Annotated in this window: 52 protein-coding genes (1 of these 52 only partly in view); 28 read left to right on the top strand and 24 right to left on the bottom strand. The window is 38.0% G+C overall.

Annotated elements, in window-relative coordinates:
• Positions 1-2 precede the first annotated feature (2 nt).
• The gene (locus FGD67_RS21230; RefSeq protein ID WP_257173004.1) at positions 3-584 is read right to left on the bottom strand and encodes a TetR/AcrR family transcriptional regulator; all 582 of its coding nucleotides are present in this window, start codon (positions 582-584) and stop codon (positions 3-5) included.
• A 131-nt stretch (positions 585-715) separates the two neighbouring features.
• Here FGD67_RS21230 and FGD67_RS21225 point away from each other — a divergent pair, with 131 nt between their 5' ends.
• Entirely contained in the window at positions 716-1759 is a 1044-nt protein-coding gene (locus tag FGD67_RS21225) for an alkene reductase (protein ID WP_373567892.1), read from the top strand.
• A 74-nt stretch (positions 1760-1833) separates the two neighbouring features.
• On the opposite strand, the gene FGD67_RS21220 is transcribed toward FGD67_RS21225, so the two are convergent.
• Complete coding sequence (locus FGD67_RS21220; protein ID WP_257173002.1) at positions 1834-1986, bottom strand: hypothetical protein; 153 nt, start codon at positions 1984-1986, stop codon at positions 1834-1836.
• Positions 1987-2263: 277 nt separating this feature from the next.
• On the opposite strand from FGD67_RS21220, the gene FGD67_RS21215 reads away from it, so the two are divergent.
• Positions 2264-2779: an NUDIX hydrolase gene (locus FGD67_RS21215; protein ID WP_257173001.1), complete on the top strand. Its 516-nt coding sequence runs from the start codon at positions 2264-2266 to the stop codon at positions 2777-2779.
• Positions 2780-2804: 25 nt separating this feature from the next.
• Here the strand turns inward: FGD67_RS21215 and FGD67_RS21210 are convergent, their stop codons facing one another.
• The gene (locus tag FGD67_RS21210) at positions 2805-3689 is read right to left on the bottom strand and encodes an IS982 family transposase (protein WP_257173000.1); all 885 of its coding nucleotides are present in this window, start codon (positions 3687-3689) and stop codon (positions 2805-2807) included.
• A gap of 197 nt (positions 3690-3886) precedes the next feature.
• Here FGD67_RS21210 and ggt point away from each other — a divergent pair, with 197 nt between their 5' ends.
• Positions 3887-5560 (top strand): gamma-glutamyltransferase, encoded by a 1674-nt coding sequence (ggt, locus tag FGD67_RS21205; protein WP_373567816.1) that lies wholly within the window; start codon positions 3887-3889, stop codon positions 5558-5560.
• Between the two features lie 256 nt (positions 5561-5816).
• Positions 5817-6548, top strand: coding sequence for an EAL domain-containing protein (locus tag FGD67_RS21200; RefSeq protein ID WP_257172999.1), 732 nt, complete (start codon positions 5817-5819; stop codon positions 6546-6548).
• Between the two features lie 102 nt (positions 6549-6650).
• Here the strand turns inward: FGD67_RS21200 and yeiP are convergent, their stop codons facing one another.
• On the bottom strand, positions 6651-7223 hold the full coding sequence (gene yeiP, locus FGD67_RS21195; protein WP_257172998.1) for an elongation factor P-like protein YeiP: 573 nt from the start codon (positions 7221-7223) through the stop codon (positions 6651-6653).
• A gap of 222 nt (positions 7224-7445) precedes the next feature.
• Positions 7446-8363, bottom strand: a complete 918-nt coding sequence (locus FGD67_RS21190; protein ID WP_257172997.1) for a M14 family metallocarboxypeptidase — start codon at positions 8361-8363, stop codon at positions 7446-7448.
• Positions 8364-8861: 498 nt separating this feature from the next.
• On the opposite strand from FGD67_RS21190, the gene FGD67_RS21185 reads away from it, so the two are divergent.
• From FGD67_RS21185 to FGD67_RS21155, 7 genes are all read left to right on the top strand, one after another.
• Positions 8862-9938, top strand: a complete 1077-nt coding sequence (locus FGD67_RS21185) for an OmpA family protein (protein WP_257172996.1) — start codon at positions 8862-8864, stop codon at positions 9936-9938.
• A gap of 117 nt (positions 9939-10055) precedes the next feature.
• The gene (locus FGD67_RS21180; RefSeq protein WP_257172995.1) at positions 10056-10673 is read left to right on the top strand and encodes a uracil-DNA glycosylase family protein; all 618 of its coding nucleotides are present in this window, start codon (positions 10056-10058) and stop codon (positions 10671-10673) included.
• A gap of 147 nt (positions 10674-10820) precedes the next feature.
• A complete protein-coding gene (locus FGD67_RS21175; RefSeq protein ID WP_257172994.1) occupies positions 10821-11999 on the top strand; it encodes a paraquat-inducible protein A in 1179 nt (392 codons plus the stop codon).
• Entirely contained in the window at positions 11992-13650 is a 1659-nt protein-coding gene (gene pqiB / locus FGD67_RS21170) for an intermembrane transport protein PqiB (RefSeq protein ID WP_257172993.1), read from the top strand. The genes FGD67_RS21175 and pqiB overlap by 8 nt, the downstream gene beginning before the upstream one ends.
• Positions 13647-14258, top strand: a complete 612-nt coding sequence (locus tag FGD67_RS21165; RefSeq protein WP_257172992.1) for a membrane integrity-associated transporter subunit PqiC — start codon at positions 13647-13649, stop codon at positions 14256-14258. Before pqiB ends, FGD67_RS21165 begins: the two co-directional genes overlap by 4 nt.
• Positions 14259-14314: 56 nt before the next feature.
• On the top strand, positions 14315-14785 hold the full coding sequence (ybaK, locus tag FGD67_RS21160; protein ID WP_257172991.1) for a Cys-tRNA(Pro) deacylase: 471 nt from the start codon (positions 14315-14317) through the stop codon (positions 14783-14785).
• 670 nt (positions 14786-15455) lie between these two features.
• Positions 15456-15863, top strand: coding sequence for a hypothetical protein (locus tag FGD67_RS21155; protein ID WP_257172990.1), 408 nt, complete (start codon positions 15456-15458; stop codon positions 15861-15863).
• A 109-nt stretch (positions 15864-15972) separates the two neighbouring features.
• Here the strand turns inward: FGD67_RS21155 and fdhF are convergent, their stop codons facing one another.
• From fdhF to FGD67_RS21140, 3 genes are read right to left on the bottom strand one after another with little or no spacing between them, the layout of a single operon-like run.
• Entirely contained in the window at positions 15973-18717 is a 2745-nt protein-coding gene (gene fdhF, locus FGD67_RS21150; RefSeq protein WP_257172989.1) for a formate dehydrogenase subunit alpha, read from the bottom strand.
• Positions 18710-20377, bottom strand: a complete 1668-nt coding sequence (locus FGD67_RS21145; RefSeq protein ID WP_257172988.1) for an NADH-ubiquinone oxidoreductase-F iron-sulfur binding region domain-containing protein — start codon at positions 20375-20377, stop codon at positions 18710-18712. Before FGD67_RS21145 ends, fdhF begins: the two co-directional genes overlap by 8 nt.
• Positions 20362-21288, bottom strand: coding sequence for a formate dehydrogenase accessory sulfurtransferase FdhD (locus FGD67_RS21140; RefSeq protein ID WP_257172987.1), 927 nt, complete (start codon positions 21286-21288; stop codon positions 20362-20364). Before FGD67_RS21140 ends, FGD67_RS21145 begins: the two co-directional genes overlap by 16 nt.
• Before the next feature lie 217 nt (positions 21289-21505).
• On the opposite strand from FGD67_RS21140, the gene FGD67_RS21135 reads away from it, so the two are divergent.
• Complete coding sequence (locus FGD67_RS21135; protein ID WP_257172986.1) at positions 21506-23170, top strand: formate--tetrahydrofolate ligase; 1665 nt, start codon at positions 21506-21508, stop codon at positions 23168-23170.
• Positions 23171-23246: 76 nt separating this feature from the next.
• Here FGD67_RS21135 and FGD67_RS21130 read toward each other — a convergent pair whose 3' ends face one another.
• Both FGD67_RS21130 and FGD67_RS21125 read right to left on the bottom strand, forming a co-directional pair.
• A complete protein-coding gene (locus FGD67_RS21130; RefSeq protein WP_257172985.1) occupies positions 23247-24950 on the bottom strand; it encodes a diguanylate cyclase in 1704 nt (567 codons plus the stop codon).
• A 63-nt stretch (positions 24951-25013) separates the two neighbouring features.
• The gene (locus tag FGD67_RS21125; RefSeq protein ID WP_257172984.1) at positions 25014-26351 is read right to left on the bottom strand and encodes an EAL domain-containing protein; all 1338 of its coding nucleotides are present in this window, start codon (positions 26349-26351) and stop codon (positions 25014-25016) included.
• Between the two features lie 283 nt (positions 26352-26634).
• On the opposite strand from FGD67_RS21125, the gene FGD67_RS21120 reads away from it, so the two are divergent.
• The 3 genes from FGD67_RS21120 (at position 26635) to FGD67_RS21110 (ending at position 31888) form a co-directional block, all read left to right on the top strand.
• Positions 26635-29124, top strand: a complete 2490-nt coding sequence (locus tag FGD67_RS21120) for a nitrate- and nitrite sensing domain-containing protein (protein WP_257172983.1) — start codon at positions 26635-26637, stop codon at positions 29122-29124.
• Positions 29115-29735 carry a response regulator transcription factor gene (locus FGD67_RS21115; protein WP_257172982.1) on the top strand — a complete coding sequence of 207 codons (621 nt, stop codon included), beginning with the start codon at positions 29115-29117 and terminating at the stop codon, positions 29733-29735. The genes FGD67_RS21120 and FGD67_RS21115 overlap by 10 nt, the downstream gene beginning before the upstream one ends.
• Before the next feature lie 137 nt (positions 29736-29872).
• The gene (locus FGD67_RS21110) at positions 29873-31888 is read left to right on the top strand and encodes a methyl-accepting chemotaxis protein (protein ID WP_257172981.1); all 2016 of its coding nucleotides are present in this window, start codon (positions 29873-29875) and stop codon (positions 31886-31888) included.
• A 99-nt stretch (positions 31889-31987) separates the two neighbouring features.
• Here FGD67_RS21110 and FGD67_RS21105 read toward each other — a convergent pair whose 3' ends face one another.
• Positions 31988-32611 carry a PolC-type DNA polymerase III gene (locus tag FGD67_RS21105; protein ID WP_257172980.1) on the bottom strand — a complete coding sequence of 208 codons (624 nt, stop codon included), beginning with the start codon at positions 32609-32611 and terminating at the stop codon, positions 31988-31990.
• A gap of 479 nt (positions 32612-33090) precedes the next feature.
• Here FGD67_RS21105 and FGD67_RS21100 point away from each other — a divergent pair, with 479 nt between their 5' ends.
• The 7 genes from FGD67_RS21100 to FGD67_RS21070 all read left to right on the top strand — a co-directional run bounded on the left by FGD67_RS21100 (position 33091) and on the right by FGD67_RS21070 (position 42568).
• On the top strand, positions 33091-34329 hold the full coding sequence (locus tag FGD67_RS21100) for an efflux RND transporter periplasmic adaptor subunit (RefSeq protein ID WP_257172979.1): 1239 nt from the start codon (positions 33091-33093) through the stop codon (positions 34327-34329).
• Positions 34330-34402: 73 nt separating this feature from the next.
• Positions 34403-35107 carry an ABC transporter ATP-binding protein gene (locus FGD67_RS21095; protein WP_257172978.1) on the top strand — a complete coding sequence of 235 codons (705 nt, stop codon included), beginning with the start codon at positions 34403-34405 and terminating at the stop codon, positions 35105-35107.
• On the top strand, positions 35104-37617 hold the full coding sequence (locus FGD67_RS21090) for an ABC transporter permease (RefSeq protein WP_257172977.1): 2514 nt from the start codon (positions 35104-35106) through the stop codon (positions 37615-37617). The genes FGD67_RS21095 and FGD67_RS21090 overlap by 4 nt, the downstream gene beginning before the upstream one ends.
• Positions 37618-37763: 146 nt before the next feature.
• Complete coding sequence (locus FGD67_RS21085; protein ID WP_257172976.1) at positions 37764-39122, top strand: sigma-54 dependent transcriptional regulator; 1359 nt, start codon at positions 37764-37766, stop codon at positions 39120-39122.
• Positions 39112-40371, top strand: a complete 1260-nt coding sequence (locus tag FGD67_RS21080; RefSeq protein WP_257172975.1) for a PAS domain-containing sensor histidine kinase — start codon at positions 39112-39114, stop codon at positions 40369-40371. The genes FGD67_RS21085 and FGD67_RS21080 overlap by 11 nt, the downstream gene beginning before the upstream one ends.
• Positions 40372-40932: 561 nt before the next feature.
• A complete protein-coding gene (locus tag FGD67_RS21075; protein WP_257172974.1) occupies positions 40933-41706 on the top strand; it encodes an endonuclease/exonuclease/phosphatase family protein in 774 nt (257 codons plus the stop codon).
• Positions 41707-41974: 268 nt separating this feature from the next.
• Entirely contained in the window at positions 41975-42568 is a 594-nt protein-coding gene (locus FGD67_RS21070; protein ID WP_257172973.1) for an HD family hydrolase, read from the top strand.
• Positions 42569-42733: 165 nt separating this feature from the next.
• Here FGD67_RS21070 and FGD67_RS21065 read toward each other — a convergent pair whose 3' ends face one another.
• The 9 genes from FGD67_RS21065 to FGD67_RS21025 form a co-directional block, all read right to left on the bottom strand.
• Positions 42734-43201 (bottom strand): glycine zipper 2TM domain-containing protein, encoded by a 468-nt coding sequence (locus tag FGD67_RS21065; RefSeq protein WP_257172972.1) that lies wholly within the window; start codon positions 43199-43201, stop codon positions 42734-42736.
• Positions 43202-43245: 44 nt separating this feature from the next.
• Positions 43246-43848, bottom strand: a complete 603-nt coding sequence (lpoB, locus tag FGD67_RS21060) for a penicillin-binding protein activator LpoB (protein WP_257172971.1) — start codon at positions 43846-43848, stop codon at positions 43246-43248.
• Between the two features lie 18 nt (positions 43849-43866).
• Complete coding sequence (locus tag FGD67_RS21055; protein WP_257172970.1) at positions 43867-44334, bottom strand: YcfL family protein; 468 nt, start codon at positions 44332-44334, stop codon at positions 43867-43869.
• Positions 44335-44375: 41 nt separating this feature from the next.
• Positions 44376-45797, bottom strand: a complete 1422-nt coding sequence (locus tag FGD67_RS21050) for a COG3014 family protein (RefSeq protein WP_257172969.1) — start codon at positions 45795-45797, stop codon at positions 44376-44378.
• A 183-nt stretch (positions 45798-45980) separates the two neighbouring features.
• Positions 45981-46757, bottom strand: coding sequence for a DNA-binding domain-containing protein (locus FGD67_RS21045; protein ID WP_257172968.1), 777 nt, complete (start codon positions 46755-46757; stop codon positions 45981-45983).
• Between the two features lie 85 nt (positions 46758-46842).
• Positions 46843-47688 (bottom strand): DUF692 domain-containing protein, encoded by an 846-nt coding sequence (locus FGD67_RS21040; protein WP_257175182.1) that lies wholly within the window; start codon positions 47686-47688, stop codon positions 46843-46845.
• 40 nt (positions 47689-47728) lie between these two features.
• Entirely contained in the window at positions 47729-48181 is a 453-nt protein-coding gene (locus FGD67_RS21035; RefSeq protein ID WP_257175181.1) for a hypothetical protein, read from the bottom strand.
• A 45-nt stretch (positions 48182-48226) separates the two neighbouring features.
• Positions 48227-48829, bottom strand: a complete 603-nt coding sequence (locus FGD67_RS21030; protein ID WP_257172967.1) for a DoxX family protein — start codon at positions 48827-48829, stop codon at positions 48227-48229.
• A gap of 651 nt (positions 48830-49480) precedes the next feature.
• The gene (locus tag FGD67_RS21025; protein ID WP_257172966.1) at positions 49481-49837 is read right to left on the bottom strand and encodes a DUF2750 domain-containing protein; all 357 of its coding nucleotides are present in this window, start codon (positions 49835-49837) and stop codon (positions 49481-49483) included.
• A gap of 356 nt (positions 49838-50193) precedes the next feature.
• On the opposite strand from FGD67_RS21025, the gene FGD67_RS21020 reads away from it, so the two are divergent.
• On the top strand, positions 50194-51321 hold the full coding sequence (locus FGD67_RS21020; RefSeq protein ID WP_257172965.1) for a GNAT family N-acetyltransferase: 1128 nt from the start codon (positions 50194-50196) through the stop codon (positions 51319-51321).
• Positions 51322-51404: 83 nt separating this feature from the next.
• Positions 51405-51998 (top strand): class I SAM-dependent methyltransferase, encoded by a 594-nt coding sequence (locus FGD67_RS21015; protein ID WP_257172964.1) that lies wholly within the window; start codon positions 51405-51407, stop codon positions 51996-51998.
• Positions 51999-52065: 67 nt separating this feature from the next.
• Here the strand turns inward: FGD67_RS21015 and FGD67_RS21010 are convergent, their stop codons facing one another.
• Positions 52066-52239 carry a hypothetical protein gene (locus FGD67_RS21010; RefSeq protein ID WP_257172963.1) on the bottom strand — a complete coding sequence of 58 codons (174 nt, stop codon included), beginning with the start codon at positions 52237-52239 and terminating at the stop codon, positions 52066-52068.
• 27 nt (positions 52240-52266) lie between these two features.
• Positions 52267-52944, bottom strand: coding sequence for an alpha/beta hydrolase (locus FGD67_RS21005; protein ID WP_257172962.1), 678 nt, complete (start codon positions 52942-52944; stop codon positions 52267-52269).
• Between the two features lie 248 nt (positions 52945-53192).
• Between FGD67_RS21005 and FGD67_RS21000 the strand changes: the two genes are divergently transcribed.
• From FGD67_RS21000 to FGD67_RS20985, 4 genes are all read left to right on the top strand, one after another.
• Positions 53193-54545 (top strand): hypothetical protein, encoded by a 1353-nt coding sequence (locus FGD67_RS21000; protein WP_257172961.1) that lies wholly within the window; start codon positions 53193-53195, stop codon positions 54543-54545.
• Between the two features lie 111 nt (positions 54546-54656).
• Positions 54657-56006 carry a YdbH domain-containing protein gene (locus tag FGD67_RS20995; RefSeq protein WP_257172960.1) on the top strand — a complete coding sequence of 450 codons (1350 nt, stop codon included), beginning with the start codon at positions 54657-54659 and terminating at the stop codon, positions 56004-56006.
• A 9-nt stretch (positions 56007-56015) separates the two neighbouring features.
• On the top strand, positions 56016-56198 hold the full coding sequence (locus FGD67_RS20990) for a YnbE family lipoprotein (RefSeq protein WP_257172959.1): 183 nt from the start codon (positions 56016-56018) through the stop codon (positions 56196-56198).
• 9 nt (positions 56199-56207) lie between these two features.
• Complete coding sequence (locus tag FGD67_RS20985; protein ID WP_257172958.1) at positions 56208-56561, top strand: YdbL family protein; 354 nt, start codon at positions 56208-56210, stop codon at positions 56559-56561.
• 232 nt (positions 56562-56793) lie between these two features.
• Here the strand turns inward: FGD67_RS20985 and FGD67_RS20980 are convergent, their stop codons facing one another.
• Both FGD67_RS20980 and FGD67_RS20975 read right to left on the bottom strand, forming a co-directional pair.
• The gene (locus FGD67_RS20980) at positions 56794-57054 is read right to left on the bottom strand and encodes a hypothetical protein (protein WP_257172957.1); all 261 of its coding nucleotides are present in this window, start codon (positions 57052-57054) and stop codon (positions 56794-56796) included.
• Between the two features lie 23 nt (positions 57055-57077).
• Positions 57078-57671, bottom strand: the final stretch of a protein-coding gene (locus FGD67_RS20975) for a type I restriction endonuclease subunit R (RefSeq protein WP_257172956.1). The gene runs 2631 nt beyond the window's last position; the window shows 594 of its 3225 coding nt (coding positions 2632-3225); its start codon lies beyond the right edge, outside the window; its stop codon occupies positions 57078-57080.

Below are 57671 nucleotides of genomic sequence, written 5' to 3'. Positions count from 1 at the left end.
GCTTACTGACACAAATCACTAAAAAGTTGCTCTGCCAACTCATGCATTATTTCTGCTTCAGGATGAGTTTGCGCATAGGTGCGTAATCCATAAATCCCCATGATAAAAAATCGGGATAATTTTTCTGCCGAACGTTTTCCCGTTAATTCACCAGCCGTAATCGCTTGTCTAAATACCTCTGCGACTGACGATTGCCAATCAGCTAAATTTTCAATCAAAATACCCTGAACTTCATCATCTTGCTCTGCTAATTCATTTAACGCTTTAGTTAATAAACACGCTTGTGCTGCCTCACAGCTCAGACATTCTTGCACAATATGATCAAGGTATTTTTTCAATGCTATCAATACTGTACCTTGGCCAGCAAAAAAATATTCAAATTCAGTTGCTCGATCGGCACGATACTGACCTAGTGCTGCTAATAACAAGCCCCGTTTGTTTTCAAAAGCACAATATATAGAGCCTGGATGCAAGCCCGTAGCCGCTTTTAAATCTTGCATACTGGTTTTTGCATAGCCTTTGTCCATAAAAGCAATCATAGCGGCTCTAAGCACGGCTTCTTTGTCAAATTCAGCATTTCTCATGGTTCAATCGCCTTACACTACTGTATCAATGATGGCAGTGTACCCTTATTTGAATGTTTGTTCAAAATAATACTTGAACGCGCATTCAAATAAGGGTATCTTGAATGAATATTCAAGAAAGAGATATTGTCATGACTGAGAACCTATTCCAACCTTATGCCCTTAACGACACAATTACGCTAAACAATCGTATATTAATGGCGCCATTAACACGTTGTATGGCAGATGAAAATTTAGTACCAACTGAAGCGATGGCGCAATATTATGCGCGCAGAGCTGACGCGGGTTTGATTATTTCTGAGGCAGTTATTATTCGCCCTGATGGTCAAGGCTATCCAAACACTCCGGGGTTATTCAGCCCAGCGCAAATTAAAGGTTGGCAGCAAGTTACCAGTCAAGTACACCAAAATGGTGGCAAAATATTTGCCCAGCTTTGGCATACAGGTCGTGTAGCACATCCACACTTCTTTGCTCAAGGCGATGTGCTTGCGCCATCAGCAATCGCAGTTGAAGGCAGTGTACCTAGAATGCGTGAACTAACTTATCAAGTGCCAAAAGCAGTGACACAAGCAGATATCGACGGTCTAGTTAATGACTATGCACAAGCTGCAGAAAATGCTATTGCAGCTGGCTTTGATGGGGTAGAAATTCATGGTGCTAATGGCTACCTTATCGATCAATTTTTACATTATGGTAGCAATCAACGTAAAGATGAATACGGGATTAGCGCAGAAAACATGTCACGCTTCCCGCTAGCCGTTGTTGATGCAATTATTGCACGTATCGGAAATGAAAGAACCGCATTAAGAGTATCGCCAGCGGCCTACTTTAATATGCCGACAGACGCAAAAGATCGCACGGTATTCGATTATTTACTACCAGAACTCGAAAAAAGATCTTTAGCCTTCTTACACATAGGTATATTCGATGATGCGATGGAGTTCGATTACTTAGATGGTAAAGCTTCTAGCTATGTGAGAGCAAACTATAACAAGACCTTGGTTGGTGTAGGGAGTTACACTGCTGAAACTGCTAGTAAAGCAATTGCAGATGAACGTTTTGATTTAATTGCCATAGGACGCCCTTTTATTGCCAATCCAGATTACGTTGAAAAAATTCGCCAAGGTCAGGAAACCACGGCTTATTCAGAAGAGATGTTAACTAGCCTAGTATAATATTCTTCACACTATCGCAAGAAAAAAGGCCGATATAAATTTTATATCGGCCTTTTTAAATAATCATTATGGTTTTATTCGTAAGAGCGCTCTAACCAAGCAATTTGCATTTTTAAGTCGGCAATTTCATCATAAGCATCCGTTAATTGCTGCTCAATTGTTTTTGCCATATCCATAGCAATATCACTAGATTCAATTGCTTTTACAGTTTCTTCGTGAGACATCATGCTCTCCTATTCACGTTACACAACGGTATTATTACACATTAACTTTCATTTTACATGAAAAGCTGCAACTTAAATTTCATAACGAAAGTTAGCAATAGAAAACAGAAGGAAAACGAAACCAAAACAAAAGTTGAACCAGAGGTAAATATGAAAAATAGTAATTAAAATAAACCTGTCACTATTTTTGTCTGATTTGATTGATGCAACATCGAGTTTACTATTGATTTAACTATTCGCTATCCCCATAAACAACAAACATTTAACAATAAAATTTCCTATGCGCTTATTAAAATCTACTCAAGTTATCGATCTTCATCCTAATATTAACAACCGTTTTACCCGTAAAGCAACACGCGCTATTGTCATGAAAGGTGATGAGATTCTATTACTTTTTACCGCACGCTATCATGACTATAGTCTGCCTGGCGGCGGCATCGATGAAGGTGAAGATAATATAACCGGCTTAATTCGGGAATTACGTGAGGAAACCGGCGCCCATAACGTCACCAACATTCAAGAGTTTGGTTACTATGAAGAATACCGTAATTGGTATAAAACAGAGTTCGATATTGTTCACATGCTGTCTTATTGTTATACCTGCGATATTGACGCTGAATTACTAGCCCCAAAATTTGAAGCTCATGAATTACAAAATGGTATGCAACCTCTTTGGCTGAACATCCATGAAGCTATCAAGCACAATGAAGAGGTTATTAAAAATAGTAACAAAAAAGGCTTATCAATTGAGCGGGAAACTTTCTTACTTAAACGCATTGTTGCAGAGTTACTGTAATTCTATTAAGTAACCTCAGATCGGGTTAAGCCCTAACCATAGCATTCTTCTCTACGTCACTAATATTAAGGGTTGGCTTATTTTCTTTAAGGCAATAAGCCACTAAACCTGCCAGTAAATTCAACATAAAACTATTAGGGCTACGATGACGCGAATGCTCTATTTGAGATATATTCTTCAATTGATCATTTATCGTTTCAATAATAAACCGTCTAGATAACATTGCTCTATCCCATAACGACATAGCTTTGGCTTTCATATTACGGCGCACGGTTGTTATCAAATCAACTCCTTTTTCCTTCAAACCAACTGTTAATTTTTTGCTTATATAGCCTTTATCTGCATATAACTTCCCTTTTAAGTTTTTAGCTAAGGCTAATACGGGCTTTGTGTCGTGAACATTGCCAGTAGTTAATTTAGCCTCAACTATTTCACCTCTAAAGTTAGTGACTAAATGTAGTTTGAACCCATAAAACCAACCCATTGTTCCTTTGCCCCGTTCGGCTATACCGTCAAATGTTTTATGTCTAGGAATTCTTAAGTTATGGCATACTTTTATGCTTGTAGAGTCAATAAACTCAATACCTGTAGACTCACCTTTAAGTATTGAAAAGTAGCTAGAAAGTGGAACGACCGCTTTAGGCATCACTTCTAAAAATCGAGTGTAGCTCAATAAGCTAGGGAAATGTGAACGATAAAACTTAGTAATATAACCTTTATAATAATTTTTAAAGTCGCGATGATTTGATGTATGAAAAGCAATTAATATAGTGATTATCTCACTCATAGCCATACGGCATGGACGATTTCGCTTGATACTTCCATCAGCAATTAATTGTTTCTCCCATTGTGGGATAAATACGCGACAAAAATCATCGACATCACAGAATATTTCAACTAGTTTATTCATGCCCGTTCCTTATTATCTTTCTGTTTTTTCTTGGTCGAAAGATCGGATCGTGGAACGGGCACTTAGTTCAATTTAATTAATTCTTATCCCGAGCTGAGGTTAAGTAATTATTTTCTTATTTATGCATGACTGTATATACATTTGTTGTCAACACGGTAATCTGTTAACCAATAAAAAATGTCGCGATGTAAATTAGCATGATAAAAAAACTATTCTTCTTAATCACTTTATTAACTTATTCATTATTTTTCACTACTGCACTTGCGATGCCAACAGCATCACAAGCTGCTGTGGCCATGCCTGACAGTTTTAGCGCTGATGTTTCAGCGCAAATATTAGCCCAAGGTGGCAATGCCATTGATGCTGCTATCGCTGCGCAATTTGTCTTAGCTGTTACCCTACCTGAAGCAGGTAATATTGGCGGCGGTGGCTTTATGGTGATTTATAAAGATAATGTTGCCGATTTTCTTGATTATCGTGAAGTGGCACCAGCAAAAGCACATCGTAATATGTATTTAGATGAAAACGGTGATGTTATTCCTTTTCAGTCTTTATATGGCGTTTTATCATCCGGTGTACCGGGGACAGTAGATGGTATGTGGCAAGCGCATAAAAAGTATGGTTCACTACCTTGGAAAACTCTCGTTATGCCTGCAATAGCATTAGCTAAAGATGGCTTTGTTGTTCATGAAAATTTAGCCGAAAATATTAAATGGCGAATAGACAGCTTTAAAGAAGACGGCATACGCGTTAACTTTTCCAAACATTTTGCCCAGGCCAAAGCCGGTACTGTATTCAAACAAGCCAACCTAGCAAAAACCTTACTGCGCATTGCTGAACAAGGCCGTAATGGCTTTTATCAAGGGGAAACCGCAAAAATAATCACTGATTTTATGACTAAACACGGCGGTATTATTGGTGATCAAGATTTAAAAAATTACCGAGCAACATGGCGTAAGCCACTTGAAAAATCTTGGCGTGGTCATCGAGTGCTAACCGCACCACCACCAAGTTCGGGTGGTATTGCAATTTTACAATGGCTAAACATGTACGATTTATTGGCCGATCAAAAAGCACCATTGAAGCATAACTCGGCTGCTTATATACATCGTTTAGCAGAAATAGGTAAGCGTGTATTTGCTGATCGCGCAGAATACTTAGGCGACCCTGATTTTTTTGACGTTCCTCAAGAAAGATTACTAGCCGATAGTTATTTAAAAACTCGTATTGCAGGTATTTCTCCTGATCGTATTTCTGTTACTAAAACCATTAAGCCTGGATTGAAAGAAAGTCCAGATACGACACATTTTTCAATTATTGATAAGTGGGGTAATGCCGTATCAAACACCACAACCATTAATTACACTTTTGGCAGCGGTGTTATTGTTGATGGCGCTGGCTTTATTCTCAATGATGAAATGGATGATTTTAGTGTTAAGGCAGGCGTCGCCAATGTTTATGGTGCTGTCGGCGGCGAAGCGAATGCGATTCAAGCCAATAAACGTATGCTGTCATCTATGACACCGACGATACTTTTAAAAGATGATAAGGTGAAGTTAGTCACTGGCTCTCCTGGTGGCACCACTATTATCAGCTCTGTTTATCAGTCTATTCTAAATGTGATTGAGTTTAATATGACCGCCGAACAAGCGGTAAATGCGCCAAGGTTTCATCATCAATTATTACCAAAAGATGTTATCGAACATTATCCTGGTATTGCTAAACAAGAAAAATCTGCGCTTGAAAAAATGGGTTATACACTTAACGAGAAAAAATTTGGTTTTGTCCAGCTACTCATAAACAACCAGCAAACACTCGACGCAGCGGCAGAATCTGGCGGTCGAGGAAAATCACTCATTATCAAGGAATAGCACAAGCCAACATAGTATATAAATAGCCAGTTAATCACTGGCTATTTAACATCTCAAAAATTTTAGCGGCTGTTGCAAGAATTTAATCGAGGTCTTTAAACTACTTTTAGAGAAATTTTATTTAATTTTCATCGGTTTTATTAAATAATATCAATAAATTACTGCCAATCACGATTTACATGATAATAATTCTCATTTAAAATATGCTTTTATATTAAATGAGGATATACAAATAAGCTCTTTATTTGTCTCTGCCATGAATAATACCCAAGTCTCCCCACTAAGTTTAATAGAATTAATTGAGTCACAACGTTATGGTGTTGAGTATCAACCTATTGTTGATTTAAAATCTAAAGATATTATCGCTTATGAGTGTTTAGCAAGATTCTCCGATAAAACTAACCATAATATTGCACCTGACATTATTTACGCTGCACTACATGACAGTCCTCTGACGTTGTTCCAAGTTGAGTATCAACAAAAATTGCTGCAATTAGATTACGCGCCAACTCAAAGCGATATTTTTGTCAATTTAGATCAAGATTCATACTTTTCTACCGGTGAAGATAGCGAAAAAAACCCTTTCCTAACTTTATTCAAAAGCTATAAAAATGCCAATATAGTCGTTGAGTTGATAGAGAATTCAGAAATTAATGACGCGATAAAAAGTTTAGCGATGATAGATACTTTAGCCAAAAGTAATATCAGTACAGCAATTGACGATGTTTGTAATCCGCTTTCGATGGTATCAACTGCTGTTATTCAGTTGGTTGATTATATTAAGCTCGATAAACATGTAGTAGCTGAAAAACACAATAATCAGTTTATGCTGCTTGTAGAAGCGCTGATTAATTACGCTCATAGCGCGGGTAAAAAAGTTATTCTTGAAGGCGTAGAAACTGAAAGTGATCAGATTTTTGCGCGCAAAATTAATGTGGATTATGTACAAGGTTTTCTATTTAAAAAATGGTTTCATTATTATAAATAACCTAACTTGCCATAAATAATTTCAGCGAATAATAAGAGCTGGGATAAAAAAAACCAGTGCTTAAAGCACTGGTTTAGTATTCGATACACAGGCAGTTAATACTTACTTATCAGCGCGCCCCATAAATTTACGATCTTCGGTGTTAACTTTAATTTTATCGCCGGTTGAAACATGCTCAGGTACTTGAACTGTTAAACCTGTAGATAAAATAGCTGGCTTAGTACGAGCGGTAGCAGAGCCACCTTTAATCGATGGGTCTGTTTCTGTGATCACAAGTTCAACACTTGACGGTAAATCAATAGCAACAGGTACGCCATCAACAATAATCACTAAGAGACCTTGAGTATCTTCAGTAATGAATAACGCTTCGTCTTCAATTGACGATTTGTTTAAGTTATATGGTGTGTAGTCTTCATTATCCATGAAAACGTATTCTTCGCCGTCAATATAAGAAAACATCGCTGGACGACGTGTTAAGTCGGCAAAGTTAAGCATGTCTTCAGCTTTAAAGGTTTCATCAACTTTACCGCCAGTTACTACATCGTACATACGCATTCTGTATAAACTACCACCGGCACGACCTTGAGGTACTGAACGCTCAATATCTCTAACAATCATCACTTTACCGTTATATTCTATCGCGGCATTCTTTTTTATATCACTTGCTTTTGGCATGAAAAATCATCCTCAATTATTTAATGCAGGAAAAATAACATGTATCACTGATTATGCAAGGAAATATATCGATATTTTGAGCTATATGCCGTGTAAATTCATTGATAATACTCATTTAATCCCGACAAGGATTAATGATTAATGTCATTGCCAATCACGGCAAGTGACATGCGATTTATAAAGGTATAAGTCGCATGCTTTCAGCAAATAAATCCAACCGGTTTATATGGCGATTAAATAATCTAGTGCCCCAGTGATCACAGCCACCTGGGCAATAACACAGCTTTCATCACTAGCACGCGGGCTGTCAGGATAAACTTCTGTTGTTGTAACATAGGGTGCATCGGTTAAGCCCATACATAGACCTAGTTTACGCGCTGCATAGTTAATCACCCCAAACTGCGCTAAAGGTACACCGATTAATTTATTTTCATCATCTGCCGGTGCAATATGCGTGCATTTTTCAACTGACTCAATAATAGCTTTTTGAAACATAGCTTCAGGCTTAGTGCTGTCACCAACGAGATAAAAACCATCCGGTATATTCCAACTTTTTTGTTCAATAGCATCCCTAGCAGCAAGTGCAGGTCTAAATTCACTATTATCACTATCTGTAGTTTCATGCAGATCAATATGAGCAAGAAACTCCATGCCAAGCGCTTTTACATATTGCATAACAGCAGTTGACTCTTGCGCTAGGCTATTTTCATGAAATGAGCGATTAGGGTCAATAGTTAATGGATTCCAACGATTAATCGTTTCGTAGCCCCATGGACTAATACAAGGAAGCACAATAAAGTTAAATTTACCTTGATACTGCTCTGCAGCAACTTTTAAAAAACGTATTGCACCTTGCACACCACTGGTTTCATAGCCATGTACGCCACCGGTAATTAAAATAACCGGTTTATCGTCTAACCAATTAGCCGTTTTTAAAGCATATAAAGGATAATTTTCGGCATCGTAAAGTAAATTACCGTATTGTTCGATAATAAAGTTAGCACTTAATTCATCTAATTTTGTGACAACTTGCTCAAAGTAACTACGCTTTTTCTGCTGTTGTTGAAACCACGTTTCCTTATCACCATCAGTCCATTTCTTACCTAGAGTGCCGATAGCGTAGGCTGCTTCTGTGTTCATATGACTTCCTAATAATGCCGTTCTGATCAAGTGACTGTTCACTTAACAATAATTTAAAAATATAAAAATGTTACTGAAAACGCCAACATTATCACCATATTCTGACAAGTTGATGTATCCCCATAGAGTTTACTGGCTCTCAAGACACGACTAAAGCATTGTTTAATAAATTATTTAATCACTTATATACTCTATGCTTATAAATTGCATTATAGCTTGAGAAAATAGCAATCGAACATAACTAAAAAGTTTAATCTAGCGTTAGCCATTTAACAAACTAAACTAGCGCTGTAAGGTTATAAAACAAACACGATAAATTTACTATAAGCTAAATGGAAAATTGACAACTGTTACTTGTAGTTATAAATCATGTTAATATCCTATATAACTAATTTGTAGTGTTAATTTCCATATATATGCTGCAATCACTATAGATATGCAATAAAATGATCATAGTGAAACATTTCATTAACAATTTAAATCAAAAGGAATTTTATTGTGCGTTTACAAAAAACATCAGCTTTATTAATTTCAAGTTTACTCTGTGCATTGAGTGCTAACGCACAAGAACAACCTAAAGCGGAAGAGCTTGTTGGCAAATATTATCTCGGTATTCACGGTATGCGAATGAATACTGATGACGATAGATTAGCGCCAAACGATGTTGACTTCATCAAGCACGCTAACGGTATTGGTGCTGAGTTTGGTTATCGTTTAAGTGAATTTTCAGAATTAAGAGTTTCTTATACTGACCTTAACTTAACCAGAACAGGCTGGGCTCCGTCGACACCATCTGGCAAGAATATAGCGGCAAATTATTTATACTTCCCTAATAAACAAAACTTTTATGTTATGGCTGGTGCCAGTGCTTTAGATGTTATTGATAGTGAAATGTCAGCTAATGTTGGTGCCGGTTATCGTCATTACCTTAGTGAGCGTAGTGCTATTTATTTTGAAGGTAACGGACATTACCAATTTGATAACAAGTACACTGATTTAAGCGCGCAAATAGGTTTTGTTTACTTTTTTGGTGATAGTGCTAAAAAAGTTGTACGTTCTGCACCAGTTGAGCCGACAGCAGTGGTCCCTGTTGCTATTCAACCTATTGATAGTGATAACGACGGTGTTGTTGATAGTAAAGATCAATGTAAAGCTACCCCAGAGACAAATAAAGTTGATGTAGACGGTTGTACTATTTTTACTGAAGAAAATGACGCTTTACATTTACACGTTAAGTTTGATAACTCCAAAGCTATCGTTAAAGCTGAGTACTTAGATAACATAAAATCAGCAGCTGACTTTTTAAAGCAATACCCACATACTTCATTAACAATTAAAGGTCATACATCGAGCGTAGGGCCTGCGGCATTTAATAAAAAGCTTTCTCAACAACGTGCTGATGCCATTGTTGATGTCTTAGTGAATACATTTGATATCAAGTCATCACGTTTAACCGCAGTAGGTATGGGTGAAGAAGAATTGCTAAGCCCTGCTAACACTGCACAAGCGCATGAAGCAAACAGACGTATCGAAGCCAAAGTTAGTGTAGATAAAAAAGTAGCGATTAAACGCTAATAACTTTTAAAAACTGCATTTAGCAATATAAAGCGCTGTTATCATTAATTGATCTCAGCGCTTTTTTAGCTTAAATTGCCCCTCATTTTACTTAAAAACTAACAAAAGGTTAGTTCATTGTCTGATATATTTATTAAATTACTCAATGATGTACGTCAATGCAAACTGTGCCAAAATGATTTACCGCTTGGCGTCAATCCTGTATTGCAAATATCACCATCAGCTAAAGTACTTATTGCAGGCCAAGCACCGGGACTAAAAGTACATCAATCAGGCATACCTTTTGATGATAAAAGTGGCGAAAGACTCAGAGCCTGGTTAGGTGTTAATGCTACAAGGTTTTATAACAATAATTTTTTTGCCATCTTGCCAATGGCATTTTGTTACCCCGGGAAAGGTAAATCTGGTGACTTAGCACCTCGACCTGAGTGCGCAGGACAATGGCGAGAAAAAATCTTGCAACAATTATCGCAAGTAGAGTTAATCATCGCTATTGGCGCTTACGCACAAGATTGGCATTTGACAGAAAATAAAAAAAACACCTTAACTGAAACGGTTAAAAATTGGCAACAATATTATCTTAATTATACGCCGGCAATTATACCTATCCCTCACCCTAGCCCGCGTAATAATATCTGGTTAAAGAGAAACCCTTGGTTCGAAAAAGATCTTGTACCAACCTTACAAGCGCATATCAAAAAACTGGGCGATCAGCATGACAAACTTTCTCCTTAACCAGCTTATTCGATAGCTTACGAGTGTAAAATAAGAGATAAATAGCTTTGAAATAAAACTTTTAAGTCAATTGTCATTAAATATATGCTAATTTAAAATACCCTCGTTAACCTAAGTTGAGAGCGGCATTTAAAATGCCAAAAAAATTTGCCAAACAACGAAACATACTCACTTGAAATTCAGTGCCACGAATGTGCGCTGACAGTCAAATTACCAGATTTACTAGAAAATCAAAAAGCACAATGCCCGCGTTGTGGCTATATCTTGAGTACAATTCATCGAAATGCTAATGAAAGAATTATTGCCTTTGCTATTACCGCATTAATATTTTTATTAGCGTCTTTACCTTTTAATTTTCTGTCATTTAGTAGCAACGGATTAGAAAATCACTTCGCCGTTACCTCCAGTTTTTTGGTATTAATCGACAATAATTATCATCTATTAGCACTGATAGAATTACTGACTATTTTTGCTATTCCAAGCGTGGTGTTGTTATCGGTTATTTATTTGTTAATTCCCCTGAACAAAGGCCTATACCCTAAATATGGTCGTCGGGTATTAGATATCGTTTTTAAGTTGTTACCTTGGAGTATGGTAGAAATTTTCCTGATAGGAGCATTGGTCAGTTTGATAAAAATCATTTCAATGGCTGATATTGAACTAGGTTTATCTTTTTATGCTTTCATTTTATTTACATTATCGATGACACTCGTGGTATTACATATTGATAAACGTCAGCTGTACCAGTTATTAGCTCAAGTTGAAACAACACATAATATTGAAATTCAACAAAGTCAGCATAAAATTGCCCAAGTAGACCCAGTATCACAAGCACTCAGTGTACAAAAAACCTGGGCTTTACTCATCACAGCAATTATTTTGTATATACCCGCCAATGCTTATCCGATCATGACAACGCACCTGTTAGGTAAAGATGATCCTAGTACGATTATCGGCGGCGTTATTTTGCTATGGCATTTAGGCTCTTATCCAATCGCTATCATTATCTTTATAGCGAGTGTTATTGTACCTGTAGCAAAAATACTGGTATTAGTTTGGTTAAATTATAGTGTTCAAAAACAAAGTGATAGATTAAGCTTAAAAAGAGTAAAATGGTATCGAATGGCTGAGTTTGTTGGTCGTTGGTCTATGATAGATGTTTTCGTTGTTATTATTCTTGCTAGCTTGATCCAGCTTGGACCTGCTATGAGTATAACACCAGGTGTCGCGACACTAGCATTTTCAGGTGTTGTAGTTGTTACTATGCTAGCCACAATGAGTTTTGAACCTCAGTTAATTTGGAAAAATACAAAAAACTATGAATGATACACAAACGCCCAACGCAACAATAAAACCGATAAAAACCGTCTCAACCATTTGGTTTGTTCCCCTTATCGCTGTTTTTATTGGCTGCTGGATGCTTTATTATCAATGGAGTAATGAAGGTTCAGAAATCACTATCAACTTTTCTACCGCCGAAGGCATGGAGGCGGGTAAAACCAAAATCAAGTCTCGAAATGTTGATATTGGTGAGGTCAGTCAAATAGAGCTAAACGACAGTGGTGATGGTGTTATTGTCACCGCAAAAATAAAAAATAACGCGACAAAGTTCCTCGTTTCTGACAGTTTATTTTGGGTGGTTTCTCCACAAATATCGCATACCGGTGTATCAGGTCTGAGTACTTTAATATCAGGAGTTTATATTGAAATATCACCGGGTAAAAGCCATAACGAGAGCGAACAATTTGACGCGATAGACTCTCCACCTTTAACCCCTAGCGGCACACCGGGCTTGCACATAACACTTAACAGTAATGATCAATTCGCCTATAAAAAGGGAGATCCAATAATTTATAAAGGCTTAACCGTTGGTCAATTCGAAGATATTTATTTTAATTTTGAAGAACGAGTGGTTTACTATAATGCTTTTATCAATGCTCCTTATCATCAACTGATCACCAGCAACACCAAATTTTGGGATGTTAGTGGTTTGCAATTCGATTTAAATGCCGATGGCATCTCGGTTAAAACCGGAAACTTTGAAACGATGTTAACCAATGGGGTTACCTTTGGCGTACCTAAAGGTATGGATATTGGGGATAAAATTGGCGAACGCTCATATTATGATATTTACGAAAGTTATGATGCTGCCAATGATGAAAGATATCGCAGGTCTATCGGATTTGTTGTTCTCGTCAGTGACTCTATTAGAGGCCTTTCTGTTGGTGCCCCTGTCGAGTATCGTGGTGTACAAATAGGCAAAGTACAATCGACCAATATAGCATTAACAAGAAATGAAAATAAACTCACAAAAGCAGATTTTAAAATTCCAGTGCTGATCAGTCTACAGCCTGGTCGTATCGGCCTGCCTGATAACGAAGAAGGTGAAAATTTAATGATGAAACAAAATATTTACTGGATTGAGCATGGTTTAAAAGCCGTACTACGCACCGGTAATATTTTAACCGGTAGTTTATACGTCGATTTACAACACAACAACGACCAAGCAATCAGTAGTATTGAACAATATGGTGAATACCCTATTATTCCAACCAGTAGCGATGATTTTGCTCAAATCACCGCCAAAGCTGAACAGTTTATGGATAATTTAAATAACATCCCGCTAACTAACTTAAGTAATAATGCTAACCAGTTGATGTCAGATGTCGCTCAAACAGCTAAAGAATTACAAAGCGTTGGTCAAAGCCTTAATGAACTACTCAGTCAAGTTGAGCAACAGCAAATCAGTAGCGAACTTAGTAAAGCATTGAAAGGTATTAATAGCTTAACGAAAGATTTATCATCGGGCTCTCGGGGATATGAAGACTTACGCACAACTTTGAACACCCTAACGGCAACAATGAATGAATTAAAACCGTTACTCAATCAATTAAAGCATAAGCCTAATAGCTTAATTTTTAATAACGGTGAAACGTCTGAGCCTATGCCAAAAAAACTTAATGGAGCAACACAATGAAACAGGCTTTAATCATCTTTAGTTTGTCAATTATGCTGATGACAGCTTGTAGCAGCAATAACACACCGAAAACACAATATTATTTACTTAATAGTCCTACACTTACCAAAGCAAGTGAAAGTGAAAATAAAAATACCAACAAGCCTGTAATTGTGATCAACTTATTGGAATTACCTGAGTATTTAAAGCAAGCAAGCTTAGTATTACAACTTTCCGAACACCAATTACACTATGCTTATTTTCATATGTGGGCTGAGCCACTACAAACTAGTATCACTGAAGGTTTAATTGACGACTTAAACACTATCGATAGCCGTTATAATTATATGGCTATGCAAAATCCACAACAGATAAAAGCAACAACTGAAGTTATTGTTAAAATCACGGCATTTCATACTACTCATCAATCACAGGCCATCCTCACCGGCAGCTATTGGCTACAGCATGAAGGCAATAAACAAGCAAAAAACTATCATTTTACATTAACGACAGCTTTAACCTCTGATGGTTACCCGCACGCGGTCGAGAAAATGCGAAAAATAATGACTCAACTCGCCGAGATAATAAGCAAAAATATTGCCATTAACTCTCCACCGACAGTTAATTAGCTAAGTTATAAAAATACCTCTTATAAAAATCGTTACATGCTAGTTAGGAAAGCAATATGACACCAGCAGTTAAGCAACTAAAAAAATTGTCACTACCTTATAGCTTACATCAGTATCAACATGATACTGATTGTAAATCTTTCGGCTTAGAGGCAGTTGAAAAACTACAAGTCAGTCCCGAGACCGTTTTTAAAACACTGGTGGTTGAGGTCGATAGCCGTTATTTAGCCGTTGCTATTATTCCAGTAGCAGAAAAGCTCAGTTTAAAAAAGCTAGCAAAAACCCTGAAAGCTAAAAAAATAAAAATGGCTGAGGCAAACAAGGTAGAAAACTCAACCGGCTATGTACTGGGTGGTGTTAGTCCTTTAGGACAAAAAAAACGCTTAGTGACTGTACTCGATCAAAGCGCCGAGTCATTAGCCGCGCTATTCATTAGTGGCGGAAAACGCGGCCTAGAAATTGAATTGTCTCCGCAAAGCCTTATAATATCGCTACAAGCTAGCTACGCTAATATCACTAACGAATAATGCTAGCTAAAAATTAAGTGAGTTAACTATAAAAGCCTTTATACCAATAAGTGTTATCATTTTCACCCTGGCGTTAATCTCATCAACCCACAGTATGGAAAAACCAACATTCAAGGTAGTTGTCGGGCTTTCTAAAGCACCTTTTGTCATTAAATAAAACTAGTGGGCTTCGAATTAGAGCTCTATCAACATGTGTTATACTAATTCTATTAAATTTATTCCCACCTCAGAGCTGCATTAGTGAGCCTAGAAGGCTTGTATGCTGCGTTATTGATTTAATCAAAGCCTTGCCTAGATGGATGTACTTAGGTTCAGCCTGGAACTGTGAAACTGTACCTCTAAACCTTTTAAATTTCACTGAGTGGGAAGAAACTTAGTAAAATTGGTATAAGTATAAATTGAGCCTTGATTATCAACTCCTTACTGAAAAATATAACTTCTAGTATTTAGCTTTAATATAACAAGCAGATAAAAGCTCACCTTGTGTTAGATACAAAACTGCAACAATTCTTTCATCTATTCACTTGCTGTTATAGCTTAATTAGCCCGATAATTGGATAAAGTAGACATAATCACCTATTTTTATAAATACATCAGTAAGAAGGCTGTGAGTTTAAAGCCATTGTTTTCATCATTCATAAAGTAAAAACTTATAGGAGCAAACAAAGGTATGAAGTTGAATACTAGCTTTGGCCAAATTAACTTTCTTGATGCAAATATTGCTGAAGTTATCATTAATGAAAATATAGAAATAACTTTAGAGATAGTTGATGAATATGACGCTTTAATGGCACAACATTTTTCAGGAAGTTATGCCGTTCTTGTTAATAGAATCAATAGTTACCGCTTTGCCTATGAAGCACTTCTTTGTATTGGCTCAGAGCAAAACTTAAAAGCTCTCGCTATCATTAACTACAATAAAGCCAGTGAACAACAAACAAGAGATTTGAAATCTGTGCGCCATATGGATAATTTAAATATTAAAGAATTTTCCGGATTAGAGCTGGGGCGTGAAAATGCCATTCATTGGCTTAATGAGCAATTAACCTACCTAAATAAAAGCGAAACTATCGAGTAGCCCTCTCGTTAACGGATTTATCAAGTAGAGTAAAAGTCGATTAAATAATTAATCTCTCCAGCGATACTTAGAGCATGTAAGTTAACAGCATAGCTGTTTAATAACAAAACTAAACAGCTTCAATGTCAACCGCAACTACTTTATATTCAGGACACTTGGTATGCTTGTCAGTCACATCGCCGGTTACACGATTGATCATCAGCTCTGGGAAGTGGAAGGTAGTAAACAATATTCCTTTATTAACCTTGTCACTTACTTGCGCTTTTAACACGATCTCTCCACGCGCAGAAAACAACCGCACCGCGCTATTATGATTTATATTTTTTTTCGCCGCGTCAAGACTATTGATTAATAGCACATCTTCACTCATCAGTGCGTTATTGCCCGTGCGTCGCGTCATCGTGCCGCAATTATAGTGCTCTAAATTTCTGCTAGTGGTAAGAATATACGGGAAGGCTTGAGCATTTTTTTCTATTTCCCGACTTTCTTCAAAGGGATAAAAATGAAAGCGCCCTAAACCGCGCTTAAAGGAGTCTATATGTAATATTTTTGTCTCATCTCCCCCTATAGTAACTGGCCACTGCAGACCATTTTTGCCTAAATTTTCCCACGTAATGCCAGCAAAAAATGGCACCACTTGCGCTATTTCTTTTAAAATCACATCTGCCTGATAATTAGCTTGCGGATAACCTAAGGCATTCATCATCTCAACAATAATTTGACCATCGGTTTTACATCCCGCTTTCGGGGTAACAACCGCATTAACTTTTTGAACTCTGCGCTCACCATTGGTAAAAGTGCCACTTTTCTCCAAAAATGAGCTACCTGGTAAAACAACATCGGCCATTTTAGCGGTTTCAGATAAGAAAATTTCTTGTACTACCAACAAATCCAACTTTGCTAAACTCGCTACAACATGTTGTTGATTAGGGTCGGTCTGCACAACATCTTCACCCAAAATCCATAGAGCTTTCAAATCACCGGCTAGTGCCGCATTAAACATCTCTGGAATTTTATAACCAATGTCTTTTGGCATCTCTGCTTGATAATGTGCTTGATAATACTGATCATTCTCGTCAATATCGACGGGGAGATAACCGGCACCTTGATGCGGTTGGCACCCCATATCCGCCGCTCCTTGAACATTATTTTGTCCGCGTAGCGGATTCATACCAACACCAGCGCGACCAATATTACCGGTTAGCATGGTCAGATCGGCAATACACATAATAGCCCGACTACCTTGAGAATGTTCCGTCACGCCTAGGCCGTGAAAACTCATGGCATTAGTTGCCTTTGCATAGGCAATCGCAGCATCGCGCACTAAAGCACTATCAACACCCGCAACCGCGGCTAACGCTTCAATATTTAACGCCATAATGGCATCATGATAGGCTTGATATTCTTCAGTACGACTATCGACAAATGCCGTATCCACTAAGCCCGCTTCAATAATAAAATATGCCATCATATTCAGCACCGCGACATTAGTCCCTGGGCGCAATTGAATATGCCACTGCGCATAACGAGCAAGTTCCGTTTCTACTGGATCAATTACAATTAGCGGTGTGCCTTTCATTACCTTTTGTTTAATTTTTGCGCCTGTAACAGGATGCGCTGCCGTCGGATTAGCACCAATGAGCATAATAAATTCGGTGTGCTTTAAATCATCAATCGAGTTGGTTGCAGCGCCAGTGCCAAAGCTTTTCTGCATGCCATAAGCCGTGGGCGAGTGACATACCCGTGCACAACAATCTATATTGTTGGTGCCAAGTACCACACGGATCATTTTTTGTAGTAAATAGTTTTCTTCATTGGTACAGCGCGCTGAAGAGATACCAGCAATTGCGTGACCACCATGGCGGTCTTTAATACGCAATAAACGTTCAGCGAGATAGTCAAAAGCATATTGCCAAGATACAGGCCTCAGCTCGCCGTCAATTCTCACGAGTGGCGAGCTTAAACGATCGGGATGATTGTAAAAACGCCAAGCGTAACGGCCTTTTAAACAAGTATGACCGGCATTGACAGCAGCATCATTCGGCGCTTCAATCGATAATATTTCATTATTTTTAACTGAAACTTCTAAATTACAACCCACGCCACAATAGGAACAGATAGTACGAATTTTCTCTGCATCAGGTCTGCGATTAGCACGAAATACATCAGTAATAGCACCGGTTGGGCAGGTTTGCGCACACGCGCCACACGAGACACAATCAGAGTCATCAAAGCTGACATCTTGGCCTTTAATAATTCGACTAGCAAAGCCTCGCCCCTGCGCTGACAATACTTGCTCGCCCTGAATTTCATCACACGCTCGCACGCAGCGATTACAATCAATGCATAACGACAAATCCATACGCATATAAGGATGGCCACTGTCTTTACTTACCTCTGGTAAGCTGTCTCGGCTTTGTTTACCACGGCTTTGTTGATTGCCAAAACGTATTTCTCTCACGCCTGTGGCATGAGCAACATCTTGTAATTCACAATAATTATTTGATGGGCAAGTTTCACAGTTTTCAGGGTGATCGCTAAGCACTAATTCGACTATATTTTTACGCAGTTTTTCAACTCGCGCAGAGTTAGTAAAAATGTGCATACCATCAGCTAACGGCGTATGACACGAAGCCATAACTTTTTTGGGTCCGTCAGCAGACAAAGCCACATCAACCGAGCACACGCGACAACTGCCATAAGCATCAAGTCGGCTGTCATCACATAAAGTCGGTATTTCATGTTGCTTACTTTGCTCAAGCCGGCGACTAAACGCTAATACCGACTCTCCATTCACTATTTCGTAGCCAACACCATTTAAAAACGCGACTTTTTTCGTTATAACATTAGCCATTAGCTTGCTCCAATGTCGTGTTAGTTTGTTTGATATAAGGGCGAATTTCATCGGCAAAATATTGCAATATGTTTTCGATGGGTAAAGGTACACCGCCACCCAAGGCACATAAAGAGCCCAATTGCATAGTCTCTAATAAATCATCAAGTAATTGACGGTTAAGCAATTGCTTGCCTGATATTGCCGCTTGTATCATTTCTTGGCCTCGCACTGAGCCCAACTTACACGGATAACATTTACCGCACGACTCTGCTGCGGTAAATTCAAATAAATGTTCAATATAATCAATCATTGCCAGTGACGCTGGTAAGCCAATAACACTGGCATGACCAAGCAAAAAGCCATTTTCGGCAAAAGATTCATAATCTAACGTCAGTTTTTCAAGCGCCGATAGCGGTACAACCCCGCCTAATGGGCCGCCAATATGCAAAGCTTTTAAGGGTTTAGCAAAGCCTCCGGCCATTTCAATCAGTGCCGTTAATTCCATCCCCATCACCACTTCATAAATACCCGGTTTATTGAAACTGCCATCTAATGACACCAATTTACTACCGGTTGATTTGCCATTACCTAAAGCAAAGAAAGACTCTGCACCAACACTGAAAATAAAATTAATCGCGGCAAAGGTTTCAACATTATTTAAAATGGTTGGACAGCCAAACAAGCCGCTTTCAGTGGGAAAAGGTGGTCGCACTGACACTAAAGGTCGCTGCCCTTCAATCGAGCGCAGCAATGCGGTTTCCTCACCACAAATATAGGCCCCGGCGCCGCGTATGATCTTGAAATCAAAGCTAAACGCTAAATTATCAAGTAAACCTAAGGCTTGAAATTCAATAATGGCTTTTTCTGTCGCTCTAATGGCTTGTGGGTATTCGTCGCGAATATAAAGCACGCCTGTTTCAGCACCGGCTAAATAACCTGCCATCAGCATGCCAAACAACACGGAATGTGGTCGTTGCTCTAATAAATAGCGATCGCTAAACGCGCCGGCATCGCCTTCATCAGCATTGCAAACAATGTACTTTTCTTCACCTTTGGCATCGCGACATGAACGCCATTTAAAGCCGGTTGGAAACCCTGCTCCGCCTCGGCCACGCAAGCCTGAATCGGTAAGTTGTTGTAATAATTCATCGCGAGAAAACTTACCAGTAACCTCAGTAAATACTTGATAATATTGCCCAACGTGCTCTATTTCAGCGGTCAATACTGCCGGTTTTAAGTTGGTTTCAACATGATAGCTTTCAGCTGAATCGATAACACTAAATTCAATGATCTCGGCTAAGCGGGCAATATCTTGACCGGAATAATTTTCTTTATTAATTTGAAAAGCACTATTTTGTGCGCAACGACCTAAACAGGTAACGTAACCAATGTCGTCGGCACTAAAATGTTCTAGTAATTGCGCCGTCACCTGCGGTTGGCTTGCGGCGCATAAACACGATGAACCATTACAAACATAGGCTTTTTTATTGGCGTTATCACCCTCAATAAAATCGTAAAAACTGGCCGTACCATGAATAATAGCTTCACCAATAAGCAGTTCTTTTGCTAAAGCTTTGCGTTGTGCTTTTGACTTGGCATCATCACCGACAACTAAAGTTTGAAATAAGGTATTATCAAGGCCTTGGCGTTTTGCTAAAGCGGTTAAGTTTTTTGACATACTTCCTCCAATGGCATCAATCGCCAATCACCATAATATAAATTAAAGCCGGTTTTATTGGTAAAACCAATTAAAGTTAAATCAAAACGTTTAGCGGCTAATATCGCCAACTCAGAAGGCGCACCAACAGCTATTAATACCGCAATACCGGCCATAATGGTTTTTTGTACTATTTCAAAACTTATACGCCCACTGACCAAAACACAGTATTGAGAATGGCGGATATCTCGTATACCTAAACTAGCACCAAATAACTTATCTAGCGCATTATGGCGGCCAATATCTTCTTTTATGTCGACTAACTGACCTTGCTGATCAAATAAAGCAGCAGCGTGTGACCCCCCAGTTTCAGTAAACTGAGATTGCACTTTACGCATCATATTGGGCATTGCACAAACAGTTGTAAAACCTAGCCAGTGCGGCTCATTATTTAATGCTGGTGGGTTTTTCATATCTAACGATTTTAATGAGGTAGTACCGCATAAACCACAGCTACTGTAAGTCACTTGAAAGCGCTCAAGTGACTTTATGTCCGGTACCACACCGGCAATCAGTTTAACGGCCCATTGATTTTCACCCCCATTATCACTTAATAGCTTAGCGTTATGTGCATCAGTTTCGGGTTTAACACTTTCAAGTTGATGATAATGTTCAATAATCCCTTCTGACTGCATTAAGCCGACAATCAATGCTTGATCATCGCCGGGTGTGCGCATCGTAATGGAAAATACTCGGCTAAAACTTGTGACACTATTTGGCTCTTGCCACAACAGACGTATTTGTAAGGGCTGCTCAATAAGGACGTGATCAAACTGCAACACTCGCCCGTTGGCACTATATTTAAATTTCGCCAATTTGCTTGTTGCTGGGCTCACCACTTCAAGCGCTGATATAAATGTTTTGATATTCATGATTAGCACTAAATAAAAACCTTAATTTAATACTACCTTGTAAACTTTAGCGTGAAAAGTAGACGCTACTAATCTTCGACTTGCTAAAACAAGAAAACGTATAGCTTTTGTTGCAAATCAACAACAGCTGAGTAAATTAAGTATAGATTAACCTTATTCGCTCGAACGCTACGCCAAGCGCTTAAGCCAAATCACTCACAATAAATCAGGAATGCACATGGCCACCGATGTCGAAATTGCACAACAGTTCACGCCAAAACCCATCACTGAAGTTACTAAAATGCTTAATATTTCAGCTGATGATGTTAATCCTTACGGCCGAGATATTGCAAAAATAGCACTTAAAGCACTCAGTAAGCCACAAACGAGAAAAGGCCGGCTTATTTTAGTTTCAGCCACAACACCAACCCCCTCGGGTGAAGGAAAAACCACCACGACAATAGGTTTAGGTCAGGCATTTACACAATTAAATGAATCTGTCTGCTTGGCACTCCGAGAGCCTTCTTTGGGGCCCTGCTTAGGCATGAAAGGTGGTGCAACAGGCGGTGGTTATAGCCAAATAATGCCCGCTGATCGAATAAACTTGCACTTTACTGGCGATTTTCACGCTATCACTAGCGCAAATAACTTACTCTCTGCGGCCATCGATAATCATATTTACCAAGGCAACGATTTGTCGATTGATCCGCGGCAAATTGTTTGGCGTCGTGTAATGGACATGAATGATCGTAGCTTGCGGAAAATCGTGCTCGGTTTAGGCGGAAAAATGCAAGGTATCCCCAGAGAAGGTGGCTTTGACATTACCGCTGCTTCAGAAGTGATGGCCATGCTTTGCTTAGCTTGTGATGCAAAAGATTTAAAACAACGTTTAGATCGAACATTAATTGGCTATACCTACGATGGAGAGCCAATTGTAGCAAAGCAATTAAAAATTACTGGTGCCATGATGGCATTATTGCGCGATGCCTTAGAGCCAAATTTAGTGCAAAGCTTTGAGGGTACTCCAGCCTTTGTTCATGGTGGGCCCTTTGCCAACATAGCTCATGGCTGTAACAGCATCATCGCGACAAAAATGGCCATGCATCATGCTGATTGGGCAATTACCGAAGCCGGATTTGGTTTTGATTTAGGCGCCGAAAAATTTTTTGATATTAAATGTCGTATCGCAGATATTGATCCTGATGTTGTGGTGTTAGTAACCACAGTACGCGCCTTAAAAATGCATGGTGGTAATCATCAAGACAATTTAGTTGCCCAAGATCTCGAGGCGGTAAGAAGGGGCTTAGCAAACTTAGACAAACATATCGAAAGTGTGGCACTTTTTAATAAACATGCAGTGGTAGCATTGAATCGATTTACTACCGACACCGACGCCGAAATTAACTTAATTCGCCAACGTTGCATTGAATTAGGTGTATCATTTGCTGAAACTCGGCACCACGCAGAGGGTGGTAAAGGCGCAATTGAGTTAGCTAAAGTTGTAATGGCCGCGGTCGATAAAAGTAAAGCTTTTATTCCGCTTTATCAATTAGAAGAATCCGTACTAGAAAAGGTCAGAGTGGTTAGCCGAGCAATGTACGGTGCTGACGATGTTGCTTTCTCAAAACAAGCAGCAAAAGATCTAAAAAATGTTGAGCAACTCGGCTTAACACATTTACCCATTTGCATTGCAAAAGCACCGAGTTCACTCTCCGATGATCCGTTACTTCATGGCCGACCACGGGATTTTGAAGTCACGGTAAGTTCAATTCAAATTAATGCTGGTGCCGGCTTTCTAGTCATTTTAACGGGTAATATTATGCGCATGCCTGGCCTACCTAAACACCCCTCAGCCAATAATATAGAGCTACTCGACAACGGAGTTATTACTGGCCTTGAATAATCTCTGCTATAACAAATAATCTTCTATCTATCCTGAGTCAATAGCTTTGCTGGGCTGTTGACTAGATTAAGTTAACTTAGGCAACGCTTTCCTTTTTATGGCAAAGCGATAAATCTAATGAAACTTGATTACGACCATTACCTTTTGATTGATAGAGTGCTTGATCAGCCCTTTTAATTATTTCCATAATTTTATTTTCTGACTCATGTTGCACTGCAATGCCGATGCTAACAGTAATATCAAACTGCTTACCTTCATAATTAATTTTATGTTCCGATACTTTTTGACAAATTTTATCAGCAACAAACTTGGCATTATCGACAGTTGCATTTGGCATAATGACAGCGAACTCCTCACCACCATATCTGGCGATGATATCAACGCTTCGAAGATTTTCTATTAACAGCGCAGCGACCTCAGTGATAACAAAATCACCACAAGGATGGCCATGGGTATCATTAACTTGTTTAAAATGATCAATATCAATCATTAATAACCCTAACATCATGCCACTTCGGTTTGCTTCTAACATCCGAGTTTCACCATATTCGATCAGATGGCGATGATTAAATAGTCCAGTTAAATGGTCACGAACAGATAGCTCAAGCAATTGCTGATTTTTATCATCAGAGGCTGCTTTTATTTTTTTTAATTCTCTCGCCATATTATTAAATTTATCAATCAAGCTTCCCAGTTCATCTCGCTGATTTATGTCCGTTATGCCAACATCAAACTCGCCAGAAGCAACAACATCTAAACTGTTTATAACTGTTTTTAGCGGCTTAACAATAAAGTAAGCTAAAAGTAAAGATAGTATAATGATCACCACTACTGTGCAGGTAAGAAGTAGATAAAATTGATATTTCAAGGTGTTAATTAACTGAAATGCTTGTTCAATCTCCTGCTCCGCTAATAAAATAAATTTCAAACCATCTATTTCAGTAATTATAGCAACACCTAAAACGGCAATACCTCGATGATTTCTCCAAACACCTTTACTTTCTCGCTTAAAATTACGTACCTGGTTAATTGGGTAGGTCTCAAAATAAAAAGGCTGATGTGCTTCAATTAACGTGTTTTCCGATGTGGTAATGCCTTTACCTTCGAGCGTAAGCATATATATTGACTCACTAGCAGAAAGTATTCGATGCTCAGCTTTAGCTCCAAGGTTAAATAGCAGTTGACCAGAAAGTAGGGCTTGGATTTTGTTCATACGGTAATGATTAACTAAAACACCAAGTGGTAATTGTGCTCTGTCATTACTGAGAATAGGTGCTGCTACAATCCCGATAGGTTGTAAAGCATTATGCTGATTAAGTTCAGCAACATAGCTGTGAGCCAGTCCTCTTTGAAAATAAAGTTGCTCTGATATATCATGCCCGATCCGACTGTCTAAACTAGATGCAATGACCAAGCCATGCTTATTAACAACATCAATAAACATTAAATCACTTTGTATCGGCAGTTTATTTTTTCGTAAATGATAATTTAACTCATCTGCTGAGTGGGATTTTTTCGAAATTGCCCTTAATTCATTCTTAATGAAGCCATCTGAGGCAAAATCCGTAGTATTAGTTTTTAATGTTTCCATAAGAAGGTGGATTTCTCCAACTTTATATTCTGCCCCCATACTTAACTGTGCTAGCGTACTTTCCTTTAAGGCCCCTTCACTGGTCATAAAAAATAACTTACTTAACAGTAACAAAGGTAAAATAGCAACAACAACTAATGCGGTGGTTAATTTAACCCTAAGTGAGAGGTTTCTCATTCGTGCCATCATTAATAATTTACTCCATACTTACTATTTGGCAATATCCATTTTGCAAGACACTATAGTTATACTTTACATGCCTTGAGGTATGAGTTTGGATAACGAATCATCGGTCTTATTAAAATAAGTACTCGTGCAGAAAAGCTGTTTTTTCAATGATGATGGCTTAGCGTAAAAATATCCTTGTACTAAAATATTGGCAATATTCATGTCTTTTATCCATTGATGCTGACAAGCATTTTCGATACCTTCAACCACGATGACAACAGCTAATTTGTGGCATAATTGTAGTAAAGCACTTAATGTTTCTTGTGTTCTCTGACTAGTTTCAAGATCAGAAACTAAACTACGATCAACTTTTATGATGTCAACATCTAAGCTATTAATATAATTAAGTGTTGAGTAGCCGGCACCAAAATCATCAATGGCAATTTTAATCCCTTGCTGTTTTATCCACTTAAAATGGTTAACCACTTTATCAGCAGAAATTGGGCATGAGTCTATTTCTGTTGCTTCAAAAACAAATCGAGACTTATCTATGCCATAGTGCTCAAAACAGTCAAGTACCGACTGTATTAAGGTGATATTAATAATTTGTGGCATATTAAAGTTTAAAGTAAAAGTAACATTTCGATAGCGCTCATCATGGTCACGTAAAAATAGCATTAATTGCTTAGCGACATAAAAACCGACTTGAGGCAAATAATCATTTTTACTCGCCAGCTCAATTATTTTTAACGGGTTAACCGCCCCATATTCAGCATGTTGCCAACGCAACAAAATTTCGACCATTGCCACTTTGCCAGTATCAAGGTTAAATATTGGCTGGCCTGCCAAATGTAATAAATTATTCTCTATGGCTTTTTCAAGCTCAATAAACATGCCTCGGTCGGTATGACTATATGCATCTAAGTGATGATTAAAACATTGCCAATTCAGCGGCTCTGATTTTGCTAATTTAAGTGCAATATCCGCTCGTCGTAAAACTTCCTTATGACTTTTGAGCTGCGCAATCAGATCAACTAAGCCCAGTGTTAACTGAACATCAATAAGTTCATCGCCATAAGAGATCGGTCTTGCAAGCAGTGTAAAAAAGTCATTTACCTCACTCATGCTTAGGTGTGTAAAAATAATGCCAAATTCTTCCGACTTTAAACGATAAATACTCGCGTCTTCTTTCAATAGGTCAACCAAGCGCTTTAGCAATATTGATAAAACATACTCTGCCGCTTCGCGACCAAATCTACTAAAAATTTCACCATGTTTATTAACTTTTAAAATAGCAAAAGAGAGTAAAAAGTCGGGAGCTATTTCTTGCTCAAGGCTAAAATGCTTATCAAGCTCCTTAATTAAATCGCCCCGATTTCCTATTTGGTATAAATGATTAAAGTTGCTTTGTAGTGCCTGCATTACTTCTTCTCCATTTTAATAGCTTTTATTGTCGAGTCACCGCATTACCCATAAAGTCAAAAAGCAATAATATCCAGAATTTCCCTTCATTTTACTATAGAGATAATGCACTTAAAAAATAGAGTAAAAGTTAAATCGGGAAATACTCCCGAGAACATATTTGTATAACTTGATCTACATTAAAGTCGTTGATAGACAGGTGTTTTATCTTAGTGAAATGGATAAAGTATAAACGCTGATATTTTATTTTAATTGTACTTCACTAACCGTTAGTGCAGGCATTATGAAAAGAAAAATTATGCTATCTTATTTACCGGCTATTCAAGTTGACAAGCAGTCTTCCTCACCGCAGTTTCGTCATAAAATAAAGTTATCATTACTCTTTATCGTGCCTTTATTAATCTCCATTAATGCGGCTTTATTTCAAATAGATAAATTAACCACTCGCGCCTCACAACTGACTAACTTAGAACAATTAACTAACTTAACGCTTAAAATCAGCCATCTACTTCATGAGCTACAAAAAGAGCGTGGTTACGCTGGCGTTTATCTTGCCACTAATGGTAGTAAATTCACCACAGAACTTGCAAAACAACGACAGCTCGTCACAGTAAGTAAGCGCCATATTTATAAACTACTTGCCGCAAATAATTTTACCGTTAGCAGCAAATTCAACACACGATTAGCAAGCTTTAATCACTCTTTCACTGAATTTGGGCAAATTCGTCTTCAAGTTGACAACTTCACGATCGATGAAGTTAATGCGATCAAATTATATAGTCAGTTAAATCAAAAGCTGATTGACCTACTCGCCACTATTGTTCAATCGACTGTCGATAGCGAACTGACTCAAGCATTTGCCGCTTATATGCTATTTATTAAAGGTAAAGAAAAAGTTGCGATTGAAAGAGTAACCTTTAGTGTTATTTTTGCTAGGGGTGAACTTTTAGATAATGAATACAATGAACTCGTTAAACTAGAATTAGAACAAAATATATTTTTTCATGAGTTTTCAGAGCTTGCAAGTCATGCTCTACAGCGCTCGTTCTCGGCGCTTGTCAATGAGCAAGCATTTGAGCTTGTTCAACAAATAAAAACTCAGGTGTTAATCAATCACCACATTAAAACAAATGTTAATGACTGGTTTAAGGCAATCACCAACAAGCTTGATAAGCTAGAATTGCTCGGAGAGAAAATATCGTTAGAGCTGATTTCAAATGCCAATCGATTAAAGCAAAATAGCCAGCAAGAGCGGCTCTATTGGCTAGCAGCATTAGTCATTTTTTTTATTGTCATTTCTAGCGCGGGTTTTTGGTTAATTATCAATATACATCGCAGCGCGCTTAATAAAATAAAAGAGTATCAAGGTTTATTTTCTAAAAACTTAGCTGCAATGGTGGTAATAGATGTCAAGTCACAAAACATCCGTTATGGCAATCAGAGCTTCTCTGAGCTAGTCGGTTATAACCAACAACAATTATCTAAGCTTAATATTATTGACTTTCATCGCAAAAAAGATATTGAAAAAATAAAGGAAATATTTAACCAATTAGTCTCGGGTCAAACATCAGTTGCTGAAAAAATATTATTTATTCGTAATAAAGGTGAAGTATTTTATGCTGATATATTCGCCTTCCCCATAACAATAGAGAAACAAGCATACCTCGCTGTTCATGTCATAGATATTACCAGTAAATTACGAGCTAAACAGTACATTCAACAATCTGAACAAACCTTAAAAATGATTTTAGACAGCATAGCATCCGCTGTTGTGGTACTTGAAGATAATAAGCAACCACCTGTTTATATGAATAAAAAAGCAATTGAAATCTATCAAAACAAGGATGAAAATCAATCAACTTGGTGTTTATTTAGAGATAACTTTTTCTCTAACATCAATGATGATCTGACAAATAATTCAATCACTAAAAAGAAATATTTTAACAAATCTAAACAACGTTGGTATCAAATCACCAGCACGATGATTGATTGGAGTGACGGACGAACAGTGTGCTTAAAAATGCTGAAAGATATTACCGAGAGCTGCGATGCTGAGCGTCGTAATAAGAACTTACTAACCGAAAACCGTCAGTTATTATGCAGAAATTACCTGATATTAGAACAAGAGCGTAAGCATATTGCTCAAGAATTACATGATGAGCTAGGTCAACTATTAACCGGTATAAAACTTCAAGCTGACTTTATTTGCCGTCAAACAGGTAAGGCCGATGAAACCTTAAGAGTTTCATCACACAGTATTGTCCAAGCCACCAATGCATTAATCGAATCCACTCGAAATATCACTAACAATTTACGGCCCATCATCTTAGATCAATTGGGTCTTGTTGACGCCATAAAAGAGTTAGTACAAAACTGGCGTCAGCTAAATAACAATATTCACTTTGAACTCAATACTGAAAGCATACCTTATGGTTTGAATGACGAAATACAAATAAGTGTCTACAGAATAGTTCAAGAAGGCATCACCAATGCCTGTAAACATGCTGACGCTCGCCATATTGAAATTAGCCTGAAATTTATCACATCATCAGATGAAAAAAAGCATTCTTTATTGCAATTAAAAATCAAAGATGATGGTAAAGGTTTTAACCAAGAGCATGAGCATTCAAATGGCATGGGGATCATTAATATGCGCGAGCGAACTGAAGCACTCAACGGTGTTTTTTGCTTGATTAACAAACAAAAACAAGGGGCTGAAATATTTATTACTATTCCACTTGAGCTCTTAACACAGGAAGAATTATGCCATTAAAAATAGTTATTGCTGATGATCACGCCATAGTACGCAGTGGTCTAACATTATTATTAAACTCTCTAGCCGATTATCAAGTAGTCGCCAGTGTAATAAATGGTGAGCAACTACTACATGAGTGCCAGCGTGAGCTACCTGATCTTATTATCACAGACCTATCCATGCCAGGCATTGGAGGGGTTGAGTTAATACGTCGATTACAGCTTAAATGGCCAAATGTAGATCTTATGGTGTTCAGTATTTATCAGAATCCTTATTTGACTTCACGCTTGATGGCTATGGGAGTAAAAGCCTATATCAGTAAGAATAGTGATACCGATATTATTCTAGCCGGTATTACTGCTATCACTGAAGGTAAAAGCTATTTGAGTCCTGATATAGATTCACATACTAAAGAGACACAACCTTTGTCAAAACTCACAGCCCGAGAACTCGATATATTTTGCTGTATAGCAAAAGGCTTAAGCACGAAACAATCATCCATGAAGCTTTACCTATCAGAAAAAACGGTTGCTAATAATATTTCAATCATTAAAAGAAAATTAAAAATTGCTAGCTCAATTGAAATGGTGCATTTAGCTATGCTTGAGGGCCTCATAAGCCCGAGCTAAAAGCTTAGTTGCTATTTCAAAGCGCGTGCCTAACTACAACATGAAGAGAATTAAGTCATAGCAACTAAAATGACAAAAATTTCAGCAGAGTTAATCTTTCTTCAAAAAATACAATCTCAATCGAAAGGAAATGCATAATGTTCAGAAAAATAAAAATCAGTACAAGGTTAACAGTAGGTTGCTTAATATTATTGCTGATCCTAGCCATGTCATCTATAAGTTCAATATTTCAAATCACCTCTATTACCCAAGATGCTAACAAGGTGGTTGAATTACGAATTCCCAGCACACAAGCAGGTGCCAGTGTACTAAATGGTGTTAATCATGCTCTTGCCGCTTTAAGAGGATGGATGTTACTAGGTAAAGAGGAATTTAAACATGACCGGATGCTCGCATGGGATACAGAAATAACTCCTGCCATAGCGACATTAAATATAATGTCTGCTAATTGGTCAAACCCTGAAAATAAAACGCTATTAACTGACATGCAAACTTTACTCAAAGCGCTTAAACAAGAGCAAAAAAAAATTGAAGATATCGCACAGACAATACAAAACATTCCTTCAATTGAGATACTCTATCAACAAGCAGTACCTCAAGCGTCCATCATGTCTAAAGAAATAACAACATTAATCGATATTGAACTTGCTCTGCCAGCAAGTGCCGAAAGAAAAGCCTTGTTAGGAATGATGGCTGATGTTCGTGGCTCACTTGGCTTAGCACTTGCTAATATTCGTGGTTATTTATTGTCAGGAGAAGAGCATTACCGAGAAAATTTTCAACAACTATGGCAAAAAAATCAACAAAGATTTTCAGCATTAAAACAGCAACAAATATTACTCAATATTGAGCAAAAAAACTCATTCCGCATATTTTCACAGGCCATGACTGTTTTTGCCCCCTTACCGAAAAAAATGCTGGACTCTAGAGCGCAAGATAACTGGAATTTGGCAAATTACTGGTTGGCAACTAAAGCCGCGCCCTTAGGAGATAAAATAAAAGTTATTTTAAGTGCAATGGCTAGCAATCAAAAAGCGCTATTAAAAAGTGATAGCGCTATGCTGCTTGATGGCAGCAACAATGCCATCACTATTGCTTGGCTACTGTTATTTGTCGGCATTATTTTCGCAACGAGTTTAGCCATTATACTTATTAGAAGCATTATCCCCCCACTTAATCTTATTTCAGAAGGCTTAGTAGAAATAAGATCCAATAATGATTTAACTATACGCCTGAGTAATCAAGGTCGTGATGAAATTTCAATAATGGCTGATGCTCTCAATAATGTTTTCGCAACATTTAAAGCCTCCTTACATGACGTTTCAAGTGCAAGTGAGCAAATATCCGTAACTGCAGAAGAAACCTCAATTATCTCAACTCAAATAGCAAACTCTATTGAAAGTCAGGCTGGACAAACTGAGTTAATTGCCACCGCAATAAATGAGATGACCACAACAACAAAAGAAGTCGCGCAAAGTATTACCCATACCTCCATCGCTTCTGATAAAGCTCATGAACATGTCAGTACCGGCACAGAAATCATGCAAAAAACCATATCCACTATCAATACCTTAGCTGAGAAAATATCTGCTACTAATCAAACCGTTAGTGAACTTGAACAAAATAGTCGTGAAATAGCCAATATACTTGAAGTGATAAACTCCATAGCTGATCAAACTAATTTATTGGCATTAAACGCAGCAATTGAAGCGGCTAGAGCAGGCGAACAAGGAAGAGGATTTTCAGTAGTTGCTGATGAAGTACGTGCATTAGCAGCAAGAACACAAGAGTCGACCGGTGAAATCAGTACGATTATAAGTAAATTACAACAAAGTGCTAAAGTAGCTGTAACCTCTATAGTTCAAAGCCAAGCACAAGTTGATGATGTGGTTAACCAAGCGCAATTATCTGGTGAAATACTTAAAACCATTGCTGATATTATAATCAACATAAACGATATGAGCAGCCAAATAGCAACAGCATCAGAGCAGCAAGGTATTGTTGCAGAAGAAATAAATATCAATGTCGTTAATATTCATGATAGAACTCAAGAGAATGTTGCCGCTATATCTCAATCGTCTATATCTGGCCGTGAGTTAGCTGAATTGTCTGTAAAGATGCAAAAATTAGTCTCAAAATTTAAAACAGCTTAACCAGTATACAGCTTATTATTTACTCAAATAACAGTGCAATATCATGCAATTATAAAGTCTGTCATAGAGCTACAATATGGACAAAGTTACTTCGTTTACCTAAGTAACTTTAGTCACATAGCTCGTCAATAACTTAACCACTTGTGCCTTGGGCGTTTTAGCTAAACGTTTGATCAAACTAAATGGAATATTATCCAAGCCATAACGTGCCCGAATATCACTTAGCATAACCAACCATAATTCAGCGGTCATCTCTGCATCAAATAACGCTCGGTGAAAGTCGCCATCAACGGCAATATTTTTATAATGAATTAACGTGCCTAATTTATGGTTAGGCGCATCTAGATAGATACGTCGAGACACTAATAACGAACAGGTAAACTCCCCTAACACCTGACGGCCTATGCGAGCGAATTCAGCAGTAAGAAAGCGAGAATCAAATGAAGCGTTATGTGCTAGTAAGTTGCTATTGCCGATAAAATCAGCAAAGTTTGTCATTACTGCTGCACAAGGCTGAGCAACGGCTAACATGCGATTATTAATGCCAGTATAGTTTTCAATAAAACTATTAATTCTTCGCCCTGGATTCATTAAAGCTTGAAATCTATCAGTAATAACACCATTTTCAAGCTTAACAGCACCTATTTCTATCGCACGATCACCTTGATCGGGCGATAAGCCGGTGGTTTCAAAATCGAGCACAACTATCGAGTCAGCTAACACTAATGCTTCCTTTACGACTACTTAATAAAATATAGTGAAATTATGTCATAATTTTTTCGTTTAAACACCTTGCGCACTATTCAAAGCAACATGATTTATCAAACTTACATGGCGACTAAGATCACGATTTAACTCTGCGGCACTGCAACTAGCTAACGTACTATAGGTATTTGCCATGATGACAAACTTAATGCTATCGGTTGTATCCTTTTTACGCTAACGCTATTTTTTTCAATACCCCCATCAGCTGAAAACAGCAGCACCAACGCGATATATCTGCTCAATTAACTTTCTTACTTAAATAATTCACTAAGGTATTGATTAGCGCTTATTTTCGAACATCCTCATGACAAAAACGAACAGTTCACCGCTTACTTTAAACACGAAAAAACATAAACGCATGATTAATAATACTTAAAAAAACTGGCACAATACTTCCTTTAGTAATAACAAATGGATTATTACAATGTGCCTTGATCATGAAAATAGAATTAACAACTAGAAAAAAATGGAAGAGTTGGCTAGCAATTTCAGTGTTTTTTTTACTCTTAGCTTATGCTACCTATGCAGTCAGTAGTAAGTCAGCAAAATCAGTTTCGGCTGCTAGCTTGAGCTTTATCACCGTGCAACAAGGCGCTCTTGATGTTTACAGTAGTGCCTACGGTGAATTGATCTCTGCTAAAGAGCGCTTATTAACCGCTCCAGCCTTAGGGAAAGTGGCGGAAATATTAGTGCGCCCAGGTACTAAAGTTACCCCTGATACGGTTATTCTGCAGTTATTTAACCCTAAACTTGAACAAGAAGTTAGTGAGTCACGCGGTGAGTTAGCCCAGCAACAAGCACAGCGTGAAGCTTTCAAATACGAGCAACAAAACGCACGCTTAAATTATCAAGGTCGAATCGCCGATATTGACGCTGAAATTGAAAAGGCGCAGCTTGAACTGTCAGTAAATGAAAATTTAATGGGCCTAGGTGTGGCGTCAAAAATCGAATTACAGCGAGCAAAATTAGCGGTCAAGCAACAGTCTAATCGCTTAGCTTTTGAGAAAGAAAAATATAAACAATTCATCGAAATGCAGGGCTATCAGTTAACGCAACGCAATATCACCGTTAGTCGACAACAATCACAAGTGGCTTTACTTGAAAAACAATTAGACGATATGCAGGTTAAGGCTGGCATTACTGGCTCATTGCAAACCTTAGAAGTTGAACTAGGGCAAAGTGTGCAACTTGGAGAATCACTGGCAAAAGTAGGCAGTGATGATGAACTCATTGCGCGCCTTCGTTTACCGCAACAACAAGCCGATCAAATTGACATTAATGCTAAGGTAAATATCGACACGCAAAAAGGTATTATCACCGCACGCATATCTCGTATAGAAAGTGTTGTCACTAATGGCTCGGTATTAGCCGAAGCGGTGCTGGAGGGAAAGTTGACCTCAAATGCTCGCCCTGCTTTAGCTATTTCAGCCCAAGTTTTTGTTAAACATCAAACTGACGCGCTTTATATTCCACAGGTCGCCGGCTTACGTCCGCGTAGTAAGCAAAGCATATTCATTCGAACAAATAGCAACACATTAGCGCAAAAAGACATTAGCTTTGGCGAATTATCGCAAGGCAATTTAATCATCAATCAGGGCTTAACCTTAGGTGACGAAATTGTCAGTTCTGATACCAGTGATTACAACAACTTCAAACTACTATCACTAACAGAGTAAGAATTTAGTCCAAAACATCGAACAAATTATCATTTTAAAAATATAACTAATTAAAAAAGCAAAGGAAATTATCATGAATAAAGTCGTTGATATGCACAACATTCATAAACGCTATGATGGCCAGCAAATTGAAACCCACGCACTGCAAGGTATTTCTTTAGAGATTGAAAAGGGTGAATTTGTTGCTATAACCGGCCCTTCAGGTTGTGGTAAGTCTACTCTACTTGCCATTATGGGTTTAATGGATTCCGCCAGTGAAGGTGATTATCAGCTCGCCAATATTAATACCTCGGGATTAAAAGTTGATCAACGCACACAAATTAGAAATCAGCATATTGGTTATGTTTTTCAGTCATTTAATTTAATTGATAGCCTGACGGTTTTTGATAATGTTGCATTACCGCTTGAACACCGAGGCAGCAGTAAAAGCGAAATAAAGCAGCGAGTTGAAGAAGTATTGGCGCAAGTTGATATGTTACACCGTCAACACTATCGCCCCAATCAACTATCTGGAGGGCAACAACAACGTATTGCGATTGCCCGTGCTTTAGTAGGAAAACCCGACCTTATTTTGGTCGATGAGCCAACCGGTAATTTAGACAGTAAAAATGGCGATCAAGTCATGGCCTTGCTTGAACAGTTGAATAAGGATGGTTCAACCATCGTTATGGTGACCCATGATAGTCGCTATTCGCGTTGTGCCAATCGTCAAATTCAACTATTAGATGGTCAGATACTTAGCGAGCAACAAAAACAACCACTGCAGGGGGTTGCATGAGTTTAACAAAAAAAGCCTTGATAAATGGCATCGCTAGAATATTTTCATTACCGAGATTAAGTATCCCCTTAATCTTAACCTTAGGGTTAACGTTAGGTGCAGTACTCAGTGTTATTGCCATTTCATCAACCCTCTTATATCAACCATTACAAGGGGTAAAAAACGAAAGTAAACTGCAAACCTTTGAATACCGTTTTAATATGTCAGAAACCTTAAGTGTTTCATATTGGAATATGCACCGTTTAGCCGCTTTTAGTGAACGCTTTGCTGATATAGGTGAATGGGCAGGCATTACGCCAAACGAGCAAGATATTACGATTAATGAAACAATTTACCCGGCGACAAGCTACACCGCATCCAATAATATTTTAGCAGTTTTAGGTACGCAACTTTTGTTAGGTGATGACGTCACAATCGCTTCGCCAAGCAAGTATGTTTGGATTTCACAATCCCTATGGCAATCAGCTTATGGGGGTGTTAAAAGCGTTATTGGCAAGCAATTAAAGGCCAATAACCAAAACTACATTATCGCTGGTGTTATTGAAGACGTTTTGGCGATAAGTAGTAATCAAGCGATTTTAAATCAACAGGTCTGGTTTATCAGCGATTTAAATGCAGTCAAAACCCAGCCTGATAATATTGGTAACATCAGTAATGAAATTGACTACTTACTTGTTAAAACCTCAACCGGTCAAGCTAAGCTACCAACATTGGCGCAAACCGATGAATGGCTAATTAATTATATTAGCAAAAATGTTGAAGGTGATAGCCTGCAAATGTTGATTGATTTTATTGTTAAAACCAACAAAGTGGTGATTGCAGAAAGCTATCGCAGCAATATGCTCGGTGATACAGAAGGTTTAATTATCGCGTTATTTGCCGCCGTTATTGGTTTGCTATTAATGGCAACGTTAAATTTACTCAATTTGTTTATTGCTCATTACCAAGGGCGCACTAAAGAGTTTGCCATTCAAATCAGTTTAGGGGCCAGTTTATTAAAGATAAAGACCTTAATTTTACTGGAAAATTTACCAAGCTTTGTCTTGGCAGCTATCACTGGCTTATTAGTCACAGGCTGGGCTTTGAAAAGCCTGCCGCTTATTGCTGGCGACACTATGCCAATGATTGATGCCATTAGCATTAACTTCACCACCATCATCGCCTCTATTGCCATCATCGCCTCTATTGCCATCATCTTAATACTCAGCGTTTTATTCAGCGCCTTAGCCTTAGTTGATATTGATAAAAAAGCTCTGGCAAATAACCTAGATAGTAGTGGCAAAGGTATACAGGCACAAAGCAATCAATGGTTAAGCCGCGTACTTATGGTGCTGCAGCTCTCCATCGCGTCGGTACTTCTGACCGCGTCAGTGATGATAACCATACAAAGCTATCAAGCCGTTTATCAAGATTTAGGCTACGACCTTGGTAATAGCTACAATGTGGCAATTAATATTGCTGAGGATGAATACACGACCCAACTTCAAGCTTGGGAAAGCTATCAAGACAGTGAAATAAAAACCTTATTGGCTGACGTTAGTGCGCTAATAGAAAATAAAGTTGTCGATAGTCAGGTGATTATTGCCGATTTCGCGCCACTTTCGGGCGAATTACAAATCAATGCTTTTCAAGATCAAGAAAACAACGGTCAACGGGTTATTTATCAAGTCAGAAGTTTAAGTGCAGATTTTTTCAGTGCTTTTAAAATCGAAATACTCGCTGGTGCTAATTTAACCCAAGCACAGATAGACAATGATGAAAATCGCATCGTCATTGATGAAAACATGGCAAAAGCTATGTTTCCAAACTTAACTAACCAACAAGTTATTGGTAAAACCATGCAATTAAATAATGGTGATGAATATCCGCCGAAGATAGTCACTGGCATAGTGGCCAATACCATCAGTCGTACAGGCGTTGCAGAACCTTTAACCTTACCAGCGATATATTCACACCGTATTGATGGCAGTAGTACCATAGAATTTACAGTAATGATGCCGACAGGACAGACCATGTCTGCTGAAATGCTCAATGCTGACTTAAAACGCCAGTTTCCACGCTTAACCAACTTAACAATTAGACCCTTGCAGGACATATGGCTGCAACAAACCTTGAATCAACGGGTTAGTTTATGGGTGGTACTTACCATGACGATATTAACCTTATTACTTGCCGCCATCGGCGTCGCGGGTCTAACACAAATGACCACCAATCATCGTAAGTATGAATTAGCCGTGCGTATGGCAACCGGGGCTAAACAAATGAAACTAGTTAACTTTATACTAAAGGACGCATTATGGATGCTACTGATAGGGTTGGGGTTAGGTTTTGTTGCTGCGGTCGTAGGTTATCAACAATTAGCCCAACATCTCGATATTTTACCTAGCTTTAACTGGTTAGCTATGTCTTTACTCGACGTAGGCTTGGTCATCATAGTGATGCTATCAGTTATTTTGCCAGCTTGGCGCGTTATTAGCGCAGATCCAATGCAGGCGCTACGTGCTGATTAAACTCAAAAATAGTCAATAATCATGACTATACCCAAAACACTTAGCTATATAACTAAGGATAAATTTATTTTACTATAACGAGCTAGAAGGTGATCCATTGATCACCTTCTGTTTTTTGTTAATCGTTATAAATTACGGGGATTTGCTTGAATCAACCTAAAGCAACTATATTGATCGCTGATGACGATGACGATATTCGCTTAGCGCTCGAGTTATTACTGACTAGTGAAAATTATCAGATAATCGAAGCTGCCAGTGCTAAAGATGTCATTATTAAGGCTGCTCGTCACCAACCTGATCTCATTTTATTAGACATGAACTTCAGCCGTGACACCACCAGCGGCCAAGAAGGCCTTGCTATACTTTCTCAGCTAAAGTCGCATAATATTCCAGTTATTTTAATGACAGCTTGGGGCTCTATTGAGTTGGCTGTTAAGGGCTTAAAACAAGGCGCGAGTGACTTTATTGAAAAACCATGGAATAAAATAAAGCTACTCAATAGTATTGAGCAACAGTTGAGCTTTTCTCGTATCAAGGATGAACATCAAGGCTATCGGCAATTACTTGCTGAAGCTGAGACCAAAGCTTGGATTTGTCACTCCAGTAGTATGTTAGCTATCGAGCAATTGGTTAAACAAATTGCGCCAACCGACGCCAATGTGCTTATTTTAGGCGAAAATGGCACAGGAAAATCGCTACTCGCTGAGCGCATCCATCAATTATCAAGCCGTCAATCATCACCTTTTATTTCTCTGAATATGGCCGCGATCCCAGAAGCTTTATTTGAAAGTGAGTTATTTGGTCACCAAAAAGGCGCTTTTACTGACGCCAAGCAAAACCGTGTCGGTCGCTTCCAATTAGCAGATCAAGGCAGCTTGTTTTTTGATGAAATAGGCTCTTTGCCATTATCATTACAACCTAAACTGTTGCGCGTGCTAGAAACCGGACAATATGAAATATTGGGCTCTAGCCATACTCAAAAAACTGACGTTAGATTAATCAGCGCCACCAATGCCGATTTAAGTCAGTTGGTGGCAGAAAAAGCTTTTCGCCAAGACTTGCTCTATCGCTTAAATACCTTAGTGATCACCATACCGCCCCTACGAGAGCGCTTAGAAGACATAGCACCATTAGCACTAAATTTTATTAGGCAATTTAGTGATAAGTATCGCAAAAATACATTAACCCTCAGCCAAGAAGCCGTTAAAAAGCTCAAACAACATAGCTGGCCGGGCAATATTAGAGAATTAAGCCATACCATCGAACGCGCAGTATTACTGGCAATGAATAATGAAATAACCGCACAACAATTACTGTTAGATATTACCGATGTCAGCCCCGCAACCATTGCACTTCAGCCTCTTGAACAGGCAGAAAAACAGCTTGTCGAAAAAGCAATGGCTGTGACCTCGGGCCAAGTGCTTGAAGCAGCAAAGCTATTAGACATTTCGCGTAATGCGCTTTATCGCAGGCTAGAGAAGTTTGGTATTAAACATGAGTCATGAAAAATGGCTTATTGCTGGTTTATCACTAACCGCTGTTATTATTCTCTTATTAACAGCGGCTCTGACCTGGAGTTTAGGCTGGAGTCATTTAGCCATTGTTACCTTGCTATTTTTCTTATGTTACCCGCTGGCGTGGATAGCGAGCACAGTTTATCGGTTTTGGTGCCTGAATATTATGCAGCTGACCACCTATACCCAAGTATTAAGAGAAGGAGAGCAAAACCTACGTTTTAAGAAACAACATAAGAACAATTTGTTGCGGGAGCTACAAAAGGAAATCAATCTACTTGCTCAGCAAAATCATAACAAAAATGAAAAAAATCAAACCTTAGAAACCTTACTTCGTAATATTTTAGACACATGGTCAGTACCCGTGTGCTTATTTGATCATCAGCTGCAATTAACATATCGTAATAATGCCATGAATGAATTATTACAACAGCCCATGCTAGTTGGTACCAGTGCGGAAAGTTTAGGTTTCATGCGCAATAACAATCAATTTTCTCATCCAATATATGATGAAAAATGGCAATGTCAAAGCATTCGTTATAGCCAACAAGGCAAAGATAATTGGCTTTTTACCGCGATAGATATTTCCCAACTATTAAATAAAAATCAAAGCACGATACAAAATAATTTAATTCGCGTGTTAGGTCACGAATTACGCAATTCACTAACACCAATGAGCTCAATGGCTGATACCTTATTATCTAGTGAAGTATTAAATGAAACACAAACAAGAAAAGTGCTAAGTCGTATTCAACAGCGTAGCGACCGTTTAATGACTTTTATTGAGCAGTACAGTCAATTGTCACAATTACCGCCAGCACAAGCTAAATGGTTTGATTTTTCAGCGTTGATAATTGAAGCAAAAGCTATGGTAAGTCAAAGCAGTCAAGTACATTTTAAAGGCAATAATCAATGTTACGGCGATATCAACCAAGTAGCACAAGTACTGATAAATATACTAAAAAATGCCGAAGAGGCGGTTACTGAGAAAAATTGTCAGGTAAATATCACACTATATTCAATCAAAAATGAGCAAGTTATTGAAGTCAGCGATAATGGCCCTGGCTTTGCCAATTTAGCGAATGTTTTAACCCCCTTCTATACCACCAAACCTCGGGGTTCAGGTATTGGCTTGTCGCTTTGTGCAGAGATATGCCGCAATCATCAAGGGCAATTATCGGTCAGTAACACTACAAACGCTGGTGCCAAAATAGTCATGTCATGGCCAATAGCACAATAAAAAGCACCGTATCGCTTGATACAGTTCCAACAGAAATTAGTCACCGCTGCTATACCTACATCGATGTAGGTACTGAGGTTCAGCCTGGAACTGTTAACCTGTGCCGCTAAAGCTTTTAAACTTCACTGAGTGGCAAGAAACTTAGTAGAATTGGTATTATTATTAATATAAATTAACTACATTGATCGTTATAGATAAATATTCACCTTCAAAACCAAACGTTTTTAAACCTAAGTTAAGAGTCAAGCCAATATGTTACTGATACTCAGCCTTTGCACACTATTGATTCTACTGGTTAGTCTGCTGCCTTTACTACGCCATCCCCATTGGTTTATCAGAGCAATGGACTTCCCACGTTTACAATTTACTATACTGGCCGTGATATTATTATTTGCTCACTTTATTTTTCTCGACAGAAAAATGCTTATGACTCAAATATTGCTCTTAATTACCACATTGTGCGTCATATGGCAGTTGCGGTGGATATTACCTTTTAGCTTTTTATGGCCAAAAGAGGTAAAAAGCTCCCATGATCACAGAGTTAATAACCAACTGAGTATATTGACATCAAATGTATTTACACCAAACCGCCAAGCTGATGCCTTAATCAAACTAGTTAAGCAACATCAACCCGATGTGCTAGTGACATTAGAATCAGATCAATGGTGGCAAGACCAGCTAAAAGTAATAGAAGCTGAGATGCCCTATAGTATTAAATGCCCGCTCGACAACCTTTATGGCATGCATGTTTATTCACGTTTACCTTTAAGTGAACATGAAATATGCTATTTAGTAGAACAAGACGTGCCATCTATACATACCGCTCTTGAGTTACGAACAGGAGATAAAATCCGCCTACATTTTCTTCACCCCGCACCTCCTAGCCCAACAGAGAATACTGAATCTACAGAACGAGATGCTGAATTAGTCATTGTTGCTCGCAGTATTGCCGAAAGTAACCAAGCTATGATTGTAACTGGAGATCTTAATGACGTTGCTTGGTCTGCTACCACTCGGCTATTTCGTAAAATTAGTGGTTTATTAGATCCACGAGTAGGGAGAGGAGCGTTTAATACCTTTCATGCGGATTACCCATTTGCCCGCTGGCCGTTGGATCATTTATTTCATAGTGACCATTTTACGCTACGTGCTATTAAGCGCTTACCCTCGATAGGCTCTGATCACTTCCCTTTGCTGACCAGATTAACATTTACACCACATCAAGCTGACAATCAGCAAGGACCAAAAGCGACAAGCGAAGAGTATGAATGGTCAAAAGAAATTTCTACGGCACAAAAAGTCAGTAAAAACGATGTGCCAACACCAATAGAATAAAGTCAACTAACCGCTATTATGGCGAAATAAAATTAAAGAATAGGACAACGTTATGGCTTAATACTGTCGCTAAAGCAGCTATTGATATCACTTATCAGCACTGCCTTTATAGCAAGGCACCATATAATCAGAGATAAGATGATAAAAAAGTTTAATCGCCGATAAATGCCCATATATAACTATGGGCTGTAGTGCTCTTCATGTTAAAAGCTCTTCAATTAAATCACACTACAACTACTTTTCATCAATCCTTATTTTGGAATAAACAATGCAAGCACTAAATAAACAATTAGACTTTATTATTGAATTAGATCGACTTAAAGGTGTTTACCGACAAGCGCTTGTAAAATCTGATAAAAACAGATTTGAGAATAGTGCAGAACATAGTTGGCACATAACTTTAACTGCCCACATTCTTCATGAATATGCCGTCGAAAATGTCAACATTTCACGTGTTATGAGTATGTTGCTTATTCATGACATTGTCGAAATAGATGCGGGAGATATGTTCGCTTTTGCAGATACAAAGGCACTAGCAGAGCAAGCTGATAACGAGCTTGCTGCAGCAACACGTCTATTTGGTTTATTACCCGAAGCGCAATTTCAAACCTACAAGGCATTGTGGTTAGAATTTGAAAATGCTGAAACTATTGATGCGAGATTCGCTAAAGCAATGGACAGTGTTTTACCTTTATTGCAAAACATGAGTAACGAAGGCGGAAGCTGGGTTAGACATAAAGTGAAAAAGTCACAGGTTATTAAGCGTAATAGATTTCTTGAAGGCTTAGCACCACAGTTATGGTTGTATGTGCGTCAACAAATTGATTTTGCCGTAACACAAGGCTGGTTACTTGATGATTAATATGACCGTTTAGGCTTATGAAAAATAAAATAATTTTTGCCACTAAAAGCAAGTATTTTACTGTTAAAAAGCACTAACTTCACAAAATAGAAAGGCTTAGTACCAACATCAAGCCTTTCTATTTTACCTGCGGAGTAAAACATGCTCTAAAACACAATCTAAAGCTTATATTTGTTTATCAATACGCACTGTGCCGTTAGCAAGATAAACCATGCGAATTGCGTCTTGAGGTTGAAATAACATCCGACGATCTAGGTCTTGTATCACCATATACTCATCGCCATTTTCTACTTTAATCATTAACTCAACTAAATGTAGCGTTTTTTCACGATATTCTGGCTTACGATCATGGGCCATTGAACCGCCAATAATAGCGCCTAATATCGTTGCGACACCGCGGCCACTACCCGCACCAAATTGATTACCAATAGCACCACCAATCAGGGCTCCACCAAAAGTTTTCCAGCCTTGATTTTTATCTTGTATCAATTCTTGTTCAGTAATATTACGCACCGATAAGACTTGCCCGAATAACACCTTTTCGACTGGCACCGCCTTATTACGCTCATATTCAGCATGTGCAAGAGGTGTTAATAGCAGCCAACAAATTAACCCTAAATAGATAGTTTTCATATTGCCCTCCTGATGAATGTCATTCTTTAAAGTAAACAGCCAACTTACCAACCTACTGATGCTTTGGTTTTGGTTTTGCGAATTTCAGTTTCATCTGCCCATTCAACTAAACCACTTTCTAGATCCATTAAACGTAGGGTAAATTTATAATAAACATCTGATTTATCCTGATTGCTTTTTACGATACTCGATAAATTACCGTATAGCATATATTGTGCGCCAATTTGACGACCAAACTGTAAAGCCTTACTTGGATCAACCATGCCACCATCATGTTGAAATTTAAGTTGTTCACGGGCCGCCTCTACACGTCCCATATCAACAAAGCGAAACTTACCTGAGCGTAATAGTTTGGTTGATATTGAATCAGTAATTGACTCAGTATCTATATGTTCACTGGTTTTATTTTTTAAGCGCTCAACAAATATTACTGGTCGTGTATTTTGCGTTAGCGTACCAACAACCGGTGACAACAGTAATGAATCAGTCATTTCAGCAGCGACTTTTTGTAGATCTGTCGAGCCAAAATTAATATCAGTGGTTTCTACGGCTGTGGCGTCTCCATAGCGAACCACTGATTTATTAGCACAACCTGCTGCGAGAACAAGGGTTAAGCCGAGTGTTGTTACTAGTGCTAATTTATTCATAATACGTTTCCTTAACTATTAATATTTGTATGCTTTTTCAGGGATCTCACGAACATAAACACTAAAGGTACTGACATTAATGTTCGGTGCTAAACCTCGTAAAGTGGTCGATTGTTGACCATGTAACTCTATTGCTTGCCATGGCGTTTTTCTTGATTCAATAACAAAACCATCAGCATCAAACCAATTGAAATGATATTGTAATTTTTGTGATCTTTTATAATTACTAGTCAGTTGCAGGTTTACTTCCAATAAACCACTATTTTTACGTGATTTTACTTCGCTAATAAACAATCGTTTAGCTAAATCAGCATTATCTACTTCAAGGTGCTGACTAAAATCGTCACCTTGGGTCATGACGCTCGTACCTGTTCCAGACGTAACCGGTGGAGTTTTATTTGCACATCCAGCTATCGCGAAAGTGCTTAGCAATATCACAGCTAAACTGGCCGTGATTTTTTTCGATATATTTTTACTATTCAACATACTTCCTCCTGACTCATGCTTATACCAGCACTAATAGTGGTTTATAAATTAATCACCTGATAACCAGTATAGTTACCAATAGCTGAATAATGGATTAACGTGATCCTATTTGGCTGCACATCTAGGTTAATGTTTTGTTGTTGGCCGTTAATTTGCACTGGTAACACTTGCTTACCTGACGGTAGCTGCATCCGCACAATATCAACCTGATCCGGCAGTGTTGACCAGCTTCGGGTATCAGCCCGCTCAGATGCTATGTTATAAATACTGGCCAGAATATTACCGACATCACCCGCTTCTCGGCTTAGCTTTTGTCGCATTTGTTCTTTGGCAACAACACGCACTACTTGACGCGTCAAAAGCGCCGGCAGTTGCTCTTGTAAATCTTTCGCTGCTAATGATTGAATACGAACAATTTCGTTAGATTGATAGCTTTGCCCGCCACTTTTAACAATAGCCTTACTATGTTGTGGCAAATCACCTTGATAAACAGGTAAAGAAAAACTAAAGAATTTTAAGCCCTTGTTACCTCGACCTATTGGCAAATTCAAACTAACGTCTTGTTTACTATTAACAATATCTTTTTCGACAAGTATTACCACTTGCCCTTGTCCCGTTGACTGCTTTGCTTGATATTTTCCAAAGCGTTGTTGAAAGTGCTCTACATCTTCGCTCATACCTAGCTTGGTTGCTAAGCGTAAAATATCTTGCTGTAAATAAGTATTCTCGGGGTATATCTCTATTGCCCGCTTATAATCAATGTAAGCATCATTTAGCTCACCACTGGCTTCATATAAAATAGCTGAAAGATAAAAAGTAAAAGCGTTTTGAAAGCCATTTTTTACTTGCCCAATAGCACTTACCATACTCGGGTAAGTATTCGCTAAGCTATCCGTACTGATACCTGATTTATAAAGTGCATTTTTGGCATTATAAATTTCGCTCTCATAGGCTTTAAGGGCATTTTCTTGCACTAAATTAGCACGACGTATTTCAACTAACGCCCCATCAAGGTCATGCTGAAATAAATAATTTAACGCTTGATAACTATGCAGCATACTTTGTTCGTAATAAGGCACTTGATAAGAAATAGCATTATCATTGCTCACTGTTGCGCCAAGCTTTTCTATGCCTCGACTCAGTTGAATTTTTGCTTTATTGCGTTGTTCTTCAAGTTCGATATAGGCTTGAGCAAAGTTTTTTTGACTAGCTTGCCAGTTCGCCGCTAAAAACGCTAAACGCCCGCTTTCAAGTAAATTAAGTACATAGCTACCATCGTTGGTTGCTCGTTCGCCAAGTAGGTCATTCGCCTTAATGAATTCTCCTTGCCGCTGTGCCGATTTCACGGGTTTCATTTGGCTATTATAGCCTTGAAAAATGTCGGCAAACTGTAGCGCAGTGCAACCAGACAAAGCGCTGAGCATAACGGTTACGACGAAACGCTTCGAAAGAGATTTGATCATCTGAATTAATTTATTTCCATAACGTGATGCTAACAATTTTTATTGGCGGTAATAATGAATCAATTAACTACTTTTATTGTAGCTAAAAGTAATATTATTTATCACCAGTAGCAATAATTACTTTGTTGTGAAAATGTAAGAAAGTTGGGGCTATGCCGTCACTACTTACCATTTAGTCATATATTATTGATTGGTGAGTATGCCGTCATCTAGCCATGATAATAGATAATTCAAGGCTAATTGACTGATATCTTGCTCAGAACTTTGACTTAAAAGCTGCTCGCACAAGTGGGCAAAATTATCACCATTAAGCATCATGTTAATCAAAGCATGCTCTTGTTGTGATAATGACCTAAATTGCGTTAATCGCTGATTATTACGCCATAACAACCATACATTAGCAGCTGGTTTGGCTGGCTCAGGTGCGTGTTCTTGTTTTAAAGCTTGCCACGTTTCAACGGTATTAAAATTAAAAGAGGCTATTTGCACACTAGGATGAAAACGAAAAACTAAACTAGGCCATTGTTCAGCTGGTATTTCCAGAAGTTTATTTCGTGTAAAACGCTCAGCATCTTTAGCATCAAATGCCACCATCAACAAACGTTCAAAGTGAGCTAATTCACTAATGAGTGGGTAAGCTTTAAAAGGAGTATGATTGGCAAGAAAGTTCGGTAATGAATCAGCAAAATTGCGTAATGAGGTATTATTTGAAGGGTAAGCAGTAATATAGCCGCTGACCATTTGCTCAAACAAATCATCGCCTAAATACATGCCTAGCATTTGGTGATCATTGTCGATAGTTTCTTTCAAACGCATTTGATAGGCATTTTTGTATATATGCAAACGGGCTGCGCGGCTAATACCACCATGCTCAACAACGTGCTGAGCAATTGCCGATTCATCATCGATTAAATAACTCATCATTTGTTGTTGCAAAGAGTGTAATGAAAGTTCACTCACACTATTTTACTCTTTTTATGTTAATAATTTTTGCACCTGTATTTTATAGGTAGCATAATGATAGCCTACTTATAACAACACTGTTCTAACTCAATAAGCCTAAAGTATTTTTAGCAAGCTTTCGCGCAGTGTCGACCTCGGCTAATAAGTCCGCTAATGGCGGAATATTATCATCACGTTCAATCATCGTACTTATCCAACCAAAACGTATCAACGCCTGTTGATAAAGCTGCCATACAGGATCGGCCACAGGGTGATCATGTGTATCAATAACATACTCACCGTAATCACTATGCCCTGCTAAGTGAAATTGCTTAACTTTATCTGCTGAAATACCGTTTAGATAATCTTGTGGATTAAAATCATGATTACGAGCACTGACATAAATATTATTGATATCGAGTAATATTTCACAACCAGAACGACGAGCTACCTCATTAAAAAATTGCCACTCAGTCATTTCTGAGTTTCTATAAGTTAAATAACTTGAAACGTTTTCTAAGAGTATCGGCCTGCCGAGAAACTCTTGAACCTGCTCAACACGCTGGCACACATGATTTAACGCTTCATCATTGTAAGGTAAAGGTAATAAATCATGACTGTTTTTTTCATTCGCTCCCGTCCAACATAAATGGTCTGAGATCCATTCCGGTTGCAATTCATTGCTAAGTACTTTCAGTTTACGTAAATAATCGAAATTTAAGGGGTCTGTGGAACCTATTGATAAAGAAACACCGTGCATCACCATCGGATAAAGTTCACGGATACGGTGTAAATAATACTTAGGCTTACCTCCGTCAACCATAAAGTTTTCTGAAACAACTTCAAACCAATCAATATTAGGTTTGTCGTTAAGCACATCCTGAAAATGTTCTGTTCTTAAGCCAAGGCCAAAACCAAGAAAGTGTTCAGGTACCACAACATTAGACAAAGAGAGCAAATGCTCTCCTGTCAGGTTATCAGTTGGTTGATTATTCGCCAACCGTACCTCCAACATCGTCACATGTTTGTGCAGCAAGCGCGACAAAACCTTGCCCTTTACAGGCATTCTCAGCTGTTTTACAGTCATTATGACCTTTACAAACATTAACGCCATAACAATGCGCCAACTCAGCCGTATTGACTGCATCGCGCCAATCATCTTTAACTGTACCACCAATGTCATCACACGTTTTTTCTGACATAGCAACAAAGCCGTGGCCTTTACATGCCGCTTGACCTTTACAAGCATTTTCAGCCGTTTTACAGTCGTTATGCCCCTTACATTTGTTGACACCGTAGCAGTGTGCCATTTCAGCTACATTATTGTTTGCCGTAGCTGTTTTACTCGTTGGTTCAGCAGCAATTGTTGCACAGCTCATTAAACCAGCAACCGCTAATGCAACGGCGGTACCTTGAAACTTAGCTTTAGTATTTTGACTCATCATATTCTCCGACTTTTCTGTTGTATTATTATCTATATAAGTTATTTATGCATTGGGTAATAATTTTCGTTTCAACCAGTAATCAAGGCTGACATAACGGCCAACACCGATAAAAAATAGTGCTAAAAGCATAATGAAATAAGTGGCCGCAAATTCGATTCCATTATTTAAAATAGTGATATTCCCACTACTAGTAAGCCACTCGTAATTACCATGCTCTTGTAACAGCGAAATGATAATTTCTTTTTTCTCTACTGATGCTTCAACTCGTTCATTAGCAAATGGCGCATTCGCATCGGCAATCGCTTGCCAGCCATACTGTCCATGCACAGATGTCATCGCAATGATCATAGTAAACATCATAGGAACAGCCATTAAACGCACACCTAAGCCGAGCAATAGGGCAATAGCACCAATAACCTCCGCAGCTATAGCTAATATGGCAAGAACAAATGGAAAGGGTAAACCCAACCCCCAATCATCGTTACCAAACCATTGCACGATATTGTCAAAACCGTCTATTTTATGTGTGCCAGCCATCCAAAAAATAGGCACTAAGTACAAGCGCATTAATAATGGTGCAATAAAATCCAATTTTTTCGTTGAATTTAAGATGCAGTAACCTTTTTCCAATAGTGCTTTCACCATATTTCATTCCTGTTTGCTTAAGCTTAAAGGTTTAACTTTAGTTCAAATTACTCATAGTCCAATAAAATTGTCTAATAATTCGTCTCATGCAACATTTAATAGAACAATATGGCTAACTGCTTAATTTGACCCGATAAGTTATAGCGCTATTTCAATATTTTTAATGAGAGTAAAGCTAAAAATATGCTAGGTTTATTTTTGAAATATAAAGGCTATATCTCTGGTCGGCAGAAAAATTATTATTATTTTTCCCTTTAGAACAACAAAGCCCACTTGTAACTAAGCGTAACCAAATGAAATTAAATGTAAAATTTTAAGGAGGTTTTACTGCTGCAATATTTGAGTGAGTCGATAAAAAATCGCTAAATGGCATTTATGCCATTAGTGCTAGCCGATAAATTAAAGAAAAATAATTTATTTTTTATCTCCTGGTTTTTATAACCATAATCGATTTTAAAATCATCAGTGGTGCATTTAATAAGCAATATGACTATTGATAATGAATAATCACATTATCATTTTAAACAGAATTAAGAATTAGTACTAAAAGGAAGTAATTAAAAAGCAAGAGATATAAATAGAACAGATAACATCTTGAAAAACGCAGTGCTTATTTCAAGATGTTTAACGAGACTAAAGTATTGATTTGACTTATAACGCTTCCACTGTTGCTAACGATTGAGTAAATTCAGCTAACTCTAGTTCAAAGCAATCATCATTTTCTTGCCAGTTTAGACCAATAATAACGCCATCTTCTAGTAAGTCTTCAACCCAAAACTCCATCCAATCAGCAACTGTTATTGCTACTGGGGTATATTCCGCCCACTCTTCAACACAATGACTTTTTGCTAAAGCTTCTGTTGACCAAAGTGGCATGACATCGGTATTTTCAAAGTTAATCGAATCAAGTACCACCCAATCTTCACTAGCTTTATCTTGGAGTGCCCAAATAAGTTGATTTTCTTTTACTTGCATTAAAAAGTCACTGAGTGTGTTTGGCGTTGTCATATTAGCAATTTACCTTAAGAGTTTTGCCCGCATTATACGGGGGCAAATGTGATAACTCAATGAATCGAAGCCAGCATTAAGAAAAATCAATGCTCACTTATGACGACAAGTGATGCCAAGCAAGTTATCTTTAGAAATTACCTGTGTTGAAGAATCACTCATTTAAAGACCATTAATTTTAGTTCGATTTAGTGGCGGCTAAAGCAGCTAATAAATCGAACAGCCCGAAATAATAGCAAGCGTTTATGCCTCAACAACTGTTCAAGAAAATTTAATAGCTCTCAAATAAATACCTAATAAGCATTAAGCATCTGATAAGCTGTCATTATCAATTATATCAAGTAACAGAATAATCAGTGAAAATTGAGTTTGTAGATAAAATTACCGATATTGCAGAGCAAGACTGGCAGCGACTAAATAGCCATCCATCACTATTTTCAAACTATCAATTTTTTCATTGCTTAGAAGCCAGTGGCTCAATCGGGCAAAAGCAAGGCTGGCAACCGCATCATTTACAATGGCGTGATAATAACAATGACATTTTAGCTATATTACCAACGTATATTAAGTCGCACTCCTGGGGTGAATACGTTTTTGATTGGGCGTGGGCAGATGCCTACCAACAACATAATATCCCCTACTACCCTAAGTTGGTCGCAACCGTACCTTTTACGCCTGTCACCAGTAATAAGTTATTATCGAACAATTTTAAACTGACTGACGTTTTCGAACTTTTAAGCCACCACTGTCAAAATCAACAACTCAACAGTTGGCATTTACTCTATAGCCAAGACGAAGCTGAAATAACCACTCAACAAAGTGATGATATTTATCAACGCAATACCGTACAATTTCATTGGCTTAACTATGGTTATCGAGACTTTGATGATTTTTTATCTACTTTTACCGCGCGAAAAAGAAAAAACACCCGCAAAGAACGACGCTCGATAAGTCAGCAAGGTATATCGGTTAGGCGTATTATCGGGAAAAATATAAGTGCTGCAGAATTAGACTTCTTCTATTTAACTTATCAGCTGACGTATTTAAGACGTGGACATACGCCGCATTTAACTTTTGAGTTTTTTCAAACAATAGTTAAACAGTTACCTGAACATATTTTATTGATCATTGCCAGCTGTCAAGGTGAAGACATTGCTTGTGCCTGGTTTTTCTTTGATGACGATAGTTTATATGGCCGCTATTGGGGCTGTACGCAGTCGTATAATAACTTACATTTTGAATTGTGCTATTACCAAGGCATAGCGTTTTGTATTGACAACAACCTGGCTTTATTTCATCCCGGCACACAAGGCGAACATAAAATAGCACGGGGCTTTGAACCTAAACTGACCACTTCATATCATTGGATAAAGCATCAGGCATTTAAACCTGCCATTAAAGGTTTTTGTTTACAGGAACAACAGCAAATGCGAGCGTATCAACAGCAATGCCAACAATTATTACCTTTTAAATTATCCGAATAGATGAAAGGCTTAACTTTATTTAGTAATAATAAATTTACTGACTGAACCAAATTGAATTTAACTGAACTGAACTGAGAAAACTCATGAATAAACCTTTTTCCCAAGCCTGTGAAAACAACAAAACTGCTATTCTGCCGTTATTAATCGAGAGTTTAAAAGATTGTAAAACGCTACTAGAAGTCGGCTCTGGTACCGGCCAGCACGCAGTCTACTTCGCACCAAACTTACCCTGGTTAACATGGCAAACCAGTGACATGGCTATTAATCATCAAGGCATTAATTTGTGGCTCGAAGAACAACCTACCAATAACCTACTAGCACCGGTAACGCTTGATTTAAATCATGACTGGCCCATAAAGGCTGTTGATGCGATATACACCGCTAATACGCTACATATTGTTAGCTGGCCGCTAGTTGAAGCGTTTTTTAATGCTGTGTCACAACATTTGAATCAACAGGGAAAATTGTGTATTTATGGGCCATTTAATTATCAAGGCCAGTACACGAGTGAAAGTAATGCCGGTTTTGATCTTTGGCTGAAAGAGCGAGATAGCGAAAGTGCTATTCGTGATATTGAAGCAATAATAGCTTTAGCCAAGAATGCCGGTTTATTGTTAGCAGATGATCACCCTATGCCAGCGAATAACCGCCTACTGATATTTAATAAAGTGAATTAACACTATAGTTAGCATAAATATCAGTAAATAAAATACGCTAGCAAACCGCTAGCGCAAAATAATAATACTACTCGTTCGGCACTTTCACCGAGACTTCAATTGATTTAGCATTGCCGGCAAGCCATTTTTGCAAATAGATACTGCCCAACACTTCTGCTTTTCCTGGCTCAGGCACCTCTTTGAACCGAATGCTGTTTTTATTTTCTTTTTCAAAAACAAGCTTAACATTAACTTCTGGCATTTGACTGTCCTTATGGCTATGTAAACCTTAGGTAATATTTAAACGTGCAACTAACCACGAAGCAATGTCACGAATTTCTGTTGGATGAACACTGTGCGCCATTGGGTACGTTTTCCACGTTACCGGATAGTTTTTCTCATTCAGTAATTTATTGGCCATTTTACCGGCACTTAATGGTACAACATCATCATTATCACCATGTAATTGCAAAATATTTGTATCGCTATTTGCCACACTAAGTTGTTCTGGTAATCCATCGGCATTAGGTAAGTAGCATGATAACGCCATAATACCCGCTAGTTTCTCAGGGTAGCGTAAACCGGTAAACATACTTACCACACCACCTTGGCTAAAACCGGCTAAAACAATATTACTGGTTGCAATACCTTTATCATTTTGTTCTTTGATCAGGGCTTTAACTTTAGCTTCAGATTCAAGTACACCGGCCATATCAGCGCGGTTATGCAAGTCCATACTTTTAATATCGTACCATGAGCGCATAACATAACCTTGGTTAAGGGTTACTGGTTGCTCAGGGGCATGAGGAAAAATAAAGCGTACCGTATGACTTGTAGGTAATCTTAGTTCAGGTACGATGGGCGAAAATCCAGCTCCAGAGTCGCCTAAACCGTGTAACCAAATAACACAGGCTGTGGCAGGCAAACTTGGCTCAATGGTAATTCTATCTAATGGAACAGCTGACATGCATCTCTCTTTATATGGGTAACAGTAAAAAATGTCGATATCATAACGTTTCTACAGAAGCTGATACAACTAACTCCGCCTCAATAATGATAATTTTTATCACAAATTAGCCGAAGTTAGAGATAAATTAATCGATAATTAGGCATAAATTATTCAAAGCACTGATTTTTATTGATCCCATAGCACAACAACAATACAGTAGGTGTTACTTGACAAGAAAACATGGATGAAGGAAGAAAAACCAACCGATGAACTTTCCGAAAAAAACCTTACTTGTTATTAGCATCAGTCTTAGCGCCTTAATTATCGGCTATATTGCCCGTGTCAGTATCATAAACAGTATTAGCAAAACAGAATTAGCTTTATACCAAGCTAAAATCACTTGTCTCAACTTTCACCTGAGCACTGATTTAGCACTGACAATAAGTGCTTTATGTATAGAAACACCGCAAGCTAAGGTTGATATTCGTGATATGGCAATAAGCCTTGCGTTAACTTCAAGCCAAAAAATAAAAACTATCGATATTGCATCGCTGAGTATAAATGGTAAAGCGGAGCTAGTTCCTTATCTCATTGATGCCCAAAGAAGCTCCCAGAAAAATGCCGAGAAAAAACCGAGTGAATTATCAGCCTCACAACAATTACAAGCAGCTTTATCTCAACTAGCTCAGTTTGATTTACCTTTTGATATTGCAGTGAAACAATTGCGTTATATTCCCTATCAAGTGATCGATAACAACAAGACGAATCGCTATAAAAATAGCAAAACCGATATAAGTAATTTAAATGATAGTTATTTTGGGCATTTTACAGCTAACGGCAGTCAGCTTGAAATGCGATTACAAGATCATCAACAGCAGACATTGCTCGCGGCTAAGTTTTCTAAAAATGAACCAGCAGCGCAAGAAAACTTCTCCCTAGAATTAAGCGCTCAGCTATCGCTCTTAACTGACTTTTTTTATCGACATAACATACCACTGCCTGTATCAATAACAGCGCTTACACAGGCAATTACAGCTAATGGAGAGCTTCGCAGTCTAATCAATTATCAGGGCGATAGACTAACTTTAAATAACCAATTAAGTGCTTTTAGCCTTAAGGCTGATACTGGCATCGAAGCAAGTGGACCTTTTAAGCTCAGTGGAGCGCTAGATATAAACACTGAAATAAATTTTTCAACTAGCCATAAAACACATAAAGACGATACAGAACTTGCTTTACATTTTCCGGCTAGCAATGCCTTACAATTACAGTTTAGCCAACCACATTTACTCGCGCTATTGAGTAATAATGATTTACCCCCTGAGCTTGTCACCTTGCTAAAAGACAATCCTATTAACCAGTTCACGCTAAACCCTGATGGTGATTTTTTTTACCGTTTCAAGGCGCAACAACTGACGCTGTCTAGCTTAAAAGTTACCGCAAAAAATATTGCAAACGCCACACCAAATTCTGCTCTAGGCACTAATCCAGCAAACGAGCTAGGTAAAAAAACAAACAATATTGAGCCTGTTCATCAACTTAACTTAAACAATATTGTTTTAGATCTCCATCAGTTCATAACCCCTAACCATAAAAGCGCTAAGCTTGCAGACAACTAGCAACTAAGTGCAAACGATGCCGAGAAGACACTGAGCAACAATTCAGCAAAAAATAACACCACTGGCAATCAGCTATCAGAAAAAAACGTTTTTTTAACTCAGCTAGACTTTGTGCTTAATAGTTCACTGAAACTTTCCGCAATCAATAACTTCACCTCTGAAGCTGTTGAAATAATGTTACAAGGCTCTATTCGTCAAACTCAACATGAAACGCTAATAAATATTACTGAAAATTCGTTTTTGTCGAACAATAATATCGCCATAGTGTCTGAACAGAACTCCGGCAATAAAAAACTACTATCAATTAAAAACATAAAAAACCGTCTGCAAGGCGATATACGCATTCCAGACCAACAAGCGTTCAGCTTAAATTTAACAATCGACAGTGTAGCGAGTAAATTACAAGTACCCAAACAACTCAATATCAATAAACTAACGCTCAACAGCAATATAACCGGTAATGTTAATAACATTCAAATAACCACCCTTGCTAGCGCTGACTCAGTGCCATTAGGAACTTTAGCTATTTCAGGTGCAATAGAGAAACCCCATATTGCCCTCACTGCTAAAGTATTATCATTAACTGATTTGTTGTCACTCAATATGCAATTACCGGTCAAGGTGGCTTTAGTCGATGGCACGCTAAGTTATAGCGTAACGGGTCAAGTCAGTGACTTATCTAACATAGTAAACACACCGTTAGTTATCTCATTAACGGTTGCTTCCGTCAGCGGTGAAGTTGAAGATATTTGGTTGCAAGAACTTAATTGGCAGCAAAATTTTAACTATCAAAACGCTAAGTTAACCACGCAACACAGCGTTGAGGAAAACCTAACGGTCGCTCTAATAGACACACCGACACCGATAGCAAAATTGTCAGTTAACACTGCTTTAAGTTACCAAAAAGATTTTAAAATTACCGCAAGTCAACTCAAAGGCAATATTTTAGGTGGAAGCTTTGCTATTCCAAATATTCAATGGCCATTAGAACACAGCCATTCAGTTGACGTTCAGCTTACCTCTATAGACTTAGAGCAAGTATTAGCATTAGATAAAAAACAAGGCATTGTTGTGACTGGTAGTGTCTCAGGTCAATTACCGATTATTTTTGATGGCGAAAAATACACCATGGAAAAAGGTGAGTTACATAATGTCACTCATGGCCTTATTCAAGTAATGAATAACCCTGCGGTAGAAGAGCTAAAAGCAAATAACAGTCAATTACAGTTAGCGTTTGATGCATTGCAAAACTTGCATTATCATCAACTGTCCTCTGATGTTTCTATGGCGGATGACGGCTATATGCTATTAGCAACGGTAATTAAAGGCCGTAATCCAGATATCGACAACGATGTAAATTTGAATTTGAACTTAAGCTATGATCTATTAGGTTTACTTGAATCAATGTCAATTACCGAACAATTTGAAGAACGTATTATCAAAGGTTTACAAAAACATTAAGGAGTAAGTATGAATAAAATACTAACCGCAGTGTTAGCTATTTTTATAATAAGTGGCTGTACACATAAGATAGAAGTCAGCGCAAAAGAGCCGATCACCATTAATTTAAACTTAAAAATAGATCATGAAATTAAAGTGAAAGTTGATAAACAACTCGATGACATTTTTAGTGACGATAGCGACGTATTTTAGGAGATAATCATGAGTAAACTAAGTAGTAATATAACCAATAAACTAGTTAAAAAATTAACCTGCGCGCTATTAGTATCAACCATGGCATTTTCAGCCTGGGCTATTTCACTTGACGATGCAAAACAGCAAGGTCTAGTTGGCGAAATGCCAAACGGTTATTTAGGGGTAGTCGTCAATAGTGCTGAAGCGAAAAGCTTAGTTGCTAGTGTTAATGAAAAGCGTAAAGAAATTTATCTTAATTTAGCCAGAAAAAATAAAATCACACTGCAGCAAGTCACCGCTTTAGCCGGTCAAAAAGCCTTAGCGAAAACACAGTCAGGTCATTTAATTCAAAATGCTGCTGGTCAATGGGTAAAAAAATAGTCACAGCTTAATCAACAATAAATAAACAACAAAAGGGATTAACGAATTCCTTTTGTTGTTTTTATGTCTATTAAGTAATAAGTAAACATCTTCAAATAATTCTATAATATGCTTTCTAGCAGACTTTGACTTTTTCTACACATTTATTTTTAGTTTCTTGAATAAATGTAACATCATCATTTACTTGAGAGTCCTTCTTATTATGCACACCGTCGTTACAAATGATTCTTAGCTAATGAAATATATGTTTTATATTTCGATTTATTACCCCTGAATCATTCAGAGCCTCAATTCGGTCATACAAATTATTTATAGAGAATCCGAATGCTGTTTTACCTGCAATTAAAACACATAACTCTTCTATTATTTTCCCAAATTTTAATAAAGAATAATCAGGATTATCATTCAAAAACTCAATTGCGGTTTGATAATCCTGATAAATAACACCCGTAAACTGGTTAGTAAAATCTAAATCCGTTTTGATTTCATTCATCTAATACTACTTCCTTAATTTATCTATGGCTGCGGTGTCAAACCATTTTTACTCAAACCTTTCATCAACACATCAAACATCAATTCAGCAAAACCTTTAGCTACAAATTCATTTGATAACACTTTCATTGCCATACTTTCATGTGCGCCCATACTTTGTATAACAGCATCGTTAATTGATTCAGGAAATGCGCCTAACATGGCTTGTTCTTTGGTGTTGTTGCGAAGTTGATCCATTACCGTATCATTTTCTGAAACTTTACCAGCGATAGTATTAGCATAATTAACCATATCGCCTTCTGTTAAGCCATCTTCAACAAAAAGATCGTTCATTCTGCTAATGATTTCATTTAATAATTCAGTCTGAGCATCTTTTGGAGTTGCACCACTACTCTCTTTTGTTGGAGCTAAATATGATTTAGGTTCTTCACCTACTTTGTATCCAAGTTCTAAATTAGCTTCGCGTTGCTCATGCAAGCGGTAGTGAGTCATTGCCACATCAGATAAATCTATATCGTCCTGCAACACATCAAATCGCAGTAACGGGTGTAAATGCTTGGCAAAAATACTGAGTTTTTCTAAATCGAAATCATCAAAATCGACTATTTGAGAACTGAA

It is taken from the genome of Colwellia sp. M166 (assembly GCF_024585285.1).
In the GTDB taxonomy this organism is placed as follows: Bacteria; Pseudomonadota; Gammaproteobacteria; order Enterobacterales; family Alteromonadaceae; genus Cognaticolwellia.
This window is presented reverse-complemented; position numbering and strand designations above follow the sequence as displayed.

What these genes read in the sequence shown, in the direction of transcription:
- FGD67_RS21015 (WP_257172964.1), top strand. Translation starts at nt 51,405, where the DNA reads ATGAATAAACCTTTTTCCCAAGCCTGTGAAAACAACAAAACTGCTATT.
- FGD67_RS21090 (WP_257172977.1), top strand. Translation starts at nt 35,104, where the DNA reads ATGAGTTTAACAAAAAAAGCCTTGATAAATGGCATCGCTAGAATATTT.
- FGD67_RS21230 (WP_257173004.1), bottom strand. Translation starts at nt 584, where the DNA reads ATGAGAAATGCTGAATTTGACAAAGAAGCCGTGCTTAGAGCCGCTATG.
- FGD67_RS21100 (WP_257172979.1), top strand. Translation starts at nt 33,091, where the DNA reads ATGAAAATAGAATTAACAACTAGAAAAAAATGGAAGAGTTGGCTAGCA.
- FGD67_RS21035 (WP_257175181.1), bottom strand. Translation starts at nt 48,181, where the DNA reads ATGAGTCAAAATACTAAAGCTAAGTTTCAAGGTACCGCCGTTGCATTA.
- FGD67_RS21135 (WP_257172986.1), top strand. Translation starts at nt 21,506, where the DNA reads ATGGCCACCGATGTCGAAATTGCACAACAGTTCACGCCAAAACCCATC.
- ggt (WP_373567816.1), top strand. Translation starts at nt 3,887, where the DNA reads ATGATAAAAAAACTATTCTTCTTAATCACTTTATTAACTTATTCATTA.
- FGD67_RS21200 (WP_257172999.1), top strand. Translation starts at nt 5,817, where the DNA reads ATGAATAATACCCAAGTCTCCCCACTAAGTTTAATAGAATTAATTGAG.
- FGD67_RS21005 (WP_257172962.1), bottom strand. Translation starts at nt 52,944, where the DNA reads ATGTCAGCTGTTCCATTAGATAGAATTACCATTGAGCCAAGTTTGCCT.
- FGD67_RS21140 (WP_257172987.1), bottom strand. Translation starts at nt 21,288, where the DNA reads ATGAATATCAAAACATTTATATCAGCGCTTGAAGTGGTGAGCCCAGCA.
- FGD67_RS21120 (WP_257172983.1), top strand. Translation starts at nt 26,635, where the DNA reads ATGAAAAGAAAAATTATGCTATCTTATTTACCGGCTATTCAAGTTGAC.
- FGD67_RS21055 (WP_257172970.1), bottom strand. Translation starts at nt 44,334, where the DNA reads ATGTTGAATAGTAAAAATATATCGAAAAAAATCACGGCCAGTTTAGCT.
- fdhF (WP_257172989.1), bottom strand. Translation starts at nt 18,717, where the DNA reads ATGGCTAATGTTATAACGAAAAAAGTCGCGTTTTTAAATGGTGTTGGC.
- FGD67_RS21165 (WP_257172992.1), top strand. Translation starts at nt 13,647, where the DNA reads ATGAAACAGGCTTTAATCATCTTTAGTTTGTCAATTATGCTGATGACA.
- FGD67_RS21210 (WP_257173000.1), bottom strand. Translation starts at nt 3,689, where the DNA reads ATGAATAAACTAGTTGAAATATTCTGTGATGTCGATGATTTTTGTCGC.
- FGD67_RS21025 (WP_257172966.1), bottom strand. Translation starts at nt 49,837, where the DNA reads ATGACAACGCCAAACACACTCAGTGACTTTTTAATGCAAGTAAAAGAA.
- pqiB (WP_257172993.1), top strand. Translation starts at nt 11,992, where the DNA reads ATGAATGATACACAAACGCCCAACGCAACAATAAAACCGATAAAAACC.
- FGD67_RS21125 (WP_257172984.1), bottom strand. Translation starts at nt 26,351, where the DNA reads ATGCAGGCACTACAAAGCAACTTTAATCATTTATACCAAATAGGAAAT.
- FGD67_RS21145 (WP_257172988.1), bottom strand. Translation starts at nt 20,377, where the DNA reads ATGTCAAAAAACTTAACCGCTTTAGCAAAACGCCAAGGCCTTGATAAT.
- FGD67_RS21225 (WP_373567892.1), top strand. Translation starts at nt 716, where the DNA reads ATGACTGAGAACCTATTCCAACCTTATGCCCTTAACGACACAATTACG.
- FGD67_RS21110 (WP_257172981.1), top strand. Translation starts at nt 29,873, where the DNA reads ATGTTCAGAAAAATAAAAATCAGTACAAGGTTAACAGTAGGTTGCTTA.
- FGD67_RS20980 (WP_257172957.1), bottom strand. Translation starts at nt 57,054, where the DNA reads ATGAATGAAATCAAAACGGATTTAGATTTTACTAACCAGTTTACGGGT.
- FGD67_RS20985 (WP_257172958.1), top strand. Translation starts at nt 56,208, where the DNA reads ATGAGTAAACTAAGTAGTAATATAACCAATAAACTAGTTAAAAAATTA.
- FGD67_RS21065 (WP_257172972.1), bottom strand. Translation starts at nt 43,201, where the DNA reads ATGAAAACTATCTATTTAGGGTTAATTTGTTGGCTGCTATTAACACCT.
- FGD67_RS21215 (WP_257173001.1), top strand. Translation starts at nt 2,264, where the DNA reads ATGCGCTTATTAAAATCTACTCAAGTTATCGATCTTCATCCTAATATT.
- FGD67_RS21115 (WP_257172982.1), top strand. Translation starts at nt 29,115, where the DNA reads ATGCCATTAAAAATAGTTATTGCTGATGATCACGCCATAGTACGCAGT.
- FGD67_RS21220 (WP_257173002.1), bottom strand. Translation starts at nt 1,986, where the DNA reads ATGATGTCTCACGAAGAAACTGTAAAAGCAATTGAATCTAGTGATATT.
- FGD67_RS21070 (WP_257172973.1), top strand. Translation starts at nt 41,975, where the DNA reads ATGCAAGCACTAAATAAACAATTAGACTTTATTATTGAATTAGATCGA.
- FGD67_RS21010 (WP_257172963.1), bottom strand. Translation starts at nt 52,239, where the DNA reads ATGCCAGAAGTTAATGTTAAGCTTGTTTTTGAAAAAGAAAATAAAAAC.
- ybaK (WP_257172991.1), top strand. Translation starts at nt 14,315, where the DNA reads ATGACACCAGCAGTTAAGCAACTAAAAAAATTGTCACTACCTTATAGC.
- FGD67_RS21030 (WP_257172967.1), bottom strand. Translation starts at nt 48,829, where the DNA reads ATGGTGAAAGCACTATTGGAAAAAGGTTACTGCATCTTAAATTCAACG.
- FGD67_RS21130 (WP_257172985.1), bottom strand. Translation starts at nt 24,950, where the DNA reads ATGATGGCACGAATGAGAAACCTCTCACTTAGGGTTAAATTAACCACC.
- FGD67_RS20990 (WP_257172959.1), top strand. Translation starts at nt 56,016, where the DNA reads ATGAATAAAATACTAACCGCAGTGTTAGCTATTTTTATAATAAGTGGC.
- lpoB (WP_257172971.1), bottom strand. Translation starts at nt 43,848, where the DNA reads ATGAATAAATTAGCACTAGTAACAACACTCGGCTTAACCCTTGTTCTC.
- FGD67_RS21155 (WP_257172990.1), top strand. Translation starts at nt 15,456, where the DNA reads ATGAAGTTGAATACTAGCTTTGGCCAAATTAACTTTCTTGATGCAAAT.
- FGD67_RS21050 (WP_257172969.1), bottom strand. Translation starts at nt 45,797, where the DNA reads ATGATCAAATCTCTTTCGAAGCGTTTCGTCGTAACCGTTATGCTCAGC.
- FGD67_RS21080 (WP_257172975.1), top strand. Translation starts at nt 39,112, where the DNA reads ATGAGTCATGAAAAATGGCTTATTGCTGGTTTATCACTAACCGCTGTT.
- FGD67_RS21095 (WP_257172978.1), top strand. Translation starts at nt 34,403, where the DNA reads ATGAATAAAGTCGTTGATATGCACAACATTCATAAACGCTATGATGGC.
- FGD67_RS21000 (WP_257172961.1), top strand. Translation starts at nt 53,193, where the DNA reads ATGAACTTTCCGAAAAAAACCTTACTTGTTATTAGCATCAGTCTTAGC.
- yeiP (WP_257172998.1), bottom strand. Translation starts at nt 7,223, where the DNA reads ATGCCAAAAGCAAGTGATATAAAAAAGAATGCCGCGATAGAATATAAC.
- FGD67_RS21190 (WP_257172997.1), bottom strand. Translation starts at nt 8,363, where the DNA reads ATGAACACAGAAGCAGCCTACGCTATCGGCACTCTAGGTAAGAAATGG.